The 57074-nt window shown below is 66.5% G+C and carries 49 protein-coding genes and 1 tRNA gene (2 of these 50 cut by a window edge); 24 read left to right on the top strand and 26 right to left on the bottom strand.

Features of this window, described 5'->3' with window-relative positions; translation table 11 throughout:
• Positions 1-1117 carry the 5' portion of an acyl-CoA dehydrogenase family protein gene (locus RPB_RS19630; protein ID WP_011442771.1) on the bottom strand. Its footprint begins 44 nt before the window's first position, so only the first 1117 of its 1161 coding nucleotides appear in the window; it begins with the start codon at positions 1115-1117; its stop codon lies beyond the left edge, outside the window.
• Positions 1118-1555: 438 nt separating this feature from the next.
• Between RPB_RS19630 and RPB_RS19625 the strand changes: the two genes are divergently transcribed.
• The 6 genes from RPB_RS19625 to RPB_RS19600 all read left to right on the top strand — a co-directional run bounded on the left by RPB_RS19625 (position 1556) and on the right by RPB_RS19600 (position 9088).
• Positions 1556-2011 (top strand): MarR family winged helix-turn-helix transcriptional regulator, encoded by a 456-nt coding sequence (locus RPB_RS19625; protein ID WP_198135130.1) that lies wholly within the window; start codon positions 1556-1558, stop codon positions 2009-2011.
• 316 nt (positions 2012-2327) lie between these two features.
• Positions 2328-3473: an ABC transporter substrate-binding protein gene (locus RPB_RS19620; RefSeq protein WP_011442769.1), complete on the top strand. Its 1146-nt coding sequence runs from the start codon at positions 2328-2330 to the stop codon at positions 3471-3473.
• Positions 3474-3603: 130 nt separating this feature from the next.
• Positions 3604-6468 carry a branched-chain amino acid ABC transporter permease/ATP-binding protein gene (locus tag RPB_RS25240; protein WP_011442768.1) on the top strand — a complete coding sequence of 955 codons (2865 nt, stop codon included), beginning with the start codon at positions 3604-3606 and terminating at the stop codon, positions 6466-6468.
• Positions 6465-7232 (top strand): ABC transporter ATP-binding protein, encoded by a 768-nt coding sequence (locus tag RPB_RS19610; protein WP_011442767.1) that lies wholly within the window; start codon positions 6465-6467, stop codon positions 7230-7232. The genes RPB_RS25240 and RPB_RS19610 overlap by 4 nt, the downstream gene beginning before the upstream one ends.
• A 66-nt stretch (positions 7233-7298) precedes the next feature.
• Entirely contained in the window at positions 7299-8051 is a 753-nt protein-coding gene (locus tag RPB_RS19605) for a class II aldolase/adducin family protein (protein WP_011442766.1), read from the top strand.
• Positions 8052-8113: 62 nt separating this feature from the next.
• Positions 8114-9088: a ketopantoate reductase family protein gene (locus RPB_RS19600; RefSeq protein ID WP_011442765.1), complete on the top strand. Its 975-nt coding sequence runs from the start codon at positions 8114-8116 to the stop codon at positions 9086-9088.
• A 293-nt stretch (positions 9089-9381) separates the two neighbouring features.
• On the opposite strand, the gene RPB_RS19595 is transcribed toward RPB_RS19600, so the two are convergent.
• From RPB_RS19595 to RPB_RS19580, 4 genes are all read right to left on the bottom strand, one after another.
• The gene (locus tag RPB_RS19595) at positions 9382-10080 is read right to left on the bottom strand and encodes a transglutaminase-like domain-containing protein (protein ID WP_011442764.1); all 699 of its coding nucleotides are present in this window, start codon (positions 10078-10080) and stop codon (positions 9382-9384) included.
• A 14-nt stretch (positions 10081-10094) separates the two neighbouring features.
• A complete protein-coding gene (locus RPB_RS19590; protein ID WP_011442763.1) occupies positions 10095-10322 on the bottom strand; it encodes a DUF3222 family protein in 228 nt (75 codons plus the stop codon).
• A gap of 90 nt (positions 10323-10412) precedes the next feature.
• Positions 10413-10661 (bottom strand): hypothetical protein, encoded by a 249-nt coding sequence (locus tag RPB_RS19585; RefSeq protein ID WP_041798371.1) that lies wholly within the window; start codon positions 10659-10661, stop codon positions 10413-10415.
• Positions 10662-10732: 71 nt separating this feature from the next.
• Positions 10733-11758, bottom strand: a complete 1026-nt coding sequence (locus tag RPB_RS19580; protein WP_011442761.1) for an alpha/beta fold hydrolase — start codon at positions 11756-11758, stop codon at positions 10733-10735.
• Positions 11759-11910: 152 nt separating this feature from the next.
• On the opposite strand from RPB_RS19580, the gene RPB_RS19575 reads away from it, so the two are divergent.
• The 5 genes from RPB_RS19575 to RPB_RS19555 all read left to right on the top strand — a co-directional run bounded on the left by RPB_RS19575 (position 11911) and on the right by RPB_RS19555 (position 16467).
• Positions 11911-13185, top strand: coding sequence for an efflux RND transporter periplasmic adaptor subunit (locus RPB_RS19575; protein ID WP_011442760.1), 1275 nt, complete (start codon positions 11911-11913; stop codon positions 13183-13185).
• Positions 13182-14408 carry an ABC transporter permease gene (locus RPB_RS19570; protein WP_011442759.1) on the top strand — a complete coding sequence of 409 codons (1227 nt, stop codon included), beginning with the start codon at positions 13182-13184 and terminating at the stop codon, positions 14406-14408. Before RPB_RS19575 ends, RPB_RS19570 begins: the two co-directional genes overlap by 4 nt.
• A complete protein-coding gene (locus RPB_RS19565) occupies positions 14401-15090 on the top strand; it encodes an ABC transporter ATP-binding protein (protein ID WP_011442758.1) in 690 nt (229 codons plus the stop codon). Before RPB_RS19570 ends, RPB_RS19565 begins: the two co-directional genes overlap by 8 nt.
• Positions 15091-15338: 248 nt before the next feature.
• Complete coding sequence (locus tag RPB_RS19560; RefSeq protein ID WP_011442757.1) at positions 15339-15827, top strand: twin-arginine translocation pathway signal; 489 nt, start codon at positions 15339-15341, stop codon at positions 15825-15827.
• Between the two features lie 19 nt (positions 15828-15846).
• Positions 15847-16467: a ferric reductase-like transmembrane domain-containing protein gene (locus RPB_RS19555; RefSeq protein ID WP_011442756.1), complete on the top strand. Its 621-nt coding sequence runs from the start codon at positions 15847-15849 to the stop codon at positions 16465-16467.
• A 714-nt stretch (positions 16468-17181) separates the two neighbouring features.
• Here the strand turns inward: RPB_RS19555 and RPB_RS19550 are convergent.
• Together RPB_RS19550 and RPB_RS19545 are read right to left on the bottom strand one after the other, a co-directional pair.
• The gene (locus RPB_RS19550) at positions 17182-17556 is read right to left on the bottom strand and encodes a hypothetical protein (protein WP_011442755.1); all 375 of its coding nucleotides are present in this window, start codon (positions 17554-17556) and stop codon (positions 17182-17184) included.
• A gap of 100 nt (positions 17557-17656) precedes the next feature.
• The gene (locus tag RPB_RS19545) at positions 17657-18877 is read right to left on the bottom strand and encodes an ABC transporter substrate-binding protein (RefSeq protein ID WP_011442754.1); all 1221 of its coding nucleotides are present in this window, start codon (positions 18875-18877) and stop codon (positions 17657-17659) included.
• A 107-nt stretch (positions 18878-18984) separates the two neighbouring features.
• Between RPB_RS19545 and RPB_RS19540 the strand changes: the two genes are divergently transcribed.
• Positions 18985-19683 (top strand): nickel transporter, encoded by a 699-nt coding sequence (locus RPB_RS19540; RefSeq protein ID WP_011442753.1) that lies wholly within the window; start codon positions 18985-18987, stop codon positions 19681-19683.
• A 169-nt stretch (positions 19684-19852) separates the two neighbouring features.
• On the opposite strand, the gene RPB_RS19535 is transcribed toward RPB_RS19540, so the two are convergent.
• Together RPB_RS19535 and RPB_RS19530 are read right to left on the bottom strand one after the other, a co-directional pair.
• Positions 19853-20485, bottom strand: coding sequence for a peptidoglycan recognition protein family protein (locus RPB_RS19535; RefSeq protein WP_041798370.1), 633 nt, complete (start codon positions 20483-20485; stop codon positions 19853-19855).
• A gap of 32 nt (positions 20486-20517) precedes the next feature.
• Positions 20518-21729 carry a GGDEF domain-containing protein gene (locus RPB_RS19530; protein WP_011442751.1) on the bottom strand — a complete coding sequence of 404 codons (1212 nt, stop codon included), beginning with the start codon at positions 21727-21729 and terminating at the stop codon, positions 20518-20520.
• A 369-nt stretch (positions 21730-22098) separates the two neighbouring features.
• On the opposite strand from RPB_RS19530, the gene queD reads away from it, so the two are divergent.
• Positions 22099-22467: a 6-carboxytetrahydropterin synthase QueD gene (gene queD / locus RPB_RS19525; protein WP_011442750.1), complete on the top strand. Its 369-nt coding sequence runs from the start codon at positions 22099-22101 to the stop codon at positions 22465-22467.
• 62 nt (positions 22468-22529) lie between these two features.
• Here queD and RPB_RS19520 read toward each other — a convergent pair whose 3' ends face one another.
• Together RPB_RS19520 and RPB_RS19515 are read right to left on the bottom strand one after the other, a co-directional pair.
• Positions 22530-23123 (bottom strand): hemerythrin domain-containing protein, encoded by a 594-nt coding sequence (locus RPB_RS19520; protein ID WP_011442749.1) that lies wholly within the window; start codon positions 23121-23123, stop codon positions 22530-22532.
• Positions 23124-23255: 132 nt separating this feature from the next.
• Positions 23256-25808 carry a heavy metal translocating P-type ATPase gene (locus tag RPB_RS19515; protein ID WP_041798368.1) on the bottom strand — a complete coding sequence of 851 codons (2553 nt, stop codon included), beginning with the start codon at positions 25806-25808 and terminating at the stop codon, positions 23256-23258.
• A gap of 227 nt (positions 25809-26035) precedes the next feature.
• Between RPB_RS19515 and RPB_RS19510 the strand changes: the two genes are divergently transcribed.
• Positions 26036-26311, top strand: coding sequence for a metal-sensitive transcriptional regulator (locus RPB_RS19510; protein ID WP_011442747.1), 276 nt, complete (start codon positions 26036-26038; stop codon positions 26309-26311).
• Positions 26312-26370: 59 nt separating this feature from the next.
• Here RPB_RS19510 and RPB_RS19505 read toward each other — a convergent pair whose 3' ends face one another.
• The 8 genes from RPB_RS19505 to RPB_RS19470 all read right to left on the bottom strand — a co-directional run bounded on the left by RPB_RS19505 (position 26371) and on the right by RPB_RS19470 (position 33632).
• On the bottom strand, positions 26371-27027 hold the full coding sequence (locus tag RPB_RS19505; RefSeq protein ID WP_011442746.1) for a hypothetical protein: 657 nt from the start codon (positions 27025-27027) through the stop codon (positions 26371-26373).
• Between the two features lie 112 nt (positions 27028-27139).
• Positions 27140-27991, bottom strand: coding sequence for a 3,4-dihydroxyphenylacetate 2,3-dioxygenase (hpaD, locus tag RPB_RS19500; RefSeq protein ID WP_011442745.1), 852 nt, complete (start codon positions 27989-27991; stop codon positions 27140-27142).
• 28 nt (positions 27992-28019) lie between these two features.
• On the bottom strand, positions 28020-28562 hold the full coding sequence (locus RPB_RS19495) for a VOC family protein (RefSeq protein ID WP_011442744.1): 543 nt from the start codon (positions 28560-28562) through the stop codon (positions 28020-28022).
• A 150-nt stretch (positions 28563-28712) separates the two neighbouring features.
• Complete coding sequence (locus tag RPB_RS19490; RefSeq protein ID WP_011442743.1) at positions 28713-29015, bottom strand: hypothetical protein; 303 nt, start codon at positions 29013-29015, stop codon at positions 28713-28715.
• 247 nt (positions 29016-29262) lie between these two features.
• On the bottom strand, positions 29263-30612 hold the full coding sequence (hemN, locus tag RPB_RS19485; RefSeq protein WP_011442742.1) for an oxygen-independent coproporphyrinogen III oxidase: 1350 nt from the start codon (positions 30610-30612) through the stop codon (positions 29263-29265).
• A 27-nt stretch (positions 30613-30639) separates the two neighbouring features.
• Positions 30640-31350: a bacteriochlorophyll 4-vinyl reductase gene (gene bchJ, locus RPB_RS19480; protein ID WP_011442741.1), complete on the bottom strand. Its 711-nt coding sequence runs from the start codon at positions 31348-31350 to the stop codon at positions 30640-30642.
• Positions 31322-33025, bottom strand: a complete 1704-nt coding sequence (gene bchE / locus RPB_RS19475) for a magnesium-protoporphyrin IX monomethyl ester anaerobic oxidative cyclase (protein WP_041798885.1) — start codon at positions 33023-33025, stop codon at positions 31322-31324. The genes bchJ and bchE overlap by 29 nt, the downstream gene beginning before the upstream one ends.
• 178 nt (positions 33026-33203) lie before the next feature.
• Entirely contained in the window at positions 33204-33632 is a 429-nt protein-coding gene (locus tag RPB_RS19470; RefSeq protein ID WP_011442739.1) for a hypothetical protein, read from the bottom strand.
• Between the two features lie 230 nt (positions 33633-33862).
• Here RPB_RS19470 and RPB_RS19465 point away from each other — a divergent pair, with 230 nt between their 5' ends.
• Both RPB_RS19465 and RPB_RS19460 read left to right on the top strand, forming a co-directional pair.
• A complete protein-coding gene (locus RPB_RS19465) occupies positions 33863-34603 on the top strand; it encodes a metallophosphoesterase family protein (RefSeq protein ID WP_011442738.1) in 741 nt (246 codons plus the stop codon).
• 5 nt (positions 34604-34608) lie between these two features.
• On the top strand, positions 34609-36060 hold the full coding sequence (locus RPB_RS19460; RefSeq protein WP_041798367.1) for a serine/threonine protein kinase: 1452 nt from the start codon (positions 34609-34611) through the stop codon (positions 36058-36060).
• 57 nt (positions 36061-36117) lie between these two features.
• Here RPB_RS19460 and RPB_RS19455 read toward each other — a convergent pair whose 3' ends face one another.
• Complete coding sequence (locus RPB_RS19455) at positions 36118-36768, bottom strand: BON domain-containing protein (RefSeq protein WP_011442736.1); 651 nt, start codon at positions 36766-36768, stop codon at positions 36118-36120.
• Positions 36769-37143: 375 nt separating this feature from the next.
• Here RPB_RS19455 and RPB_RS19450 point away from each other — a divergent pair, with 375 nt between their 5' ends.
• The 5 genes from RPB_RS19450 (at position 37144) to RPB_RS19430 (ending at position 43439) form a co-directional block, all read left to right on the top strand.
• Positions 37144-39498: a phosphoketolase family protein gene (locus RPB_RS19450; protein WP_011442735.1), complete on the top strand. Its 2355-nt coding sequence runs from the start codon at positions 37144-37146 to the stop codon at positions 39496-39498.
• A gap of 166 nt (positions 39499-39664) precedes the next feature.
• Entirely contained in the window at positions 39665-40162 is a 498-nt protein-coding gene (locus RPB_RS19445; RefSeq protein ID WP_011442734.1) for a response regulator, read from the top strand.
• Between the two features lie 568 nt (positions 40163-40730).
• A complete protein-coding gene (locus tag RPB_RS19440) occupies positions 40731-41606 on the top strand; it encodes a CheR family methyltransferase (RefSeq protein WP_011442732.1) in 876 nt (291 codons plus the stop codon).
• Between the two features lie 13 nt (positions 41607-41619).
• Positions 41620-41934 carry a hypothetical protein gene (locus RPB_RS19435; protein ID WP_041798883.1) on the top strand — a complete coding sequence of 105 codons (315 nt, stop codon included), beginning with the start codon at positions 41620-41622 and terminating at the stop codon, positions 41932-41934.
• Positions 41935-42185: 251 nt separating this feature from the next.
• Positions 42186-43439: an EAL domain-containing response regulator gene (locus RPB_RS19430; protein ID WP_011442730.1), complete on the top strand. Its 1254-nt coding sequence runs from the start codon at positions 42186-42188 to the stop codon at positions 43437-43439.
• A gap of 25 nt (positions 43440-43464) precedes the next feature.
• Here RPB_RS19430 and RPB_RS19425 read toward each other — a convergent pair whose 3' ends face one another.
• Together RPB_RS19425 and RPB_RS19420 are read right to left on the bottom strand one after the other, a co-directional pair.
• Positions 43465-46104 carry a hybrid sensor histidine kinase/response regulator gene (locus RPB_RS19425; protein WP_011442729.1) on the bottom strand — a complete coding sequence of 880 codons (2640 nt, stop codon included), beginning with the start codon at positions 46102-46104 and terminating at the stop codon, positions 43465-43467.
• On the bottom strand, positions 46101-47159 hold the full coding sequence (locus RPB_RS19420; protein WP_011442728.1) for a tripartite tricarboxylate transporter substrate-binding protein: 1059 nt from the start codon (positions 47157-47159) through the stop codon (positions 46101-46103). Before RPB_RS19420 ends, RPB_RS19425 begins: the two co-directional genes overlap by 4 nt.
• A 280-nt stretch (positions 47160-47439) precedes the next feature.
• Here RPB_RS19420 and RPB_RS19415 point away from each other — a divergent pair, with 280 nt between their 5' ends.
• Positions 47440-48069, top strand: a complete 630-nt coding sequence (locus RPB_RS19415) for a response regulator transcription factor (RefSeq protein WP_011442727.1) — start codon at positions 47440-47442, stop codon at positions 48067-48069.
• Positions 48070-48090: 21 nt separating this feature from the next.
• Here RPB_RS19415 and RPB_RS19410 read toward each other — a convergent pair whose 3' ends face one another.
• On the bottom strand, positions 48091-48873 hold the full coding sequence (locus RPB_RS19410) for an SDR family oxidoreductase (protein ID WP_011442726.1): 783 nt from the start codon (positions 48871-48873) through the stop codon (positions 48091-48093).
• A 107-nt stretch (positions 48874-48980) separates the two neighbouring features.
• Here RPB_RS19410 and RPB_RS19405 point away from each other — a divergent pair, with 107 nt between their 5' ends.
• A complete protein-coding gene (locus RPB_RS19405) occupies positions 48981-49742 on the top strand; it encodes a glucose 1-dehydrogenase (RefSeq protein WP_011442725.1) in 762 nt (253 codons plus the stop codon).
• A gap of 501 nt (positions 49743-50243) precedes the next feature.
• Here RPB_RS19405 and RPB_RS19400 read toward each other — a convergent pair.
• Together RPB_RS19400 and RPB_RS19395 are read right to left on the bottom strand one after the other, a co-directional pair.
• A complete protein-coding gene (locus RPB_RS19400; protein WP_011442724.1) occupies positions 50244-51848 on the bottom strand; it encodes a GMC family oxidoreductase in 1605 nt (534 codons plus the stop codon).
• 75 nt (positions 51849-51923) lie between these two features.
• On the bottom strand, positions 51924-53357 hold the full coding sequence (locus tag RPB_RS19395) for a coniferyl aldehyde dehydrogenase (protein ID WP_011442723.1): 1434 nt from the start codon (positions 53355-53357) through the stop codon (positions 51924-51926).
• Between the two features lie 285 nt (positions 53358-53642).
• Between RPB_RS19395 and RPB_RS19390 the strand changes: the two genes are divergently transcribed.
• A tRNA-Met gene (locus RPB_RS19390) sits at positions 53643-53719 on the top strand.
• A 333-nt stretch (positions 53720-54052) separates the two neighbouring features.
• Here RPB_RS19390 and RPB_RS19385 read toward each other — a convergent pair.
• A protein-coding gene (locus tag RPB_RS19385; protein WP_041798365.1) for a negative regulator of septation ring formation crosses the window boundary here: on the bottom strand, positions 54053-57074 show its 3' portion. The gene runs 2963 nt beyond the window's last position; 3022 of the gene's 5985 nt are visible here — the last part of the coding sequence; its start codon lies beyond the right edge, outside the window; it ends in the stop codon at positions 54053-54055.

The following is a 57074-nucleotide window of genomic DNA, read 5'->3' as shown; positions in this document are numbered from 1 at the left end:
CGGCGCTCTGCATCGTGCCCTCGTTGAGGAAGGCGTGCTGCGCGACCACGAAACTGTCGGTCAGCGCTCGCGCCAGCGGATGGCCGTTGTAGATCGACGTGGTGCCGGTGAGTTCGGTCGCCATCCGGGTGACGTCGGCGCCGGTCTTGGCGGCGTGGCTGGCCGCCAGCCGCAGCACCGTGGTCGCTTCGACCGACGGCTTGTCGCCGGCGCGGACGATGCGCCAGGTCTCTTCGGTGGCGTCGTAGAAGAAGGCGCGGGCCGCGCGCAGATTGGCTTCGGCCTTGGCGATGGCGACCTGCACATAGCCACGATCGGCGAGCTTCGGCGCGCCGGTGATCGACACCCGGCCGCCGGCCATCTCGATCACCTCGTCGAGCGCGCCGCGCGCGACGCCGAGCCCGACCACGGCGAGCACCTGCGCGGCGAGGCCGAGCGACGGATAGCGATAGATGTCGGCGTCGACCGAAGCCGCGCCGCCGCGGATCAGCGTCCATTCCTCCGGCACGATCACGTCCTTGACGACGAGGTCGTGGCTGCCGGTGCCTTCCAAGCCGATCACGTCCCAGTTCGGACGGATCTCGACCTGCTCGGCGGGCATCACCGCGACGCGCGGCAATCCGCCGGACGCATCGCCTTCGACCGAGATGCCGACGCCGATCAGCGAGGCGCCCATGCTGCCGCTGCCGAATTTCCAGGTGCCGTTGACGAGAAACCCTTCCGGCGTCCGCTTCGCCGGTTGCAGCGGAAACAGGCCGCCGGCGAACACCTCGTCGGGGCCATTGGCGTAGAGCTTGCGCAGCGTCGGCTCCGGCAGCGCGGCGAGATAGGTCGCCGCCGCGCCGAAGCTCGCGACCCAGCCGGTCGAGCCGTCGGCCTGCGCGATCCGCTCGATCATCCGGCAGAATTCCGCCGGGCTCTTCTCGTCGCCGCCGAACATCTTCGCCACCATGGCGCGATAGATGCCGGCCTTGCGCAGCCGCGCGATGATGTCCTGCGACACGTGCTGCTGTGCGGTGAACTCGCCCCGGCGGGCGCGGATGTCGGCGGTCAGCGCATCGAAATCTTCGATCGGCGCGGCCGGCTTCAGGTGAATCACGCTGGCGAGGTCGTTCATGGTGCCCTCTTTGGCGTTGGCGCTGCTGTCGTCCCGCGCTGCGGTCTCGGCCGTTGCCGGCGAGCATCCGTGCCGCTACATGCGAAAGGAAATCATGAACTACTCGAACTTTCCAGTGAATTATCGAGCGTCTGCGCATCAATTTCGGGCGGTGCCGTGCCCGCTGCTTGCTCATTCTGCGAACGTCGGAGGCAATCGGAGCGCAGGCGGGCGCGCTGGCGGCGGTGCGCGGCGCGTAGTACGGAGCCGATCCGTGCGGTGCACCGCCGCGGCCGCGCCCGCGGCGAGCCGATAGAATTATTGTCAAGGCCGTCCGGAGATGTTGTCATTTTCCACAATCTCGGGAAGTGTCGTCCGGGGATCGAACGCGCGCGGCGCCGGACCGGGCCGCGTCGAAAACAGCAACAGGACGGGCAGATGCAGACCAGGAGCGACGTGATGAAGAAGAGAATCCGGGCCGACGACAGCCGGTTTCTCTCCAACCGCTCGCCGTTCTTCCACAATGTCCGGATGCTGGCGCGCTATTCGGCGCGGATGAACGCCATCCTCAAGCCGGCCGGCCTCGACGTGCCGAAATGGCGGGTTCTGATGCTGCTGGTCGAGGGACGGCCGCTCACGGTGTCGCAGATCGCCGACGAGGCGGTGGTCAACATCTCGACCATGGCCAAGATCATCAACCGGATGACCGACGACGGGTTGGTGACCACCCGGACCTCGAGCACCGACGCCCGATCCACCGATGTGTTCATCACCGAACAGGGCGAGCGCGTGCTCGAACTGGTGCGCGAGAAGGTGAGTTATCTGTTCAAGGAAGCGCTGCGCGGCCTCACCAAGGCCGAGGTGCAACTCCTCAACACGTTGTCCGTCAAGATTTACGACAACCTGTCGCCGTAGCGCGCGACGGCCCTTCTGCCCTGACAATACAGCCTGTTTCACGTCTGCGGTGTCGCCGCGGACGGGGCGGCGCGCGACGGCGCGCGATCGCCGCCTGACTGCGAAAGCAGCAAAGCTCTGCGATAATATGTGCAGCGCGCCGTTTTAAGTTGCTTGATTGTTCGCTGGAATATTTCACTAATTGGGCGGTCACTGCAGGCGGGAATTAGTCGCTTTAAAAACTCCGCCCGCTGCAGATGCCCGCGCCTGATCCCAGCGGCCGCAGCCGCGACGCTCCGGCCGCGGCCCCGCAACGACGGATGGGAAGAGGGTTATCATGAACAAACTCAAGGCGCTCCTGGCCGCGGCCGTGCTCGCGTCGACCGCCGGCGCCGCATCGGCGCAGGTCAAGGTCGGCGTGATCGCGTCGTCGACCGGTCCGATCTCGGTGGTCGGGCTGCAGCAGAAGAACACCGTGGCGCTGTTGCCGAAGACCATCGGCAATCTCACGGTCGACTACATCTACATGGACGACAACAGCGATCCCACCCAGGCGACCAAGAACGTCCAGAAATTCCTGATCGAGGACAAGGTCGACGCCATCATCGGCCCGTCCGGATCGCCGAACGCGATGGCCGTGCTGTCCTTCATCGCCGACGCCAAGACGGTGATGCTGGCGCCGGTCGGCACCACCGCGGTGGTGCTGCCGATGGACGAGAAAAAGAAGTGGGTGTTCAAGACCACCCAGAACGACAATCTCGTGATGGACGCGCTGGTCGCGCACATGAAGACCAACGGCGTCAAGACGGTCGCCTTCATCGGCACCAACGATCCGCTCGGCGCCAATTTCGCCAAGGCCTTCAAGGCCGTGATCGACAAGGAAGGCATCAAGCTGGTCGCCGAAGAAACCTTCAGCCGCGCCGATACGTCGGTGGCCGGCCAGAGCCTGAAGATTCTGTCGGCCGCGCCGGACGCGGTGCTGGTCGGCGCGGCGGGCGCCACCACCGTGCTGCCCGAAGTGACGCTGGTCGATCAGGGCTACAAGGGCAAGATCTACCAGACCCACGGCGCCGCGACGCCGGAATTCATCAAGCTGGGCGGCAAGAAGGTCGAGGGCACCATTCTCGCCGCGAGCCCGATGCTGGTGCAGGCGCAGATCGGCGACGATGTGCCGTCGAAGGCCTCGGGACAAGCCTATATCGACGCCTACACCAAGGTGTACGGCGTAGCGCCCGGCACCTTCGGCGCCAATGTCTGGGACGCCGGCCTGCTGCTGGAACGCACCATTCCGATCGCGGCCGCCAAGGCCAAGCCCGGCACGCCGGAATTCCGCGCCGAGCTGCGCGACGCGCTGGAGAACGTCAAGAATCTCACCGGCGCGCAGGGCGTCTACAACATGACTGCGGCCGATCATTCCGGCTTCGACGCCCGCAGCATCGTCACCATCGCGGTGAAGGACGGCGCCTGGAAGCTGCTGAAGTAACAACGCGCCGCCGGCCGCGATCCGTCGCCGCGGGCGACGCGATCCGCGGCCGGCCCGCACACCGTTCGAACCCCGTTCCGACCATCCGCACGGCAGACGACGCGCCGCCCGCGCCGTCGAAAGGATCCTCGTGAATCTCGTCGTCGCCCTGTTTCTGGCTCAGGATGGCATCGCCAACGGCGTGGTCTACGCGCTGCTGGCGGTGGCGATCGTGGTGCTGTTCTCGGTCACTCGCATCACTTTCGTGCCGCAGGGCGAGTTCGTCTCCTATGGCGCATTGACCTTCGTCACCCTGCAGGACGGCCAGCGCCCGGGCACGTTCGCGCTGCTCGGCCTCCTGATCGCGCTGCACCTCGTCGTCGACATCGCCGCCGGCTGGCGCAGGCAGCGGCTCGCGACGCTGCTCGTGTCGAGCCTGCGCAGCGTCGGCGCGGCGCTGATCGTGCTGGCGCTGGCCTATGCCGCGACGAGTTTCGAATTGCCGCTCATCCTGAAGGCGGTGATCGCGATCGCGGTGATCACCGCCGCCGGGCCGCTGCTGTACCGCATCGTCTATCAGCCGCTGGCCGATGCTTCGGTGCTGGTGCTGCTGATCGTCTCGGTGGCGCTGCATTTCGTCATGACGGGGCTCGCGCTGTACATCTTCGGTCCCAGCGGCCAGCGCTCCGCGCCGCTGATCGACTTCACCATGCCGCTGATGGGCGTTCCGATCGCCGGGCAGACGCTGCTGATCCTCGGCGTCACCATCGTCGTCATCGTGGCGCTGTATGTCGCTTCGCAGCACACGCTGTACGGCAAGGCGATGCAGGCGGTGGCGCTGAACCGCACCGGCGCGCGGCTGATGGGGATCTCGACGACGCTGGCGGGCCGCACCTCGTTCCTGCTCGCCGCCTTCATCGGCGCGCTGGCCGGCGTGCTGATCTCGCCGACCACCACCATCCTGTACGACACCGGCTTCCTGCTCGGCCTCAAGGGCTTCGTCGGCGCCATTCTCGGCGGTCTCGCGAGCTATCCGATCTCGGCGCTCGGCGCGCTGCTGATCGGCCTCTTGGAGAGCTACTCGTCGTTCTTCGCCTCGACCTACAAGGAAGTCATCGTCTTCAGCCTGATCATCCCGATCCTGCTGGTGCAGACGCTGCGCCAGCACCGCATCAAGGAGGACGACGACCACGGCGGCGAAGCGATCCCGACGCAACTGAGCCTGTCGCCGGAGGCGCTGCGCCGCCGCCGGCAGATCAGGACCGGCCTCGGCGCCGCCTTCGTGCTCGCCGTCGCCGCGGCGCCGCTGCTGCTGTCGAACTACGAGATCGCGCTCTTGAACTATGTCGGGCTCGCCGCGATCGTGGTGCTTGGCCTGGTGCTGCTCACTGGCGTTGCCGGGCTGACTTCGTTCGCGCAGGCGGCCTATGTGGGCATCGGCGCCTACATCACCGGCTATGTCTCGTCGGTCTATGGCCTGTCGCCGTGGCTGACGCTGCCGATGGCGCTGGCGGTCGCCTTCGTGCTGGCGCTGTTCGGCTCGCTGATCACGGCGCGGCTGTCGGGGCACTATCTGCCGCTGGCGACGCTGTCGCTGGCGGTGGTCGCCTATTATCTGTTCGCCGCTTTGCCGCAGACCGGCGGCCAGGCCGGCATGACCAACATTCCGCCGCTGACCATCTTGGGCATCGCGATCGTGAGCCCGAAGGCGTGGTATGTCGGGATCTGGGGCGCGCTGCTGCTGCTGCAACTGGCGATGGCCAATCTGCTCGACTCGCGCCCGGGCCGCGCCATCCGCGCGCTGAAATCCGGCACCATCATGGCCGAGAGCCTCGGCGTCGACACCTGGCGGGCGAAGATCGCCGCCTTCGTGATCGCATGCCTGCTCGCCGCACTCGCCGGCTGGTTCTACGCGCACTACCAGCGCTTCCTCAATCCGTCGCCGTTCTCGTTCAACCAGGGCATCGAATATCTGTTCATGGCGGTGATCGGCGGCGCCGGCTCGATCGGCGGCGCGCTGGTCGGCTCCGGCATCGTCGTGCTCGCCAATCAGTGGCTGCAGACCAACCTGCCGCTGGTGCTCGGGATGCAGGGCGATTTCCAGGTGATCATCTTCGGCGTCGCCGCGATGGCAATGCTGCAATTGCTGCCGCGCGGCATCTGGCCGGCGCTGCTCGATCTGTTCCAGATGCGGCTGCCGAAATCCTGGACGTTCTCGACCGACGCGGCCCCCTTGCCGGCGCGCCCCAAGCCCGCGCCGGGCGAGACCGTGCTGGCGGTGCGCGGGGTCTGCAAGAATTTCGGCGCGATCGCCGCCAACCGCAACATCAGCCTCGACGCCAAAGCCGGCGAAATTCTCGCGCTGATCGGCCCCAACGGCGCCGGCAAGAGCACGCTGTTCGACCTGATTTCCGGGGTGCAGCGTCCGTCGAGCGGCACGGTGCATTTCCTCGGCCACGAAAGCAGCTACTTCCCGCGCACGCTGTCGCGCGGCGGCATGGGCCGCACCTTCCAGCACGTCCGCATCCTTCCGGAAATGACGGTGGTGGAGAACACCGCGCTCGGCGCCCATGCGCGCGCCGACATCTCGTTCCTGTCGTCCGCGCTGCGGCTGGACCGCGGCAAGGAAGCGATGCTGATCGCCGAGGCGCTGCGCCAGCTCGAGCGCGTCGGGCTCGCGAGCAGCGCGACGCAGATCGCCGGCAGCCTCGCGCTCGGCCAGCAGCGCGTGCTCGAAATCGCCCGCGCGCTCGCCTCCGACCCCTGCCTGCTGCTGCTCGACGAGCCGGCGGCCGGGCTGCGCCATCTCGAAAAGCAGGCGCTGGCGCGGCTCTTGAAGCAGCTCAAGGCCGAAGGCATGGCGGTGATCGTCGTCGAGCACGACATGGATTTCGTGATGAATCTCGCCGACCGCATCGTCGTCATGCAATTCGGTGAGAAGCTCGCCGAGGGCACGCCGTGCGAGATCCAGCGTAACCCGGCCGTGATCGAAGCCTATCTCGGAGGCGCCGAATGACCGCGACAGCAACCGGCGACTTGCTGCTCGAAGCCGACAATATCGAGATCGGTTACGGCCGCGTCAATGTCGTGCACGGCGCCAGCCTCAGCGTGCGGCGCGGCCAGATCATCGCCATCATCGGCCCCAACGGCGCCGGCAAGACCACGCTGCTCAGCGGCCTGATGGGGCTGCTGCCGGTGAAGGGCGCGCTGTCGTTCTTCGGCGAGACGATGGCCGAGCAGCCGAGCGTCGAGGCGCTGGTCGGGCGCGGCGTCACGCTGATCCCGGAGACCCGCGAATTGTTCGGGCCGATGAGCGTCGAGGACAATCTGCGGCTCGGCGGCTTCGCGCGCTGGCAGCAGGGCCATCGCGATCTCGACGCCGGCCTCGCCGAAGTCTACGCGCTGATGCCGCGGCTGCAGGAGCGCAAGCGCCAGGCGGCGAAGACGCTGTCCGGCGGCGAGCGCCAGATGCTGGCGATGGGCCGCGCGCTGATGTCGAAGCCGCAACTGCTGCTGCTCGACGAGCCGAGCCTCGGGCTGGCGCCGCTGATCACCCGCGACATCCTGCGCACGGTGGCGAGCCTGCGCGACCGCGGCATGTCGTGCCTGCTGGTCGAGCAGAACGCCAAGGCAGCGCTGCGCATCGCCGACTACGCCTATGTGATGGAATCCGGCGCCTTCGTGCTGCAAGGCCCGGCCGCCGAGATCGCCGCCAATCCGGACGTCATCGCCAGCTATCTCGGCGTGCGCTCCGCCGCGGCGGCGGAGAGCCACGCCTGAACCGCGGCCCGCCGAAGCGCGCGCTCCGGCGGTGACAGATTTCGCAGCAACAAGGAGCGCCTGCTCATGAACGCCCACGCCTCGATGACCCACATGACCGAAGCCCAGCTCCGCACCGAGCTGGCGCTGTGCTATCGCCTGATCGACTTCTTCGGCTGGACCGAAATGATCTTCAACCACGTCTCGGTGCGGCTGCCCGGCGCGGAGAAGCGCTATCTCGTCAATCCGTTCGGCCTCAACTACAACGAGGTGACGCCGGACAATCTGCTCACCGTCGACGTCTCCGGCGAGTTGATCGGCACCTCCAACTACAGGCCGAACCCGGCCGGCTTCGCGCTGCACGGCGCGATTCATTCGGCGCGCGAGGATCTGCACTGCGTGCTGCACGCCCACACCACGCCGATGTCGGCGGTGGCGCAGAAGGCGGGCGGCCTCAGCCACGACAGCTTCTACGGCGCGCAGCTCACCGGCCGGGTCGGCTACCACACCTTCGAGGGCATCACGCTGTATGACGACGAGCGCGAACGCATGCTGGCGAGCCTCGGCGACGGCGACGTGCTGATCCTGCGCAATCACGGCGTCGCGGTCGGCGCGCCGGACATTCCGCGCGCCTTCATGCTGCTGTGGACGGTGCAGCGCGCCTGCGAAATCCAGTGCGCCGCGGGCGGCATTCCTGGTCCCGACACGCCGCTGCCGGACCACGTCCGCCAGCAATGCGTCGACAATTCGAAAGACTTGATCGCGGAAAGCGCGTTCGCACGGCTGTTCTTCGACGGCGCGGTGCGGCGGATGATCAAGGCCCAGGGGCCGGCGTTCTGAACGCGGGCGTTTTGAACGCCATGAGCGGCAGCGCGCAAGGCACGGGCGCCATCGGGGCATCGGTGGCGCCCGTTACGCGCCTGAATGTCTGCGTGGTCGGCGCCGGCGCGATCGGCACCGCGCTGGCCGGGCGGCTGCATGCCGCCGGCCATGCGGTATCGGTGCTGGCGCGCGGCGCGCGGCGGTCCTTTCTCGCGACGCACGGCCTGTCGCTGCGCGACGGCGACCGCGATTTCGCCTTCCGGCCGGCATTGGCCGATCTCACCGATCTGTCGGCCTACGACCTGGTGATCGTCGCGGTGAAGGCCGGCGCGCTGCCTTCGCTGCTGCCGCAGCTCGCCGCCGCGATGCGCCCCGACGCGCTGCTGATGCCGGCGATCAACGGGCTGCCGTGGTGGTACGGGCTCGGCGACAACGGGCCGCTGGCCGATCGGCCGATCGATGCGGTCGATCCCGGCGGCGCGCTGCTGCCGCTGTTCGCGCCGCAGCGGCTGATCGGCTGCGTCGTCTACAGCCGGGTGACGATGCTCGGCAGCGGCCACGTCATCGTCAGCGGCCGGCAGGAGCTGCAGCTCGGCGCGGTCGGCGGCGCGCCGCCGCTGGCGCAGATCGCCGCGCGCTTCAGCGACGCCGGCATCGCCGTCACCGTCGAGCCCGACATCCGCCGGGCGATGTGGCGCAAGCTGATCCGCAACGCCGCCACCAACGTCGTCTCCGCGCTCACCGGCGCGACGCTGGAGCAGATCGGCCACGACGCCGAAGCCATCCGCCTCGTCGCCGCGATCGCGCAGGAGGTTGCGGATCTCGCGGCGCGGCTCGGTCGCCCGGTCGATCCGGAAATCGAGGAACTGATCGCGGTGCTACGCAGCGCCGGCCCGTTCGCCACCTCGATGCTGCAGGACGTCCGCACCGGCCGCGAACCGGAACTCGGCGCGATTGCGCAGGCGCCGCTCGAACTCGCCGACCAGATCGGCCACCCGATGCCGACCCTGCGCAGCGTCGCCGCGCTGCTGAAGCTGGCGGTGCGGGTGAGGTGAACGAACGCTTGCAACGGCACACCTCATGGTGAGGAGGCGCGAAGCGCCGTCTCGAACCATGCGCCTCCAGCGCTGCGTCGCCCCATCCTTCGAGACGCCCGGCTTCGCCGGGCTCCTCAGAGTCCGACCGAGAATGCCGGCCGATGAAATCAGGCACTTTCGTTTCAACTCGTCATGCCCGGCCTTGTGCCGGGCATCCACGAATCTGCGCTCGCGTCGAAACAAGGCGTGGATGGCCGGGACGAGCCCGGCCATGACGATGCTGGGTGTCACTGGACGAAGCGACGAACGGACTACGCCTTCGCCCGCTCCCGCTCCGCTTCCTGCTCCATGTCGCCGCGCACGCCGCCTTCGCGGACGAGGTGGGGGTATTGCGCGAACATTTCGGCCTGCAGGAACTTCACCGGCACGTCGAAATACGCGCCGTGGTCGCGGACGTATTCCATGAAGCGCGCGTCTTTGGTGTCGAATGCCTGCATCACGGAGTCGGTGCGGCCGTCGAAATCCAGCGGTGCGACGCCGAGCTTCTGGCACAGCGTGAGATTGAACGTCGGCGACGCCTTGACCCAGCGGCCGGCGTTCCAGCATTCGGTGTAGCCGTGCCAGGCGAACAGATCGGTACCCATCGATTTGGTCAGGTTCTCGGTCGCCAGATGGTTGCGCACATCGGCGAAGCGCACCCGCGCCGGAATGCCGGAGGCGCGGCACAGCGCCGCGAACGCCGCCGCCTTGCCGACGCAATAGCCGCGCTGCGCCCGCAGCACGCTGGAGCCGCGGAACACCTCGGCGCTTCTGAAATCGACGTAGGGGTCGTAGCGGACGCCGTCGCGCACCGCGAGGTACAGCGCGCGGAGCTTGTCGTCCGGCGTCGCGGCGCCGGCGGTCGTCTGCGCCGCCAGCGCCCGCACCTCGGGGTGGTCGCTGTCGATGTAGTCCGCCGGTGCGAGGCAGACCGCGCGTTCGGAGGCGTCGATGTCGTTGGTGTCCGCCATCACGCGCCGCGCCGTCAGACGCTGTGCAGCCGGGGCTTCGCCGCCAGCACGCGCTGCGCGATCACCACCGGGCAGTCGGGGGCGTGCTTGATCTCGTCGCCGGTCTTCAGCCACGGCACCGAGGCGCCGCAGAGCTTGCACTGGTTGTGTGCGCCTCCGTCTTCTTCGGAGACGATTTCGATCGCCGTCTTGACCAGTGCGGCGGCGATCTTGCGGGTCTCTTCGGGGCTGATGTCGATCATGGCTTCAATCCGGTGCGGCGGGCGGTCGGCCTCGGCGCGAGTGTGCCGCCGTTCCGGCGGCGTTGCAATCGAAGGCGACGCGCGGGGGCGTCAATAGCAGGGGTGTCGACGGCCGTCCTGGCCGCGATAGGCGGCGGCGCCCTGCTTGCACAGTGCGCGCAGCGGGCCGTCATAGGTGGCGAAGCGCTCGCCCGGCCACACCGGCGGGCCGTAATTGTGGCTGTAGAGCGAGCCCGCGACGTGATGATGATGGTGGCGGGACTTGTGCCCGGCCGCGGCCGGCGCGGTGGTCACGACGGATGCGAGCGCGGCGGCGCAGATCAGCTTGACGAAAGTCATCGGAAATCTCCTGCTTGTCGGCAATGAACGCGAGGCAACGCTATCGGGTTGCATCGCCGCCCCGGCCGATGTCAAGCGCGTTGCGGTGCCGCAGCGGCCTGCAGCGGGCGTTCCACCGCGCGCAGCGTGGTCTGGCCGCCGGCGCAGCCCGCCAGCCGCTCGATTTCGGCGGCGATCACCTCGGCATGGGCGTGGTGCGCCATGTGCCCGGCGCCGGCGATGCGGACCAGCCGCGCCCCCGGGATCGCTTGCGCCAGCGCCTCGGCGTGGATCTGCGGCGGCACCACCGGATCGGCGCTGCCCGCGACGATCACGGTCGGCACCCGGACGGCCGGATAGCGCGGCACGTGGTCGGTGAGCTGATCGCGCAGCCCGGAATATTCCTGCAGGCTGCCGGAGAACCGCTTCGCCATCAGCGCCAGCCCGAGTCGGCTGCGCTCGGCGTAGTCCGGCGGCGGCGGTTCCGGGCGGAAGATCCGGGTCGCGACGCGCCCCATCATCGCCATGAACATCGGCGGCAGCACCGTGTAGTTGATCGACGGCTTCATCAGCACGTCGAACACGCGCTGGATCCAGCGGATGCCGTGCGGTCGCGGGTGGGTGGTCGGGTTGATCACCACCAGCCCCTTCACGGTGTCGGGATTGTCGAGCGCGTAGCGCAGCGCGATCAGGCCGCCGAACGAATGTCCGACCACGATCAGCGGCCCGGACACGCCGCGTTCGCGCAGCACTTCGCGGATCAGCGTCACCTGATAGGCCGGCGACGCCAGCGGGCCGAGGCCGGGCGCGCTGTAGCCTTGCCCGGGCCGGTCCGGAATGATCACCCGCAGCTTGCGCGACAGCCGCTCGCCGAGCGCCATCCGCATATCCTCGCTGCACAGGTTGGCGCCGTGCACCAGCAGCACCGTCGGCAGCGTCCGATCGGAAGGCTGCGCCGCGGGCAGGTCGAGCAGGTGCATCCGCACGCCGTTGGCGGAGACGAACAGGCCGCGCGGCGGGAACCGCGCCTCCAGCTTGCGTGCGATCGAGCAGGACAGCCATCCGGAGCCGAACAACAGCGCGGCGGCGATCAGCACCAGCACAACAGCGGTTATCATTCGGATCCCTTCGCCCGCGTCATGAACGGCGGACGAGGTCCGCGACGCCAACGGAAATTTGATCACGCCCGGAGGTCCGCGCAATTGATCTTCCGCAATAGCGCATCGGGTCCCGCGGGTTACGGCTCGGTCGGCTCCTGCAATGGGTTCTCATGCTGCACAAAGTCGATCCGTCGGGCGACCTGACGCTGCAGTCGCGGCCGCCTGTGGTCGTCCGCTGGGCGGGCGCGGTCTGGCGCTACAAATGGGCGGTGCTCGGTATCGGGCTGGTGCTGATCGCGGCGGGGCTCGGGCTGGCCCGGCTGATGCTCGGCCCGAAGGTCGTCGCCGTCGTCGTCGCGCGCGCCGATCTGGTGCAGAGCGTGGTCGCCTCCGGCCATATCGAGACGCCGTACCGGGTCGAGATCGGCAGCCAGATCACCGGCACCGTCGCCGACGTGCTGGTGCGCGAGGGCGAGGTGGTTCGCGAAGGCCAGAAGCTGATCGCGATCGAGGCCAGCGAGCTGGAAGCCGCGGTGGTCCAGGCCGAGGGCGCGGTGCAGCAGGCCGAGGCGCGGGTGCGTCAGCTCCGTGAACTCACCAAGCCGGCCGCCGATCAGTCGCTGCAGCAGGCGCAGGCCAATCTGCTCAACGCCGAGGCGGCGTATGAACGCGCTTCCAAGCTCGCGGCCGGCGGCTTCGGCACCCGCGCCACGCTGGACGACGCCACCAGAAATCTGAACGTCGCGCGCACCCAGGTGCGGACCGCCGAGTTGCAGGTCTATACGTCCAGTCCGGTCGGCAGCGATTTCGTGATGGCGGAGACCCAGCTGGCGCAGGCCCGCGCCACGCTCAACACCACGCAGGCCCGGCTCGGCTATGCCAGCATTACTGCGCCACGCGACGGCGTGCTGATCACCCGCAAGGTCGAGCGCGGCAGCGTGGTGCAGCCCGGCAAGGCGCTGCTGGTGCTGGCGCCGGCCGGCGACAGCCAGATCGTGGTGCAGATCGACGAGAAGAATCTCGGCCAGCTCGCGCTCGGCCAGCACGCGCTGGCCTCGGCCGACGCCTATCCGGACAAGCGCTTCGCGGCAAGGCTCAGCTACATCAACCCGTCGGTCGACATCAACCGCGCGTCGGTCGAGATCAAGCTCGCGGTGATCGATCCGCCGGACTATCTGCGCCAGGACATGACGGTGTCGGTCGACATCGCCACCGCGCGCCGTGACAATGCGGTGGTCGTCCCGGCGCGCGCGGTCAATGATGCGACGACGGTGCCCTATGTGCTGAAGGTGGCGGGCGGCCGCGCGGTGCGGCAGCCGGTCAAGCTGGGTCTCCGCGGCGTCGGCGCCTACGAAGTGATCGAGGGGCTTTCGCCGGGCGACCGGGTGATTCCGCTCGCCACCGGCGTCGTGCCCGACCAGCGCGTCCGCGTGGTCGCGCCGTGAAGCGCTGGCTGCCGTTCGCCTGGATCGCCGCGGTGCGCTTCCTGCTCGACGGCGCACTGCAGACGCTGGTGATCGTCGGCGGCATCGCCATCGGCGTCGGCGTCATCGTCTTCATGTCGGCGATGCTGGCGGGGCTGCAGGCGAACTTCATCAAGCGCGTGCTCACCTCGCAGCCGCAGATCCAGCTGATCCCGCCGGATCAGGTGGCGCGGCCGCTGCGCGACGAGCCGGGCACCGTCGAGATCGCGACGGTGCAGCGCCCGACCCAGCGGGTGATTTCGATCGACCAATGGCCGAAGATCCGCGCCGAGATGCAGGCGCGGCCGGACGTCGTCTACGCCGCCGCCACCGCGTCCGGCTCGGCGCTGGCGCTGCGCGGCGACACCAGCCGCGCCATCACGCTGTACGGCATCGAGCCGGAGATCTATTTCCAGATCGTCAAGGTGCCGGATTTCATCGTCGCCGGCGAAGCCCAGATCACCACCGAGGGCATCCTGATCGGCGTCGAACTGGCGCGCGATCTCGGCGCCTCGCTCGGCGACAAGCTCATCGTGTCGACCTCGCTCGCCGGCAATCGCGTCCTCACCATCAAGGGCATCTTCGATTTCGGCAACAAGGCCGCCAATCAGCGCAACACCTTCGTGACGCTGCGCAACGCCCAGAGCATGCTCGGCCTGATCGGCGGCATCACCTCGGTCGACATCACCGTGGCGGACATCTACACCGCCGAGACCATCGCGCAGGAGATCCAGGCGACGTTGCCGGTGAAGGCCGACAGCTGGATCAGGACCAACGCGCAGTTCTTCACCGCGGTGAAGGCGCAGCAGAATTCCAACACGCTGATCCGGCTGTTCGTCGGCCTGTCGGTGGCGTTCGGCATCGCGGCGGTGCTGATCGTCTCGGTGATCCAGCGCTCCAAGGACATCGGCATCCTGCGCGCGATGGGCGCGCGCCGCGGGCAGATCCTGCGCGTGTTCCTGATCCAGGGCGGGCTGCTCGGCTTCGTCGGCGCGCTGATCGGCTCCGGCCTCGGCGCGCTCGCGCTGTTCGTGTGGCACCAGTCGGCGCGCCAGGTCGACGGCAGCGAGCTGTTTCCGCTGATCCTCGAATCCGAATTGTTCATCGCGTCGTCGCTGCTGGCGACGCTCACCGGCGTCGCGGCGGCGATCGCGCCGGCGCTGCGCGCGGCGCGGCTCGATCCGGTGGTGGCGATCCGTGGCTGAAGTCCTGCGCCTCGACGGCATCCGCAAATCCTACAATGTCGGCACCCCGGTCGAGACCGAGGTGCTGCACGGCATCGACCTGACCTTGCAGGCGCGCGACTTTCTGGCGCTGATGGGGCCGTCCGGCTCGGGTAAATCGACGCTGCTCAACATCATCGGCCTGCTCGACCGGCCGACCGCCGGCCGGCTCGCGATCAACGGCGAGGACACCGGCGAGCTCGGCGATGCCGCGCTGACGCAGCTTCGCGGCCGCGCCATCGGCTTCGTGTTCCAGTATCACTATCTGATCTCGGCCTTCACCGCGCGCGAGAACGTGATGATGCCGATGCTGGTCGATCGCGGCCGTCCGGACAGCGCGATGGAGCGCCGCGCCGACGAACTGCTCGACCGCGTCGGCTTGAGCCGCTGGCGCAACAACAGCGCCAACAACATGTCGGGCGGCCAGCAGCAGCGTGTCGCCATCGCGCGCGCGCTGGCGATGGACCCCGACCTCGTGCTCGCCGACGAGCCGACCGGCAATCTCGACACCAAATCCGCCGACGACGTGTTCGCGCTGATGCGCGAGATCAACCGCGAACGCGGCACCACGTTTCTGCTGGTGACCCACAATGACGACCTCGCCGCAAGATGCGACCGCATCGTGCGCGTCGTGGATGGGGTGATCGCAGGCGAGGGTAATTAGTCCAGCGTCAGCAGGCGGGGCGTGACCTGCTACGTTGCGCCGCAGCCGCGAGACCTCGGTTGTCGCTCGCGCTCGCGTCGGCCTGCATCAGGCAGAGCAGGGCTTCTCCCGTTCACAAGACTTTTATTGCGACTCCGCGGTGCCGCTCGCCGCCTTGGCTGGTATTCGAGGGCATGATCGCTAAGTTCAGGGGACGGGTTCGGCGCTGTTCCATCGCAGCAGCGGAGCAGTCCCCAGGAGGAATGAACATGAGCACGGTCGTTCTGAACCGCCGCAAGCTCCTCGTGGCCAGCGGTTCCTTGCTGGCAGCCGGCATGTCCGGGCTGTGGCTACCTGCCCGCGCCGAAGGGCTCTCGCCGACCCCGTCGATGTCGGGCGGGGCCAACAATTATCGCAAAGGTGCTCCGATCGTCGATCGGATCGGCGCGGGTGGATTCTGGATGCGCGGCACCGTTCGCCGTGCAGGTGACGGTGCGCCGCTCGCCGGGCAGCGGATCCAGATCTGGGCGCATACGGTCGAAGGGCAGGAGCACGAGCAGCGCAGTCACGGCGCCACGCTCACCGACAAGAACGGCGCGTTCCGTCTCGAGATGCCGCAGATCATTCCGGTGTTCGGCCAGCCGCATGGCCACCTCGCTTACGACAGCGGCGAGTTCAAGACCGTGTTCCTGCGTCCGGTCATGCGCAGCACCAAAGACACCAGCCTGGAAGCCCATTTCGTCCTGCAGCCGGCCTGACCGCTTTGGAGACGAAGGCATGAACCGGCTCCGGGCGACCCTGATCTGGGCGGCGCTCGCGGCCGTCCTCGGCGTGCCGATCGCCGCCGCAGCCATGAGCCCGCTGCTCGCCTGGCGCGATCCGGTCTACATCCTGGCCGGGTTCGCGGGCATCGTCGCACTCGGTCTCGTCCTGGTTCAGCCTTTGCTGATTGGCGGCTACCTGCCTGGGCTGTCGGCCTGGCGCGCGCGGCATGCGCATCGCTGGATCGGCGGCACGCTGGTGGCCGCCGTGCTGATCCACGTCGCCGGTCTGTGGTTCACCAGCCCGCCGGACATGATCGACGCTCTGACATTCACCTCGCCGACGCCGTTCTCCCCATGGGGCGTGGTCGCGATGTGGGCGATCTTCGCCGTCGCGCTGCTCGCAGGCTTCCGCCGACGAGCGGGCCTGGGACCGCGGCAATGGCGGACCGCCCACATGCTGCTCGCCGTGGTGATCGTCGTCGGCAGCGTGGTTCACGGCATGCTGATCGAGGGGACGATGGAGATGATGTCGAAGGCGGCGCTCTGCGCGCTGGTCGTCGCGGCGGCCGCAACCGTCATGGTCGATCTTCGGGTGTGGCGAAGCCGCCGCGCAAATATCCGCCGGCCGACTTGACAATATTCCTATTATGATTATAGTCCTTCGTGTCCTGTCCGTGAGGGGCGCTTCGCGAGGCGTCGTACAAGCGGGACAGATCGGCGGGCTGGGAAACCAGCCCGAAACGATGGTTCGATGAAGCCGGCGCTGTGCCGGTGGAGTCGGACGGACGCGGCGTCCTGCGCGTTGCGGCTCGCACCCGCACGTCCGGGAGGCTTCGGGGACCCGTCCGGGCCTACTACGAGGCTCTGCGACTTGTTAGTTCGCTGCACGGGGGCAGGCGAAGGCGGCGAAATCCGCCGGACCGTGGGGTTTCATTACCCTTGCCTGTCAACGGAAGCACGGGCCCGAAGACAAAAAAGCGCCGCGGTGGGCGCGCCGGAAGGCGACGCGCGATGACTTCGCAAGTCATCGCGAGAACCACCACCAACCCGCGCCGACCGGCGCGCCCCCACCCCTCGCTGGGAAGCGACGGGTGCATAACTCGGGCTCAGCGAGCCGCGAGAAGGAATTCGCGTGGCGGTTTGACATCGCGATCGACACGCACAGCGTCATCCTGAGGCGCGAGCGTAGCGAGCCTCGAAGGATCGGCCGCACGCGCCGTCCACGTCTCCGCATCCTTCGAGGCTCGCCCTTGCGGGCGAGCGCCTCAGGATGACGACGCTTGAGATTGCCGCGCCGGCAGCGCCGCCTCGCGCCATGCGCGCGAGGCGATGCGTGGAAGGGCAGCGCTTACTTCGTCTGCGGCGTCACCCGGTCTTCGGCCTTGAAGTACTTGCGGGCGTGGGCGACGATCTGGCCGTCGGTGGGGTGATCGACGGTCTCGACCGCGGCGATCTTGGCCTTCAGCGCCGGATTGTGCTGCTCGATGTATTTGACCAGCTCGGTCTTGGTATGGGCCGGGCCGATCACCAGCACGACGCCGGCGTCCGAAATCGCATCCATCGCCGCCTTCAGATAATGCGGGTCCTCGGGCTTGTGGTGCAGCTGCTTGGCGGGATGCTCGGAGTGAACCACCGTGCGCTCGACGTCCTCCGGATTGAAATGGAAGACACGGGCTTCCTTGTGGTCGATCCAGATCACGGCGTGGAAGTGGTGGGTCGTCATGAGGCGGAGTCCTTTCAGGCGCGCGCCGGACGGTCCGGCGCGCTTGCCGCGACCTTAGCCGTGGCGTGGAACCCGCAGCATGCGCTCGATCAAATCCCGCCTATTTCTTGACCAGCGGGCAGGCCGGGTCGGGCGGACCGAACGCCTCGGCGCCGGAGATTTTGGCGAGGATCTTGTAATAGTCCCATGGATATTTCGACTCTTCCGGGGACTTCACCTGCACCAGCATCAGATCGTGCACCATCAACCCGTCCTCGCGCAGCCGGCCGTTGCGGGAGAAGAAATCCTCGATCGGCTTCTCGCGCATCTTGGCCGCGACCTGCAGCGGCTCGTCGGTGCCGGCGTCCTTGATCGCCTGCAGATAGTGCATGGTCGACGAATACACGCCGGCCTGCCACATCGTCGGCATCCGGTTCATCTTGGCGAAATAGCGCTTCGACCATTCCCGGGTCTTGTCGTCCATGTCCCAATAGAACGACGTCGTCAGCAGCAGGCCTTGCGCGGCCGGCAGGCCGAGCGAGTGGATGTCGGTGATCAGCGCCAGCAGCGCCGCCATCTGCTGGCCTCCCTTGAACACGCCGAATTCGGCGCCGGTTTTAATTTCATTGATATTGTTCGGCGGGCCGCCGGCGATGCCGATGATCTTGGCCTTCGAGGCCTGCGCCTGCAGCACGAAGGACGATAGATCCGGCGTCGCGAAAGGAGGCCGCACCGCGCCCAGCACCTTGCCGCCGGACTTGGTGACGACCGCGGCGGCGTCGCGCTCCAGCGACTGGCCGAAAGCGTAGTCGTCGGTGATGAAGAACCAACTGTCGCCGCCGCGCTTGACCACTTCCTGCGCGGTGCCGACCGCGAGCGCGCGGGTGTCGAACACCCATTGCATCGCGTAAGGCGAGCAGAACTTGCCGTGAAAATCGGCGGCGCCGGTCGAATGGGTGATGAACATCCGCTTCTTCTCGCCCGCGATGTTCTGCACCGCGAGGCCGACGGCGGAGACCGGCACGTCGACGATCAGATCGACCTGTTCGACGTCGTACCAGCGCCGCGCCAGGGCGGCGCCGATATCGGGCTTGAGCTGATGATCGCCGACGATGATGCTGATCGGCTTGCCGAGCACGCTGCCGCCGAAATCCTCGACCGCCATCTGCGCGGCGGTGACCGAGCCCTGGCCGGTCGGCGTCGAGGCCGGGCCGTTCATGTCGGTGAGCACGCCGATCTTGACGACGTCGTCGGAAATCTGGGGCGAGGCTTGTGCGAACGCGGCCGACGGTGACAGCCATGCGGCCGTCATTATCGCCACCGCCAATGGTTTGGCGACCATGCTGGTTTCTCCCTTGTTCCGGCTCTGCGGCCGTGTTGTGATCGCGAACTTACACCATTCCGATGCTGCTGCAATTTCGGCCGGCCTAACACGACGATCAGGGGACGATGTTCGCAATTCTGGGGTTGGGGTTTCTGCTGGGGATGCAGCATGCGCTCGAGGTCGATCATATCGCGGCGGTCTCGACGATCGCGGCGCGGCGCAGCGGCGTGCGCGACATCGTCAAGCACGGGCTGACCTGGGGGCTCGGCCACACGCTGACGCTGTTCCTGTTCGCCGGCGTCGCCATCGTGCTCGGCCAGGCGATCCCGGACCACATCGCCACCCCGCTGGAAGGCGCGGTCGGATTCATGCTGGTCGGCCTCGGCGGCCATCTGCTGTGGCGGCTGTGGCAGGACCGCGTCCACGCCCATGTGCATCAGCACGGCGACGGCACGCGCCACATTCATCTGCACAGCCACGCGGACCAGCGCGCCGCGCACGATGCGCCGAGCGCCCACATCCACGCGCACGGCTTCCGCTGGCGCACGCTGATCGTCGGGCTGATGCACGGCATGGCCGGCTCCGCGGCGCTGCTGGTGCTCGCGGTGTCGCAGGCGCAGAGCCCGACGCAGGGGCTGCTCTACGTGGCGCTGTTCGGCGTCGGCTCGATGGTCGGCATGGGCGCGCTGTCGGCCGCGATCGCGGTGCCGCTGGTGATCTCGGCGCGCGGTCTGACTGCCGTCAATCGCGGGCTGCAGATCGCGGTCGGCGTGCTGACCATCGCCATCGGGCTACACACGATCCAGTCGACGCTGTTGTCCTGAGAGCCTCACATCAACGCCCGCATTCGTCATTGCGAGCGCGGCGAAGCAATCCAGAAGGCCGCGCAGCAAGTCTGAATTGCTTCGTCGCGGAGCCTGTGCTCGGACGGCGCGGAGCGCCGATCCGGGTGCTCCTCGTAAGCAATGACGGCTGGGAAGTTTCGAAGGACTTTCAGAACGCCGGATCGCGCGCCAGCTTGGCGAGTTCGCAGCCCTCGCAATAGCGCGAATCCTTGTAGTCGATCCAGTTGTGCGCATAGACCCGCTCGGCCGGAATGTCGTAGCGCGCGCGCAGCACACGGACGAGAATGCGCCACGCCGCGATCTGCGCCTCGGTGGCGGGCCTGGTCACGTCCGGATAATTGCCGGCGAACTCGATCCCGATCGAATTGTCGCGGGTGACCCGACGGTAGGTCGGCTTGTTGTCGATGTACTTGTTGTCGTTGCGGTTGGCGCCGTCGCCATGGGTGGTGACGACGGTTTCCGGCACCGCCCAATACACCGTGCCGTCGGTCTCGACCCAGAGCGTCACGCCGCGCCGGGTCGGGGTCTTCGCCTGTTCGCGCGCGCCGTTGCGGGCCGATCCGGTCGGGCCTTCGGTCTGGTGCACGATGATGTTGCGCCACGGCGCCTTGCGACGATCGCCCCACGGCGCCAGCCAGACCATGCTGAGGCCGGGAATCTCCGGCGTGCCCGCGCGCTGCGCGATCTCCGCCAGATCCGGCGCAAGCGTCTGCGCCGAGGCCTGGTGCAACGGCAACACCGCCGCGGCCAGCAGCGTCGTTCCGATCAGGCGATGGATCATCGATGGACGCCTTGCGAACGGCCGCGAAACGATCAGGCGATCTTGCGCACCGGCTCGAGGAACGGAGGCAGCGGTTCCAGCTTCGGCTCGTGGATCGCGTAGCGATCCTTGCCGAGTTTCTTGGCGTTGTACAGCGCGGCGTCCGCGGCCGCGATCAGCCGGTCGGGATGCAATCCGACCTGCGGCGTCCACTGCGCGACGCCGATCGAAGCGGCGATGGCGATGGCGCTGGCCGCATCGCCGCCTTGGGTCGAGAGCGCGCGGCTTTCTTCGAGGATGTGGCGGGCGACCATCGCGCCTTCGCGCAGGGTGGTCGCCGGCATCACCACGCAGAACTCGTCGCCACCGGTGCGCGCAAACAGGTCGCCGGGACGCAGCCGCGCCTGCGCGGCGCCGGAGAACCGGCGCAGGCACTCGTCGCCGGCGGCGTGACCGTGGCCGTCATTGATCGCCTTGAAGCCGTCGAGGTCGATCGCCAGCACCGTGAACGGCTCGCCGGTCTGCATCGCGGTCCGACACTGCGCCACCATCCGCTGCAGCAAATGGCGGCGGTTGGCGATGCCGGTGAGGTCGTCGATCAGCGCGAGGCTCTCGACTTCGGAGCGCAGCCGGTCGATCGCCATCAGCAGGAACGAGAAGTTCAGCGTCATCGACAGGAACACCAGCATCAGCACCAGCGAAGCCTGAAAGTCATTGAAATTGACCACCGACAATTCGCCGCCGACGCCGATGATCGCAGCCCCGGAGCGGACCGCGTAGACCAGCAGCATCGCGATCGCCACCGCTGCGGCCATCCGCGCGCCGGGATTGCGGCGGCCGCTGCGCGACAGCATCAGTGGCAACGTCATCGCGATCGGGACCGCCTGGGCCACCGAATAGATCAGGATCCGCATCATCATCGAATCGATCACGAGCAGGAAGAAGCCGAGACCCGCGCTGCAGGCTGCGGTCGCGCCGAGGGCGAGCCGCCAGCTCATGTGCCGGCCGTAAAAGCAGAAGACGCCCATTGCGATCAGATAGGCGGCCAGAACGACGGTGCTGCCGCCGACGATGAGGGGCACCTTGGTGTCCATCACGCCCCGCAGCATCCCGAAGCCCGCGCCGAGTGAAACCACAAAGCAGGCCGCGGTCCAGTAGCGCGCCGGTGTGAAGTTCGGATAGCTCCGCATCACGTGGGTCCAGACCAGACCCAGCGCGAGGAAGTTGATCAGAAAGACCACCCAGAGTGTCGGGACGCTCAACATCGCACGCCTGCGCGATGCGTCGCCGATATCCTGCTCTGGATTTTCTGCCGGTTCATTGCAACTCCCGAAGTTGACGGCAGGTTGCAGCTTCAGCGCTTAACGGAGTCTGAGGGGGACCGGGAAAACTACGGGTTGGTTTTGAAAGGATGAATGGCACCCCGCAGAGCTGCGGCGCGCGATCCAACCTTTGTTAAGCATGACCGGCCCGTCATTCGGACAACGGCCGGGCCGGCCCGGGTGCGTCGATCACGTCGGAATTCGACCGACGAGGTACGATTCTCCCGCAAACCCGGCTTCAAATGCCGGCAGCGCTCCGATAGGGTCCGCCGCGACCGATCTATGGCGCCATGCGCCCAACCCCCGACATCGATGAAAATCACCCAAGCATTCAGGTTCGAAGCCGCCCACCAATTGCCCAATGTCCCGGAAACGCACCGCTGTCGGCGGATGCACGGGCATTCCTATCGCGTCGAGCTGCAGCTCTCGGGGCCCATCAACCCGACGACCGGCTTCGTGCTCGATTTCTTCGAGATCGAGGCGGCGTTCGGGCCGCTGCTGGCGCGGCTCGACCATTATTGCCTGAACGACATCGAGGGACTCGAAAATCCGACCGCGGAAAATATCGCGATCTGGATCTGGGATCGAACCAAGCCCGGCTTGCCGGCGCTGTCGAACGTCCGGGTCTACGAGACGCCGGATTGCTGGGCCGACTACGCCGGTGAAGACACCGGCGTCTGATCGGGTGCCACATCGGGCGTCCGACAGCGGAATAGGCCGGGCAGGCGAAACAGCCGGGCCGCTCAGCGCACGGCGGCCGCCGCGGCCCTGCTGCGGTCTTCCTGGGTTTCCTGCTCCCAGCGCAGAATGGTCGCGTAGAGGTTGTGGAACTTGCTCGCGGTCTCGCCGTCGAACATCGGGTCCTTGCGCTCCTCGATCCGCGCGTCGATCCTGGCCCAGTCATCGTCGGTCAGGGTCTCGAGCGCGGCCGGGAACAGCAACTGTTCCTCTTTCGCCATGTGGCGGCGTTGATGCTCGAGGAACTCCTGGGCGGCGGCGTGGAAGGCCTCGCGCGGCAATTCCTGGTCGGCGAGGACGTCCTCGACCACCTTGGCGAAACGGTCGAGGCGTTCGCCCTCCAGCTCGTGCTCGGCTTCGACGTCGCCGACGGCGCCGGCGACGGCCGGGTTGCGTTCCTTGAGGATCTGGTAGACCACATCCTCCTTCGGATGATGGCAGGCCTCCGGATACTCGCGGAAGTACTGGATGATGGCCTGGAAGATCTCGTAGTCGGGCCGTTCGCGACGATCGAACACGCTGAGTTCGTGTTCGATGACGTTGAGCAGCTTCGCGATGTTGCGGTGCTCGTCGTGAAGTAATTCAATCATTCGTGACATGGCCGACCTCGACTGCTCGCTGACCGGAAGGCCGCAGCTGCGGCAAAATCCAGCGCGGACGATAGTGGCCGATGCGCGCCGATCCTTGCGGTAGATCAATGGCCGCGGGCGGCTATCAGTCGCAACGGATGCTCAATCCAGCGAGGTGGCGCGCAGCCGCAGGGCATTGCCGATCACGCTGACCGACGACAGCGACATTGCCGCTGCGGCGATGATCGGCGACAGCAGCAGGCCGAAGCTCGGATACAGAATGCCGGCGGCGATCGGGATTCCAGCCGAATTGTAGATGAAGGCGAAGAACAGATTCTGCCGGATATTGCGCATCGTCGCCTGGGACAGTTTTCGCGCGCGAACGATGCCGCCAAGGTCGCCCTTCAGCAGCGTGATGCCCGCGCTCTCCATCGCCACGTCGGTTCCGGTTCCCATCGCGATGCCGACATCGGCGGCGGCCAATGCCGGAGCGTCGTTGACGCCGTCGCCGGCCATCGCGACGATGCGGCCCTGCTTGCGCAGCTTTTCGACCACCGCGCTCTTCTGATCGGGCAGGACCTCGGCTTCGACATCGGCGATGCCGAGTTTTCGGGCGACGGCCTGCGCCGTGGTTCGGTTGTCGCCGGTCAGCATGATCACCCGGAGGCCTTCGGCGGCGAGTGCGCGCAACGCGTCCGGCGTCGATGCTTTCACCGGATCGGCAATCGCGATCAATCCGGCGAACCGCCCGTCGATGCCGACGCTGACCACGGTGGCTCCGTCGGCGCGGTGATGCTCCGCTATGTCGGCGAGCGGGGCCGTGTCGATCCCGAGCGAAGCGAGATAGTCGACGTTGCCGATCACGACCGAACGGCCGGCGACCCGGCCGGTCGCGCCCTTGCCGGTCGGCGCCTCGAACCCGTCGACCGGCGCGAGGTCGAGACTGCGATCACTGGCGGCGGTGACGATGGCGTGCGCGAGCGGGTGTTCGCTGGCGCGTTCGACGCCGGCCGCGAGCCGCAGCAATTCGGCCTCGTCGAAGCCGCTCGCGGTGGCGATCGCCACCACCTTCGGCTTGCCTTCGGTCAGCGTGCCGGTCTTGTCGATCACCAGCGTGTCGACCTTCTCCATCCGCTCCAGCGCTTCGGCGTTGCGGATCAGCACCCCGGCCTGCGCGCCGCGGCCGACGCCGACCATGATCGACATCGGCGTGGCGAGACCGAGCGCGCACGGGCAGGCGATGATCAGCACGCTGACCGCGGCGACCAGCGCGAAGGTCAGCCGCGGCTCGGGGCCGAAGGTCGCCCAGGCGGCGAACGCGACCAGCGCGGCCAGCACCACGGCCGGCACGAACCAGCCCGCGACGAGGTCGGCGACGCGCTGGATCGGCGCGCGCGATCGCTGCGCCTGCGCCACCATCTGCACGATCTGCGACAGCACGGTGTCGCGGCCGACCTGTTCGGCGCGCATCACGAAGCCGCCGGCCTGGTTGAGCGTTCCGGCGACGACCTTGCCGCCGGCCTCGCGCGTCACCGGCATCGATTCGCCGGTCACCAGCGATTCGTCGAGCGTCGAGCGTCCCTCGAGGATGATGCCGTCGACCGGCACCTTTTCGCCGGGGCGGACGCGGAGCTTGTCGCCGACCGCGAGGCTGTCGATCTCGACCTCGTGGTCGGTCCCGTCCGCCGCGATTCGCCGTGCGGATTTCGGCGCGAGGGTGAGCAGTGCCTTGATCGCGCCGGAGGTCGCCTCGCGGGCGCGCAGTTCGAGCACCTGGCCGAGCAGCACCAGCACGGTGATCACCGCTGCGGCCTCGAAATACACCGGCACGCTGCCGCCATGGCTCTGGAAGGCCGGTGGGAACAGCTGCGGCGCCAGCGTCGCGACCAGGCTGTAGACATAGGCGACGCCGGTGCCCATCGCGACCAGCGTGAACATGTTGAGGTTGCGCGTGACCAGCGACTGCCAGCCGCGGACGAAGAACGGCCAGCCGGCCCACAGCACGACCGGCGTCGCGCAGGCGAGCTGGATCCAATTCGACAGCGCAGGATCGATCAAGCCGTGACCACCAACGAGGTGGCCGCCCATTTCCAGCACGACCGCCGGCAGCGCCAGCGCGAGGCCGATCCAGAAACGCCGGGTCATGTCGATCAGTTCGGCATTCGGCGGCGCGTCGAGCGACACCAGCTCGGGTTCGAGCGCCATGCCGCAGATCGGGCAGCTTCCCGGGCCGACCTGACGGATCTGCGGATCCATCGGGCAGGTGTAGATCGTGCCCTCCGGCACCACCGGCGCCGGCTTCGCTTTCGACTTGTCGAGATAGGAGACGGGATCGGCGGCGAATTTGCCGCGGCAGCTCGCCGCGCAGAAGAAATAGGTCTGGCCCTGGTAATCGAACCGATGCGGCGTGGTCGCCGGGTCCACTTTCATGCCGCAGACCGGATCGATCACCTTGCCGTCGGCTGCTGCAGTCGCGCCGTGATCGTGGTGATGTGCGGCATGATCATGCCCGCCGCAGCAGGACGACGGTGCGGCGAAGTCGGTCAGTTGATGCAATTGCGCTGCGGGCTTGGGCGCCGCAGTCGGCCTGGCGGCTTTGGCCAGAATGCCTTCCGGGTCGGCCGCGAATTTGGTGCGGCATCCGGCGCAGCAGAAGTGATAGGTGGTGCCGGCGTGGTCGAAGCGATGCTTGCTGGACGCCGGGTCGACGGTCATGCCGCAGACGGGATCGATCGCCTTGGCGGACGCAGGTGAGATCGGCTGATCGCTCGCGTGGCGGCCGCAACAGGACGACGCCGCAGGCGGCGCAGGAACAGCTGCCTCCGCCGAGCATCCGCAACCCGCATCCTTGACAGCCGTGCTGCCCCCGGTGTGCTCTGTGTCGTGCATCCTGCGTCGCCTCGGCGCTTGTAACCCATACCGTGTAGGGGTATATATCGCGAATGAAATCGGACATCAAGGCGTCATGTCAGAAGCGCCTCGGCAGGATCGAGGGGCAGGTGCGCGGCATCTCCAAAATGCTGGAGGAGGGCCGCTATTGCATCGACATCGTCACGCAGATCTCCGCGGTCCGCGCGGCGCTGCGTCGGGTCGAGGAAGAGGTGCTGAAGGATCACGTCGCGCATTGCGTCGAACATGCGATCGCAAGCGGCGACAAGGCCGATCAGCGCCAGAAGATCGCCGAACTGATGGATGTGATCCAGCGGTCCAGCCGCTGATGTGAGGCATTCCGAGGTCGACCGCGTTGCGGTCGATCAAAATGGGCGCGCGCGGCCGCTCAGTTCGCCTGTCTTTTCTTGGGAGCCGGGCCGAACAGCGACGTCTTCACCGCGGCGAGGCCGCTGGAAAGATGATCCCAGCCACAGGAGACCGGATCGGTGTTGCAGGCGTATTTGGTCGCCCGTGCCGGCCGCTGCTTGTCGTTGCTGCGCGGCCTGTCGGTCGGCTGACGCTGCTTGGTCGCGGTCGGGCGCGACTTGTCCACAGCCGATTGCGGCTTTGCCACCGGGCGTGCCTCGGCGGGCGGCTGGCTTTGGGACAACGCCGCGATCTGCTGCTGTTTCGCCGCGAACGCCGCTGCGATGATGGTCTTGCGCCGCTGGTCGAGAAACGCGGTGTACTGCTCGTCCATCTTGCGCAGTTCTTCGGCGGTCGGATTCGGCCCGGCGATGTCGAAGCTGCGGTTCTGCATGAAGTCGAAATAGCTGTAGCCGCCGTCGGGCTTGCGCCGGCCGGCGAATTTCGCGTCGCATTGAGCGGCCAATGCGGCCTTGGCGTCCTTGCCCTCGGCGGTCTTCTCGCCCTTCTCGATGCAGTCCTCGTAGTCCACCGGCGCGCGGCTCGGCCACCATTGCGCCTGCGCCTGCGACGGCAGCGCAGTGGCGGCCAGCGCAATCGCGAGGTGCAACGAGGTCAGCGTTCGGAAATCGGTCATGCCTGTCCCACGGGCAGCGGATCGTGCGAGTTTCGCGATGATTTCGCCGTCCCGCGGGGCGGTTTGTCAAGCGTGGAGGGCCGTGACCTCGACAACGGCAGGCATTCGCAGATCACGCGACATGGAATTCGACGTTGATCTGCCCGCTGCCGCTCGACGGAAAGTAGTCGCAAAGCGGCTCCGCCTCGCCGTCGTACTTGTCCCAGCCGAGCGCGGCGAACAGCATCACGGTGTCGCCCATGCCGCCCTCGCCGTTGCACTTCACCGCATAGTCCGGGAGCATCGCGGTGAATTCGCGGTAGCGCCGCTCCTGCCAGAGTTGCAGCACGCGCAGGTCGACCTGGCGATTGAACTCACTGGCGATCGAGGTCCAGGCCTCCGGGCCGAGGTTTTTGTTCGGCCACAGCCGATGCGACAGCGATCCGCTGGCGAGAAGAGCCACTCGCTCGCCGGACTGATCGATCGCGCGCCGCGTCGCCTCGCCGAGCGCGCGGCTTTCCTCGATCGAGGTGAACAACGGCGAGGCGATCGACACCACCTTGGCCCAGCCGTCGGGATTCAGATAGTGCATCGGCACGATGGTGCCGTACTCCAGCCCCAGCGTCGGAACTTGATGCGCGAGCACCTTGAGACCGGCGCTCTCCGCCTCGCTGGCGATCGCTTCGGCGAGCGCGGTGTCGCCCGGCAGATCGTAGCGCAGATCCTGGATCATGTGCGGCGCTTCGTGGCTGGTGAAGGAGCCGCGATGCCGGGCATTGGCGTTGACGTGGTAGCCGAAATTCGACAGCCAATGGGTGTCGAACACCACGAAGGTGGAGACGTCGCGGGTCCTGGCGCGTCGGCCGAGTTCGCGCAGCGACTCCACCGCGCCGGCGCGCGCCTGCTTCAGTGGACTGTCGCCGGCCTCCGACAACATCAACGAGGGAACGTGGGTCACCTTCGCGGCGAGCACCAGTTTGCCCATGCTTCACTCCATCGTCGCGGGGGCAAGATCACTCGGCGTCGGCGAATTCTTTCTGGTGCAGCCAGGCGGTGTGGCGCGGCGGTTTCTTGGTCTCCGCCCATTCGTCGACCATGGCGTGGGCGACGTCCTTCATCTGTGCGAGCTGCTGCGGCGTCGCGGTCCAGGTGGCGACCTCGAGCCGGTGGCCGCTCGGGTCCCAGAAGTAGATCGACTTGAAGATGGTGTGGTCGGTGGGGCCGACGACGTCGAGCCCGTATCCTTCGGCGCGTTCCTTGGCGCGCATCAGCGCGTCGACGTCGGCGACCTGGAAGGCGATATGCTGGGTCCAATCCGGCGTGTTGGGGTCGCGGCCCATCGGCGGCGAGTTCGGCAGTTCGAAGAAGGCCAGGATGTTGCCGGCGCCGGCATCGAGGAAGATGTGCATGTACGGATCGGGGGCCTTGGTCGAGGGCACCTTGTCCTCGGCGATGGCGCCGATCAGCTCCATCCCCATCACCCGGCCGTAAAATTCGACCGTATGCTTGGCGTCCTTGCAGCGATAGGCGACGTGGTGGATCTGCTGAATCTGCATGATGTCCTCCCGAATTTGCTTTTGCATTTGATCAGCAGTGGATCAAACGCAGGCAGTCGGGAGGTTGACCTGGATCAACGATCGGCACCGGGCCGATCGAAATCCGCGAGGCAGCTGCGCCCCTCAGCGGCGCGGCCGGTGAGCGACGCCTCAGGCGGCGAAATGCTCGGCCGAGACCGAATTGGCGTGGTCGATATGGTCCAGCTCGGACAGCTTGGTCGTCGTCTTGCCGCGGCAGGACCAGGAGATGAGAGCCTCGTCGCCGCTGATCGACAGGATGATGCCGGTGACGCTGCCATGCGCGGTCACTTCGTCGCCGACCGAGAACGTCTCGTTGGCGAGCGCCGCTTCCAGCGCGGCGCGGAGGCAGATATCGTCGTGGCCGCCGGCGGCGCGAAACGCAGCCGTGGCCTTGGCGACCATATCGTCGGTGACTTTGAGTTTCTGGGTCATGGTTGTTACCTCGATCGGTCTGAGCTTCGACAGCGATACGCGCTGGCACTTAACGATCTGCGACTGCGGCCGGCCCGGCCCTCGGCATCGGCTATTTTCCGTTAAGGCGGTACGCCGGTGGGAGGAAGCCGCTGACATATTACCGTTGGCGGTACTTATGCACCTGATGCGACCTGTTCGGATTGACCTGCATCAAAACGCAAAACGCGCGCCGAAGCGCGCGTTGCAAGTGGACGGCGTTGGAGCTTCAGACGGCGATGGAATGCCGCACCGACGAATTCCGCAGGTAGGTATCGAACACCGCGGCGACCACGCGTGACAGCCGGACGCCGTCCGGCGTCAGCGTCAGCTTGCCCTGGTCGCAGATCACGGCGCCGTCGCGCTGCAGCTCGGCGAGCGCATCCTGCTCGGGCGCATACCAATCATCGCTGCAGCCGAAAGCGCGGCCGGCGGCGGCGAGGTCGATCTTGCCGTCGCACATGATCCGTTCGATCACATGCGCCCGCAGATTGTCCTGCTGGGTCAGGGCGTGCCCGCGCGCCACCGGCAACTGGCCGGCCGCGACGGCGCGCGCCCAGGCGCCGGTCTCGCTGATGTTCTGCAGATAGCCGCTCGGGGTCCGACCGATCGAGGTGGCGCCGATCCCGATCAGGGTCTGCGCCGCGTCGCTGGTGTAGCCCTGAAAATTGCGGTGCAGTTCGCCGGTCGCGGCGGCGATCGCCAGCGAATCCTTGGGCAGCGCGAAGTGATCGATGCCGATCCGCACATAGCCGCCCTTGACCAGCGCCTCGGCGGCGGCGTCGGCCTGCTCGGCGCGCAGATCCGACTGCGGCAGCGAATCGTCCGGGATCATCCGCTGGTTCTTGGCGACCCACGGCACATGGGCGTAGCCGAACAGCGCGACGCGGTCGGGCTTCATCTCGACGCACTGCTCGACGGTGCTACGCAGATCTTCGGCGGTCTGATAGGGCAGGCCGTAGATCAGGTCGAAATTGATCCGCTCGACGCCGGCCGCCTTGAAGCGGCTCATGGCGTGCGCGACCATCTCCGGCGGCTGAATCCGGTTGATCGCCGCCTGGACCTTGGGGTCGAACTCCTGGACGCCGAAGCTGGCGCGGGTGAAGCCGAGTTCGCCGATCTTGGCGACCATCTCGTCGGTCAGGGTGCGCGGATCGCTCTCGATCGCGAGCTCCGCATCGGGCACGAATTCGAAGCGCTCGCGCAGCAGCGTCATGATCGCGCCGAGGTCCTCGGGCTCGATCACCGTCGGCGTGCCGCCCCCGAAATGCAGATGGCGGACCGGCATCGTGCCGGGCATCGCATCGGCGACCAGATCGATCTCGTTGATCAGGCTCTCGACATAGTCGGCGACCGGCCCGTATTTCGACGCCAGCTTCATGTTGCAGCCGCAGTACCAGCACATCTGCTTGCAGAACGGCACATGGAGATAAAGCGAGATCGGCTCGTCGGTGTCGAGCTGGGCGAGCCAGCCACGATACACGGCCTCCGGAAAATCCTTGGCGAAATGCGGCGCCGTCGGATAGCTGGTGTAGCGCGGCACCGAGCTCTTGGCGTATTTGTCGAGGGCAGACGACATCGGTTTGTCTCTCACATCGTCCGCGGATCAACGCGCGGAAAGGGTTTCAGTGTTTGCCGCGATCGGCTGAGATCGTCGGTCGGCGTAGATGTTGGCGGCGTCCGGGATGGTGGTCCAGTCCGCGACGAAGCGGCAGCAATCGTCGCCGCGCGCTCCGCAGGTCGTTTCCGTGACCCGCGTATAGGGCGAGACCAGCACCTGGAACAGCCGCTGAAACACGGCCGCGTGCCAGACGCAGACGTGATGATCGGCGTGCTCGCCGGCGCACAGCGGATTGGCGGCGATCTCGAACGTCACCGTCCTGCCGACGCGGGCCGAAAACTTGCCCGAGCCGGCGAAGGTCCAGGCATGGGCGGTGATCGCCTTGGTCAGCATCCGGGCCGCGATCGGCGCCGGCATGAATTTCAGCACCGTTTGCGCCAGCTTCGGAATGCGGTGGGCCAGGATGTAGTCGCCGGTCCGCCGCCCCGCGTCGTCGAGGATGATCGCCGCCTGCTGCGGCGGCAACAGCCGACGCACGGTCTGGTGAATCGCCGCGACAGGGCGCTCGTCGACCATCGCGGTCGGAGGATGTGCCAGCCAGTCGCTTGCGGCCGCTTCTGAAAAAATCTCTCGGGCGGCCGGCTGAAGGCCGGCCGCGTCGAGGGCGTTGATCAGTTGCGTGACCGCGTTGGGGCCGATCTCGGCGATCGCCGGACCGGTCCCTGCGTCAGTGGCGGGTGAGCGAACCTGCTTCATTGGCGTTGTCCACCATGCGGCTGGTAACGGTCTCCGCCAATTTCTCCTTGGCGCCTTCGCAACTGATCGGTTCCGACATCTGTTCGGAGCCGCCGCCGCAGGCCGAGACGATGGCCATCTGGGAGGCTGCCGACTTGCGCGAACGATCCGCGTTGGCTTCCCAGTCGGCCATCTGCGCGTGCGAGATCTTGCGGGTGGTGTCGAAGTGGAAGTCGACCTTCTTCTTCGACTGCGGACCCCAATAGCCGACCCGGCCGAGGTCGTAGAATTTGCGTTCGAAGCCGGCCTTCAGGAACGCCTTGAGGCAGCCCAGCAGATAGCGACGGCGCCGCCCGCTGCCCGACCACGGGTAGGAGAAGAACGCCTTGTACATGTAGAACCGGCGATAATTGTTCATCACCCGGTCGAGCAGTTCGCCGCGTTCCATCGCCGCCGGCTTCACGATCGGCGTGACGAAATTGTACTTGTCGAAGTCGAACACTTCGACCTTGTCGCTCAGTTCCTTGAACAGCGGCGTGAACGGCCAGGGCGTATACATCGACCAGTTGGCCAGATCCGGCTTCCAGTCCATCGCCATGCGATAGGTTTCTTCCAGCGTCTCCGGAGTCTCGGAGTCGAGGCCGACGATGAACTGCGCCTCGGTGACGATGCCCGCTTCACGCAGCAGCCGGATCGCCTTCTTGTTGTCGGCGATCTTGGTTTCCTTGTTGAACAGGTCGAGCTTGAGCTGCGCCGCCGCCTCGGTACCGAGCGACACGTGCATCAGGCCGGCTTCGTTGTAGAACTTCAGAAGCTGCTCGTCGCGCAGGATGTCGGTGACGCGGGTGTTGATGCCCCACTGCACCTTCTTGTTCAGGCCGCGGGCGATCAGCTCTTCGCAGAACTGGATGAACTTCTTGCGGTTGATGGTGGGTTCTTCGTCGGCGAGGATGAAGAAGCCGACCTGGTATTTTTCGACCAGTTCCTGGATTTCGTCGACCACCTTCTTCGGATCGCGGACGCGATAGTCGCGCCAGAACTTCCACTGCGAGCAGAACGAACAGGTGAACGGACAGCCGCGCGCCATGTTGGGGATCGCGACCCGGGTGTTCATCGGGATGTACTTGTAGAGCGTCCAGTCGAGGATGCCCCAGTCCGGGCTGATGGCGTCGAGATCCTTCACCGTCGGCGCCGCCGGCGTCGCGACGATCTTGCTCTCGCCGTTCATGCCCTCGGTGTAGGCCAGGCCCTTGATCGCATCGCGATTGGCCGGCCAGTTGCCGGAGGCGACGGCCCGCGCGAGTTCGACGACGATCTCCTCGCCTTCGCCGCGCACGATCACGTCCACCCACGGCGCTTCAGTCAGCACCTGCTGATACATGAAGGTCGCGTGCACGCCGCCGAGCATGGTGACGATCTTGGGGTTCACCTGCTTGACGACCTTCAGGGCCTCCTCGGCCTTGTAGATCGACGGCGTGATCGAGGTCGCGCCGACCAGATCGGGCTGGTAGTCGGCGACGATCTTGGCCAGCTGTTCGTCCGACGTATCCTCGGTCATCGCATCGATGAACTTGATGTCGGTGAACCCGTTGGCCTTCAGCGCGCCCGCGAGATAGGGGGCCCATGCCGGCGGCCAGTTGCCGGCGATCTCGGCACCACCGGAATGATAATTCGGGTGAATCAGAAGGATGCGCACTGACATTTCTCCCATAATTGTCAAGAAACAGTGACACATCAGGTGTCAATGAATATTGACGCAGATCAAACGAATGGTGCTTTGGTAGTTAGTAGGCCGCTGGCAAGCGTCTTGACCACGCGGGGCTGCTCGCCCTGCTTCCGCGTCGATGTCTAGAGCTCCGCGGTCGAATCGATCTTCAGAGCTCCGCGATAAACTTGTTGTCGTGCTGAAGCGCGTCGAGCGCGTCGACGTTCAGGCAGTATTTCTGATAGGCCGGCACCAGCGTGCCCGCGGCGATGTCCGCGTCGCATTCGCGTTTGTGTTCGCACATCGTGCAGGTGCGCCTCAGATCGTTGAGCAACATAGGCTCCTTTTCGGCGAGCGCGCGAATGCTGATCCGCAGCGCTTCGAGCAGACAGGGTAGTTCCTTGGCGCTGCTGCCCTTGGTCGCGAGCGCGTGCACTTCGGCGGGTGTCAGGCCGAGGTCTTTCACCATGTTGGCCATCGCCCGTCCGAACGCTTCCAGCTCGGTCGGACTGGCGGTGATCTCTTCCCACTCGCTGATGACGGTGGCGACGGCGTCGGTCACAGGCGCGTTGCTGGTGTTCGGATTGCCGGATGACATGATCGCCTCCAACGCAACTGTTTTGCTGATATACTCATCCGCGCCCCGCATCCCATTGCGCCAGATCAAGGAGCGTGGCGTGGTTGCGATGGATCAAAGACGGGTCGTTCCGGTCCGACCGGACGCGGCAGAAAAGGCCGTCGGCACAGCGGTTTCATGCCTGCGGGCGTGAGGCGCCAACAATCGACATCCGCTCGCAAAGAGAGGATCGCGAACATGGGAGGTGGGACGTGTTGCTTGCGCTTTTTGCTGACATCCACGCCAACAGGCAGGCCTTCACGGCATGCCTCGCCAACGCGCGCGAGCAGGGAGCCGAGAAGATCATCCTGCTCGGCGACTATGTCGGCTACGGCGCCGACCCGGACTGGACCGTCGGCACGGTGGCCGATCTCGTCGATGCCGGCGCGGTCGCCATTCTCGGCAATCACGACAGCGCGATCGGCAATCCGAAGGTGCAGATGAATGCCGAAGCGGAGGCGGCGATCGAATGGACGCGCGGCCAGCTCGATGTCGCGCAGCGTCAGTTTCTCGCCGGGCTGCCGATGAAGCACGACGAGGCCAATTTGCTGTTCGTCCACTCGGAAGCGACCCGACCGGAGGGCTGGATCTACGTGACCGACACCGCGGTCGCCTCGCGCAGCATGCAGTCGGTCGCGGCGCATGTGACGTTCTGCGGCCACGTCCACAAGCCGGCGCTGTATTCACTGTCGGTCACCGGCAAGATGACCACCTTCGTGCCGACGGCCGATGTACCGGTGCACCTGCTGCCCGGCCGGCAATGGCTCGCGGTGCTGGGTTCGGTCGGGCAGCCGCGCGACGGCAATCCGGCCGCCGCCTACGGCTTGTACGATACGGTCAAACACCAGCTGACCTATTGCCGGGTGCCCTACGATGTCGACGGCGCCGCGCGCCGGATTCGCGACAATGGCCTGCCGATCTGGCTCGCCGATCGACTGCTGGCGGGGCGGTGACCGGCATGGACCAACCCTCGTTCGAGCCTGGCTCGACGGTCGACGGCTACCTGATCGAAGGCCCGCTGCATCGCGGCGGCATGGCGGAGTTGTTCGCGGTTCGCCGCGCCGACAACCCGATGCCGATGGTGATGAAGATCCCGCGAACGGGCGAGGGCGAAGACCCCGCCGCGATCGTCAGCTTCGAGATGGAGCAGATGCTGATGCCGCGGCTGAACGGGCCGCACGTCCCGCAATTCGTCGCGCTCGCGGATTTCTCGACGCAGCCCTACATCGTGATGGAACGCATCGCCGGCGAGCCGCTGCTGTCGCGGCTGCCGGATCTGCCGTTGCCCTACGACGAGGCGGCCGGGATCGCGGCGAAGATCGCCGCCGCGGTCGCCGATCTGCACCGCCAGCACGTCATCCATCACGATATCAAGCCCAGCAACATCATGTTCCGCCCGAGCGGCGAGGCGGTGCTGCTCGACATGGGCCTCGCCTGCAGCGATCAGTTGCCCGACCTGATGCAGGAAGAATTCCGGCTGCCGTTCGGCACCGCGCCCTATATGGCGCCGGAGCGGCTGCTCGGCGTGCGCAACGATCCGCGCAGCGATCTGTTCGGTCTCGGCGTGCTGTTGTATTTCTTCACCACCGGCATCCGTCCGTTCGGCGAGACCGAGACGATGTACGGCATGCGCCGGCGGCTGTGGCGCGATCCGGTGCCGCCGCGCAAATTGCGACCGGACTATCCGCCCTGGCTGCAGGAGATCGTGCTGCGCTGCCTCGAGATCCAGCCGCAGTGGCGCTATCCGACGGCGGCGCAATTGGTGTTCGATCTGACCCATCCGACCGAGGTCAAACTCACCACACGTTCCGAGAAGCTGAGGCGCGATCCGTGGAAGACGGTGCTGCGCCGGCGCTTCAACAAGGAACTGACCCGGCCGCGCCAGGAGACGCTCGCGGCGCATCTGGCGTCGGCGCCGATCATCGCGGTGGCGATCGACATCGCCGAGGGCTCCGCTGCGCTGAACGACGAATTGCGGGTCACCGCCGGGCGCATTCTCGCGACGCTGCCGTCGGCGCGGCTCGCCTGCCTCAACGTGCTCAAGCTCGGCCGCATGACCATCGACCGGACGCTCGACGAGCACGGCCACAACAAGCACGTCGATCGCCTGGTGGCGTTGCGGCACTGGGCCGAGCCGCTGAAACTCGACGACGATCGCCTCACGGCGCATGTGCTCGAGGCGGTCGATCCGGCCTCGGCGATTCTCGAATTCGCACAGGCGAGCCGGGTCGATCACATCCTGATCGGGGCGCGGCGCAATTCGGTGCTGCGCACGCTGGCCGGCAGCGTCTCGGCCAAGGTCGCGGGCGAGGCGAACTGCACTGTCACCATCGTCCGTGCCGCCGCGGCGCCGGCGCGGCCGTCCCGTCGGCCGTCGGTTTCGCAGGACAACCGGGACGATCAAGCCTGATCGTGATGGATGGGTGGTTCGGAAATCGTCGAGTCGCCTCCGGGCGGAGGCGTGGGGTCAGTTGATCATCAGACGGTCATCGACCGCTGCTACGCCGGGGGTCGACCACGCCGCGTTTTGAACCGCGCGGCGCTCGTCCCAGGTGTCGACGCTGCCCTCCAGAACGACCATATTGCCGTTCTCCACCGTGACACGGATACATTTGGAAGCGATCTCCGCGTGACGTTCGAGTGCGGATTCGAGTTTGGCGCGGATGCAGGAATGATCGCCGAGCGGATTGTTGATGACGATGGTGTTTGTGACGCCGACGACACCGGCGAGCTTGCGCACGTCGTCTTCGGCCGCGGCGCGCTCGTAGTACCAGTCGACGGTGCCGCTCAGCGTCAGCCAGCCGTTCTCGACCTGGACCTCGATCGAACTCGCCGGCACCAGAACGTTCCAGTCGAGAATATCGGACGCACGCTGCGCGATCTGATCGTCGGCGGTCCTGGTGAAGGGATAGCGAACCTCGATGCTCTCGGAGATCGCATGCACGCCTTTGACGCGTCGCGTCGCGGCGATCGCGGCGAGCTTCTCGGCGTAGCTGATGACGTGACCGGTCAGGATCACCACGTCCTTCTCGACAGCGACGGCGATGTGTCCGCTGTTGAAGCTCGGATCGAATTCGAACTCGTCAAGGATGTTTTGACGAAGCTGGGACTCAGACATGCGTGGCCTCTGGAGTTCCGCTGCGCTAACGGGCGGCATCTTCCGTGGTTGAAGGTCAAACACATTGATCCCAATCAACCGGGGGCGACGTGACCGTTGATCCACGTCAAACGTCGTCGGCGTGTTTCGCCGCCGCAATCTCGACAATCCGATTACCGAGAGTGCGCGCACGACTATCGTCTGATCTGCGCATGGCGCCGCGTTCGCGCCGGCGTGTGTCAGTTCAGTCTGACACTCGGCCGGCCACGACCTGCGGCCAACACACGAGAACCCTGCGCCATCGGATGTCGAACAGAGTCGATACTCGAAGAAGTCCATCGCGCGAGGCCGTCCGAGGCATCGCGTCAATTCGAACTGCGGAAGCTGGAGATTGAGATGTCCGACGTGTTGTCCAACGATCTGATGCAGAAGATGGACGCCTATTGGCGCGCCGCGAACTATCTGTCGGTCGGCCAGATCTATCTGCAGGACAATCCGCTGCTGGAGCAGCCGCTGCAGCTCGAGCACATCAAGCCGCGCCTGCTCGGCCATTGGGGCACGACGCCGGGGCTGAATCTGCTGTACGTCCATCTCAACCGGCTGATCACCGAGCACGACCTCGACATGATCTACATCATCGGGCCGGGCCATGGCGGCCCCGGTCTGGTGGCGAATTCCTATCTGGAGGGCTCCTATACCGAGCGCTATCCGGCGATCGAACGCAATCGCAACGGCCTACAGCGTTTGTTTCGGCAGTTTTCCTGGCCGCACGGCGTACCCAGCCACGTCTCGCCGGAGACGCCGGGTTCGATCCATGAAGGCGGCGAGCTTGGTTACTCGCTGGCGCATGCCTATGGCGCGGCCTTCGACAATCCGGATCTGATCGTCGCCTGCATCGTCGGTGACGGCGAGGCCGAAACCGGCGCGCTGGCGACGAGCTGGCATTCCAACAAGTTTCTCAATCCGGCCCGCGACGGCGCGGTGCTGCCGATCCTTCACCTCAACGGCTTCAAGATCGCCAATCCCACCGTGCTGGCGCGGATCAGCCGGCAGGAGCTCACCGACCTGATGCGCGGTTACGGCTACGAGCCGATCGTGGTCGAGGGTGACGAACCTGCGCTGGTGCACCATGCGCTCGCCGCGGCGCTGGATCGGGCGCTCGCCGACATCCAGGCGATTCAGGCGGCGGCCCGTCACCAGGGCGTCACCGCGCGGCCGCGCTGGCCGATGATCATTCTGCGCACGCCGAAGGGCTGGACCGGGCCCAAGCAGGTCGACGGCAAGCAGGTCGAGGGCACCTGGCGCGCCCATCAGGTGCCGATCGCCGATTTCAAGGATCCGGCGCATGTGCAGCTTCTGGAAACCTGGCTGCGCAGCTATCGGCCGGAGGAATTGTTCGACGCCAACGGCAAGTTCCGCGACGAACTGGCGGCGCTGGCACCGACCGGCCATTGCCGGATGAGCGCCAATCCGCATGCCAATGGCGGCGAGCTGCTGCAGCCGCTGTCGCTGCCGGACTTCCGCAACTACGCGGTGGCGCTGTCTGCGCCCGGTGCGGCCAAGGCCGAAGCGACGCGGGCGCTCGGCACGTTCCTGCGCGACGTGATGCGCGACAATCTCGAGACGAAGAACTTCCGTCTATTCGGTCCGGACGAGACCGCCTCGAACCGCCTCGACGGCGTGCTCGAAGTCACCGACAAGCAATGGATGGCGGACATTGAGGATGTCGACATCGCGCTCGGCCCCGACGGCCGGGTCATGGAGGTGCTGAGCGAGCATCTGTGCCAGGGCTGGCTCGAGGGCTATCTCCTCACCGGCCGCCACGGCCTGTTCTCCTGCTATGAGGCGTTCATTCACATCATCGATTCGATGTTCAACCAGCACGCCAAATGGCTGAAGGCCTGCGACGCCATTCCGTGGCGACGCCCGATCGCCTCGCTCAACTATCTGCTGACCTCGCATGTCTGGCGCCAGGATCACAACGGCTTCTCGCACCAGGATCCGGGCTTCATCGACCACGTCGTCAACAAGAAGGCCAGCGTCGTCCGCGTCTATCTGCCGCCGGATGCGAACTGCCTGTTGTCGGTGGCGGATCACTGCCTGCGCAGCCGCAACTACGTCAACCTGATCGTCGCGGGCAAGCAGCCCGAGTGGCAGTGGCTCGACATCGACGCCGCGGTCCGGCATTGCACCGCCGGCGCTGGGATCTGGCATTGGGCGAGCAACGACGACGGCGATCCCGACGTGGTGATGGCCTGCGCCGGCGATGTCCCGACCGTCGAGACGCTGGCGGCGGTGATGCTGCTGCGCGAATATGTACCGGACATCCGCATCCGCGTCGTCAATGTCGTCGATCTGATGGTGTTGCAGCCGAGCTCCGAGCATCCCCACGGGCTCGACGATCGGCGGTTCGACGAACTGTTCACCGTCGACAAGCCGGTGGTGTTCGCGTTCCACGGCTATCCCTGGCTGATCCACCGACTGACCTACCGGCGGCGCAATCACTTCAATATCCATGTGCGCGGCTACAAGGAGGAGGGCAGCACCACCACACCGTTCGACATGGTGGTGCTGAATGATCTCGATCGCTACCGGCTCGCGCTGGATGCGATCCGACGAATTCCGAGGCTTGCGGGGCAGGTCGAATCGGCGACCGACAGGTACTGGGCTACGATGCAGCGGCACAAGCTGTATATCGGCGAGCACGGTGACGACATGCCCGAAATACGCGATTGGCGCTGGCAGGCGTGAGGCGGCGACGCCTCCGCCCGGTCGAATTGTCGCCAAGCCGGAAAGGCGCCATCAACCAGTCGCGGTCGATTCGAACAGGTTGGCCCTGCCGGCGTCCTCGGATTAACCAGCGGTTGCGCTCGGCCCGCTATGGCTCGGAATGAGACATTCTGACAGGAGCGGACCGATGGCCACGCGCGAACACGACGCAGCGCATGCGGAGACCGTGCCCGACAAACTACTCGGGTTGCTGAACCTATTGGTGATCGACGACGATCCGACGCAGCGCATGCTGATCGCCGGCGCTGCCGAAAAGGCCGGGTACAGCGTGACCCAGGCGGCGTCCTGTGCCGAAGGCATCGCGCTCGTCCGCGAGCAGAGTTTCGATTGCATCACCCTCGATCTGATGCTCGACGACGGCGACGGCGCCGACGTCATGCGGGCGATGGCGGACGCTCGCTACAGCGGTCCGATGATCGTGATCAGCGGCATGAATTCAGAGCGCCGGCGCGCTTCGCGTGCGCTCGCCCGTTCGCTCGGGATGGATCTGCTGCAGAGTTTCCCGAAGCCGATCGACCTCGCGGCGCTGCGGATATCGCTGGCCAACCTCCGCAGCAACGTCGCCGGCCTGCCGATCGTCCATTCCTGGGGCGAGGTGTGCGGCCCGCGGTTCGACGACCGCTGAGCCGCCGGACGGCCCCTCCCGCGAACTCGTGACGCTCCCGACCCGGCGCTCCGGCATTGCCGGCGGCGACCAGTCCGGCCGCGTCTCCGCGGCGGGCGGTCACGGGCCACGGCTCGATTCCACATGCGCGACCCGTCGTCAGACGAGACCTCGTGGGTCATCGACAGGGCGTGACCGCCGGGTCGCGACTGCGCAAAAGCACGTCCCGCCTGGTGTTCGCTCCGGGCCCGGTGGTCGGCGTCGCCGTGGCTGGTACGACTACCAGGAGTAAAATTAACGAGAGTGAAGGCCTATCCCGGCTAGATCAGCAAGAATGCGAACTCCGATCGGCAGGGCGGCCCCGGCCGGACATCGGGATCGAGAAAGGCGCTGAGGGATGCATGATGTTGTGTTGCGAGGCCTCGCCGAGCGCCCGGCGGCCCAAATATCCGCATCTCCAGCGGGCGTGATCGCCGATCCGGCGATTTTCCCGACGGCCGGGTGAGGTCGATATCATGACGGGAGGCAGGGATCGACCGGCCGTCCGTCAACGTGATCTGTCGCACGCGAATTCTGCAGGAAGCAGCAAATGACCCCGCTCGACTACGACTATTTGCAGAAGATTTTGAAGGACCGGTCCGGCCTCATGCTGTCTGCGGACAAGAAGTATCTGCTCGAAAGCAGGTTGCTTCCGCTGGCGCGAAAGATGGGGCTGCCCGGCATCAGCGAACTCGTCCAGAAGATGCGATCCGGCTCGGAGGCGGTCACCCACGACGTGGTCGAGGCGATGACCACGAACGAGACCTTCTTCTTTCGGGACAAGACGCCGTTCGATCACTTCAAGGACAGCGTGATCCCCGAATTGATCAAGGCCCGCGCCGGGCGACGCAGCCTGCGGATCTGGTGCGCGGCGTCATCGACCGGCCAGGAGCCCTATTCGCTGGCGATGATCCTGAAGGAGAAGGCGGCCGAACTCGCCGGCTGGCGGATCGAGATCATCGCGACCGACCTGTCGCCCGAGGTTCTCGAGAAATCCAGGGCGGGACTGTACACCCAGTTCGAGGTCCAGCGCGGCCTGCCGATCCAGTTTCTGGTGAAGTATTTCAAGCAAACCGGCACGATGTGGCAACTCAATGCCGACGTGCGCTCGATGGTCCAGTTTCGGCCGTTCAACCTGCTGCAGGACTTCGCGCCGCTCGGAAAGTTCGACGTCATCTTCTGTCGCAACGTGCTGATCTATTTCGATCAGGCGACCAAGTCGGACATCTTCAACCGGCTGATGAAGGCCAACGAGCCCGACGGCTATCTGTTTCTCGGCGCGGCCGAGACCGTGGTCGGCCTGACCGAGAGTTACAAGGTTTGTCCGAAGCGCCGCGGCGTCTATCTGCCCAATGTGGCGGCTCCGTCGACGGCGTCGAGCATTGCAGCGGGCGGTCTCAAGCCTGTGAGCTTTGCCGGCCGATAGCAAGGAGGTGGCATTGACCACCGAGAACGCCGCAACGGACAGAGTCGCATTCGGGCGAGGCTACAACGTCTGGATCATGGGGATCGACGGAACCTGGCGGCGGAGCTGCGTTCTCAAGGCAATTTCGAATTCCGAGGCGGAACTGGAGCTGGAAGGCTCGATCGAGGGATTGAACCTCAAGGAGTTCTTTCTGCTGTTGTCGTCGACCGGGCTGGCCTACCGGCGCTGCGAACTGATCCGGGTCAACGGCTCCGAGATCGACGTGCGCTTCCTCAAGACCAAGAACAAGGCCGGCCGGTCGAGCGGCAGCTCCGCAATGGCCAATTGAGCGCAAGTCGGGTTGGAAGACCGCTAACCATTCCATCGCTCCGCTGGGCACATGCGTATTCGGACAAGAATTCGTTCAGCAGAAGTGGGTAGTCTGGGTCGTGGGTCCAGCCGAGCCGATCGCGACATCGGCCCGAGCGTGATCGCGAAAGGTGGATGCCGGTCTTCGGAAACGTCGTGCTCGAACGAGAAACGCGAGCGGGACGCATAGTCGAAGATTGATCGTCCTGCTCGAATACAACGGAATCGTCGATGCCGGATTCGACCGATCAAGCGCAGGCCGCACGCATCCTCGTCGTCGACGACGACCCGGTGCAGGGTGCCATCATCAGCGGCGTGTGTCGACGACGCGGCTATCGACCAACCTTCGCATCGTCGTATCAGGCAGCGGTCGATCAGATCGCCGCGGGCGACTTCGAGTGTATCACCATCGATCTTTCGCTCGGTGATCGCGACGGAATCGAATTGCTGCGTCTGATCGCCGGCGGCGGCAGGTCGCCGCGCGTGATCGTGATCAGCGGTTGCGACCAGCGGATCCTCAGCGCGACGGTCAGAATGGCGCACGCGGTCGGAGTCGTCGATGCGGTGTCGCTGCAGAAGCCGATCGATCTGGCCTCGCTCGGCGACGCGCTGAGCTTCGGCGCCGGTGAACAGCCGTCGTTGCGGCATCGGCCCGATCGGCAATCACGTCCGGTCACGGCAGCCGATCTGTCGCGGGGCCTCGAGACCGGCGAGCTCTATCCGGCGTTTCAGCCGAAGGTGAATCTCGCGACCGGACGGGTGGTCGGTTGTGAAGCGCTGGCGCGATGGGACAGTCCGACCTTCGGCTCGGTCGGCCCCGATGTGTTCATCCCGCTCGCCGAACAGAGCGGGCTGATCAAGCCGCTCACGCTGCTGATGCTCCGGCAGTCGATCGAGCTCGCGCGCTATTTCTTCGACATCGATCCCTCGTTCTCGGTGGCCGTCAATCTGTCGGCGGCGCTGCTGTCGGATACGACCATCCCCGAAGAGGTCGAGCGATTGCTCGATGGGACCGGTCTGCCGGCGCGCTCGCTGATCATCGAGGTCACCGAGTCCACGGCGATGACCGATATCGCCTGCGCGATGGACATCATGCTGCGGCTTCGGATCAAGGGCGTCGGGATTTCGATCGACGATTTCGGTACCGGCTATTCATCGCTCGCGGTGCTCGCCAGAATGCCCTTCAGCGAGCTCAAGATCGATCGCAGTTTCGTCAGGGATTGCCTCACCGACGCCGACATGTGGAAAGTGGTGTCGGTGTCGGTCGCGATCGCGCATCAGTACAACATGCAGGCGGTGGCCGAGGGCATCGAGGATGCCGAAACCTGGCGGGCCCTCGATGGATTGGGGTGCGATATCGGCCAGGGATTCGGCTTCTCGCGGGCGCTGCGCAGAGGCGCTTTCGTCGAGTGGTGCCGGCACTGGGACGAGCGGCTGACGTCGGTCGGTCCGGCGGCGGAGCGACACCGCGCCTGCGCCACCTGAATTGCGCCCCGCCCGGCGCGCCGGCTCATGCCGGGTCGGCGAATTCGACCAGACAATCGTCACCGATCGGCGCCCGCTGTGCGGCTGCGAACGCGGCCCTGATCTCCGAGACCTGCGCGACGTAGCCGGCTTCTGACAGTTGCGGCGCGGTGCGCTCGAGTTCGCGGGCGAGGCTCGCGAGCCGGTCGAGCCCGAAGGTGGCTGCCGCGCTCTTCAGCGAATGCGCTTCGCGTTCGATCTTTCGCCGGTCGGTTCCGATCTCGAGGGCCGCCAGCAATTCGAGCCGCGCCGCGGTGTCCCGGATGAACACCGCCAGCACATCGCGGCTCGACTGCTCGCCGATTTCGGCGACCAGATGATCGAATGCGGTTTTCCCGACGTAGAGGCGGACGGCGGCGCCGGTGTCGACCGCATGGGCGATCGGCGCCGGAGCCCGCGGCGTTGCGGTGCCGTTCTGCGAGCCGGTGGGCGGCGGGGCTCCGGTCGCCTCCGGCGCCGGCCGGACGCTGCGCGCGCCCGGCGACGGGAGCGGCGGCAGCGCGCGCAGGATGGCGCCGACCAGCACGTTCTTGCGGACCGGTTTGGCGATGTGATCGTTCATGCCGGCCTCGCGGCAGGCCTTCTCGTCCTCGGCGAATGCGTTCGCGGTGAACGCGATGATCGGAACCGTCGCCAGCGCGCCCCCCTTGGCGCGGATCGCGCGGGTCGCTTCCAGCCCGTCCATCTCCGGCATCCGCATGTCCATCAGGATCGCGTCGTAACTGAACCGCGTCGCCGCCGTGACGGCTTCGGCGCCGTCGCAGGCCGTGTCGCACTGGATCGCGAATTCGCTCAGCATCTGGCCGGCGACCGCGCGGTTGGTGGGGTTGTCGTCGACGATCAGCAGCCGCAATGGCCGTCCGCCGGCGGCGATCCGCGCCTTCAGATCGACGTAGCGAAGCTGGTGGTCTTCCTCCTTCGGCGGAACGTCCGTCGTGACCGGCAGCGTCAGCGTGAAGCGGAACGCGGAACCCTGGCCCGGCGTCGAGGTGACGTTGATCCGCCCGCCCATCTGTTCGATCAGGCGCCGGCTGATGGCGAGGCCGAGCCCCGACCCGCCGAACCGGCGCCGGATCGAATTGTCGGCTTGGACGAAATCACTGAACAGAGATTCGATCTTGTCGGGGTCGATCCCGATCCCGGTGTCGCTGACGGTCCATTGAATGCGCGCGGCAGAGCCGTCGTTCGATAGACATTCCAGCGCGACGACGATCTTCCCCGACGAGGTGAACTTCACCGCGTTGGAAAGCAGATTGAGCAGGACCTGGCGAATCCGTCCAGGATCGCCGATCAGCGCCCGTGGCAGATCATCGCTGATGTCGGTGCCGATCGCGAGCCCCTTGGCGATCGCGCGCGGGCCGATCATGCTCAGCGAATGTTCGACGATGTTGTGCGGCGAAAACGGGATCAGTTCGAGCGACAGCCGTCCGGCTTCGAGCTTGGAGAAATCGAGAATGTCGTCGAGGATCTCCAGCAGGTTGTCGCCGGCGTCGTGAATGCCGACGACGGCGCGACGCTGGTCGGCGTCGAGCCTGGTCTCGAGCAGGTTGTTGGCGAGGCCGAGCACCGCATTCATGGGGGTGCGGATCTCGTGGCTCATCATCGCCACGAAGCTCGATTTCGCGGCGCTGGCGGCTTCGGCGGCCTCGGTGTAGACGGCCTGCTTGTTCCACCAGCGGGCGATCGCGATGCTGCCGGTGAGGATGATCAGTGCGCTGACGACCGACATGGCGATCAGCAGCGTCGCCATCTCCTGCCAGCTGCGCAGCAAGCCGTCCTCGTGCTGTGCCACCGTCACCAGAACCGGATAGTTCGGCAGCATCCGCGCCGAACGGATCAGGGGCTTGCCGATTCCGCTGCCGGCCTCGCGGAGCTTGCCGCCGGCCTCCAAGGCGCTGCGTCCGCCGGACGATTTCAACCGGCCGATCGCCTCCGAATGCGGATATGCCGCCAGCAGCAGGTCGTCGTCGCGCACCAGCGCGATCTCGGTATCCGGACCGGGCGCGGTCGCGGCGAAGAAATTCTCGACGTAGCGCTGCGACATCGCCCCCAACAGCATCCCCATGAACTTACCGTTGGGGTCGTCGAGGCGGCGTGCGAGGTAGATGGTCCAGGTACCGTTGCCGCGGTTCCGGACCGGCGCGCTGATGAAGGTCTCGAGATTGGTGTCGCTGCTGAGCGCCTTGAAGTAATCACGGTCCGACACGTCGACGTCGGGGATCGGCCAATAGCGCGAGAAGTTGATCAGCTTTCCCTGGTCGTCGATCAACGACACGGCGTCGATCTGGGGCAGGCCGGTGATCTTCTCCTTCAGCAGGATATGGGTGTCCTGACCGGACACCGTGCGCTTGTAGGAATGGCCGTCGGTGACTTCGCGCCGAGCGAGATAGTCGCTGACGCTGGACAGCACGAGGTCGAGCGACTTGAACGAGCGGTCGGCTTCCTCCGAGAGGGTGAGATTGTAGCGCTGCAGATTGGCTTCCGCGGTCTGCAGCGTGGTCTCGCGCAGGTTGCCGAGAAAAATCAGATTGGTCCCGAAGATCGACAGGATCAGCGCGACCGCGGTGAGCCTGAGGGCGATCTTCGAGCGTTTGAGCTGGGGGCGGATCGAGGCGGGAAGGGTCATTGCCGTACCCGCGAACCGTCCAATACGGCGGCCGGTCGGGACAGCGACCGCCATCGCGTGGCTTCGCGTTCGATCAGCGTGGCGAGCGTGGACGCGCTGCGCTCGTCTGCGAGCGGGATTTCGCCGCCGAGACTGCCCAGCGCCTGGCGGACCTCGGGATCGTCGAGCGCGTGAGCCAACGCGGCGTTGAGTCCATCGACGATGTGCTGCGGCGTTGCTTTCGGCGCGAACAGCGCGCTCCAGGCTGAGATTTCGAAATCGGGGAAGCCGGCTTCGGCGGAGGTCGGGACGTCCGGCAGGATCGGACTTCGCCGGCCCGAGGAGATCGCCAGCGCCTTCACCTCTCCGGTTCCGACGCGCGGCGCCGCGCCGACGATCTGATCACACATATAGTCGACGCGTCCGGCGATGAGCGCCTTCAGTGCCGGGCCGGTGCCCTGAAACGCCTGCGTTGCGGGATGAATGTCGCCGATCGTGTTGAACAGCGTGCAGGTCGCATGGGAGATCGAGCCGAAACCGGCGTGTGCCATCGTGATAGCTTTGCCGTGCTTGCTCGAATAGCGCACCAGATCAGCGAGATCGTGCACTGGCAGGCCGCGCCGGACGACCACGAGAACCGGCGTTCTCACCACCAGCCCGATCGGCGTGAAGTCCGTGACGGGATCGTAGACCAGTTGCGGGTATGCCGCGAGCGCGCTGCCGTGAGTTCCCATGTGCCCCATCAGCAGCGTGTAGCCATCCGGAGCGGCGCGCGTCGCGCGGATTGCCGCAGTAGTACCACCGGCGCCGACGACGTTTTCGACGATGATCTGCTGCCCGAGCCGCTTTGCCAGATGGTCGGTGACGATATGGGTGACGATGTCGGTCGGCCCCCCGGCGGCGAACGGTACGATCACCGTGATGGCCCGCACCGGATAGGCCGGCCCGGCCCCCGAGGGCGTCGCCAAGATCGCAGCGACGAGCAGGCCGAAACACGCCCTGTGCAGCAGTCGTCCCAGGTTATCCCCTCGACATGTCCGCATCTCGGCTGCGTCGCTTGCTCGAATCTGGTTCATGGTGCTATGCGGACGAAGATTGGCGTTCGTGTATTATTTCAGAGACGAATGAGCAGCGCGTAAATAGTGCCGGGCACGTTGGCGCAATCAGCGCCGATATCCAGGCGATCATTGTCCGGGAGAAGTCTCCGTTCGTCGGTCGGAGGCAGATAGCACCGCCGCCGTATTGGGTTTCATTCTTTGTTGTAACGTTTTAGTGCCGTCTGAGAAGTATCTTGGAGCCTCGTATAGATACGGGGCGTGGGCTTAGAGTTCGTTCAAGTGTTTTGGAGGTCGATTGATGAATGAGAAGCCAGCAGCCCGGGAGGTGTTCGTCGTCGACGACGATCCGGCCGTGCGCGAGACGCTTTCGATTGTGCTGTCCACGGCGGGCTACGAGGTGATCTGCTTCGCCGACGGCGAATCTCTGCTCGCGGTGGCGCGCAGCCGCAGTCCCGCCTGTATCCTGCTCGATGTCCATATTCCGGGGCGGTCAGGGCTCGACATTCTGGCCGAGCTGCACGCCGAGGATTATCCGGCGCCGATCTTCATGATTTCTGGCAAGGGCGATATCGCGATGGCGGTCAATGCCATCAAGAACGGCGCGCTGGATTTCATCGAGAAGCCGTTCCGCGGCAAGGAGATCGTCGCCCGGGTCGAGGAGGCGATCGACGCCTTCCAGCGCCGGCGCGGGCCCGGCACGGAAGTGAAGGCGCCGTCCTATGTCTTCCCGGGCAAGGAGCCGCTGACGCTGCGGGAGCGGGAGGTGCTGGAGTTGTTCGCGTCGGGCAACACCAACAAGGAGGCGGGCCGCCAGCTCGGCATCAGCCCGCGCACCATCGAGTATCACCGCGCCAACATCATGAAGAAGCTCGGCGCGCGCAACGCCACCGACCTGGTTCGGATCGTGATGACCGCGCCCAAGGCCTGACGGCGGCGCGGGCCGCCCCCGTCACAGCGTGCCGGGGAAGGCGCCGCCGTCGAGCAGGATGTTCTGGCCGGTGATGTAGCCGGATTTTGCGCCGCACAAGAATGCGCAGGCGAGTCCGAACTCTTCCGGATCGCCGAACCGGCCGGCCGGGTTCTCGTTCATCCGCGTCTGCAGGATCTGCTCCACCGGCACGCCGGAGGCTTTAGCCTGGCCGGCGGACACGCCGCGCAGCCGGTCGGTGTCGAACGGGCCCGGCAGCAGCGCGTTGATCGTCACATTGTGCCGCACGGTCTTGCGCGACAGCCCGGCGACGAAGCCGGTCAGCCCGGTGCGCGCGCCATTGGACAGGCCGAGCACGTCGATTGGCGCCTTGACTGCGGCCGAGGTGATGTTGACGATCCGGCCGAATTTTCGCGCGATCATCTGGTCGACGGTCGCCTTGATCAGTTCGATCGGCGTCAGCATGTTGGCGTCGAGCGCCTTGATCCAGTCGTCGCGGGTCCAGTTGCGGAAATCGCCGGGCGGCGGACCGCCGGCATTGTTCACCAGAATGTCGGGCTCCGGGCAGGCCTGCAGCGCGGCGGCGCGCCCTTCGGGCGTGGTGATGTCTCCGGCCACTTCGATGATCTCGACATCCGGATAGGCCTTTCGCAGATCGGCCGCAGCCTGGGCCAGCGCTTCCGCGCCGCGCGCCGTCATCGTCACATGCACGCCTTCGGCTGCGAGCGCCGCGGCGCAGGCGCGGCCCAGTCCCTTGCTCGATGCGCAGACCAGCGCGCGGCGGCCCTTGATTCCCAGATCCACGTTTCACTCCCGAATGGATGGCGATGTCGGTGAGGCCGGCACTCTAGCCAACCCGGCCCGGCATGATAAGGGGAGGGCAACGCATAACGCATCAACGGGAAACGCGCATGGATCAACTGTTCGACGTCAGCAACGAAGTCATCCTCGTCACCGGCGCCTCGCAAGGGTTGGGGCGGCAGTTCGCGCGCGTGCTCGCCGAGCGCGGCGCCGCCGTCGTGCTCGCGGCGCGGCAGACCGACAAGCTGAAAAGCCTCGAACAGGAGATCACGGGCAACGGCGGCCGCGCCGTCGCGGTGCAGATGGACGTCACCGATCTGGCCTCGATGGCGAGCGCGCTCGACCAGGGCGAGGCGGCGCTCGGCCCGATCACTGTGCTGATCAACAATGCCGGCGTCGCCACCGAAAAGCTCGCGGTCGACACCAGCGAAGCCGATTGGGACAAGGTGATCGGCGCCAATCTCAAGGGCGCGTACTTCCTCGCGACGGAGGTCGCGCGTCGGATGATCGCGCGACAGCAGGGCGGCAACATCGTCAACATCGCCTCGGTGCTCGGCGAGAGCGTGCTGAAATTCGTTTCGCCTTATGCGATCTCGAAAGCCGGCATCATCCAAGCGACCAAGGCGCTGGCGCTCGAACTCGCCAGCTCGCGCATCCGCGTCAACGCGCTGGCGCCGGGCTATATCGACACCGACATCAACCACGCGCTGTGGTCGACGCCGGCCGGCGAGAAGCTCGTCAAAGGCATCCCCCAGCGCCGCGTCGGCCACGAGTCCGATCTCGACGGCGCGATTCTGCTACTGGCCTCGAACGCGTCGCGCTACATGACGGGGAGCGTTGTGACGGTGGATGGCGGGTTCTTGCTGGGGTAGCGATCAAGCATCACCTCACGGTCGTCATTCCGGGGCATGCAGCGAAGCTGCGCGAACCCGGAATCCATAACCGCCGCGTTCTCCTAATAAGCAAGACGGATCAGCGTCTATGCCTCCCAACGCATGCAGAGAGTATGGATTCCGGGTCAGCGCTGCTACGCAGCGCATCCCGGAATGACGAAACTACTAGAGCGCTTCATCGACTGATTGAAGCAATGCGGCCGTCTCAAGTGCGGAGTCGTCATCCTGAGGTGCGCGCCCTTGCGCGCCTCGAAGGATGCGGCCCCGAGGTGCCTGCGGCCCATCCTTCGAGGCCCGCCGCGCCGCGCACAGCGCGGCCCGGCGGGCACCTCAGGATGACGGCGGCAATCCGATCGCGAGCGGTGATTCCATCAAAGCAGGGCCGCTCTGGATGTCGTTCGCGCTCAGGTGGGCAAGCACCTCTCGCTCGTCATTCCGGGGCGCGCTTAGCGCGAACCCGGAATGACTCCCGGTGAAGATTCAGTTCGCCCGGATCTCCTCCCGGATCATGTCCGCGGCCTTCTCGCCGATCATGATCGTCGGCGCGTTGGTGTTGCCGCCGATCAGGGTCGGCATGACCGAGGCGTCGACGATGCGCAGCCCGCCGATTCCGTGCACACGAAGCTGCGGATCGACCACCGCCATCGGATCGCTGCCCATCCTGCAGGTGCCGACCGGGTGATACACGGTGTCGACGCGGGCGCGCAGGATGGCGCGGATGTCGTCATCGGTGCGGACGTCGGCGGTGAACAGATCCTTCTGCTGCAGCGCGCGGAGCGCGGGGGCTTCCATCAACCGCCGCGTGGTCTTGTAGCCTGCGACCATCGCCTCGAGATCGTCCGCCTCGCCGAGAAAGTTGGGGTCGATCAGCGGCGGCGCCAGCGGATCGGCGCTTGCGAGGCCGACGCTGCCGCGGCTTTTCGGCCGCAGCAGGCAGACATGGCAGGAAAAGCCCGTGCCCCAGCGCCGTTTGCGGCCGTGGTCGTCGACCATCGCCATGCCGAAATGCAACTGCACGTCGGGCACGTCGAGGTCCGGTCGCGTTTTCAGGAAGCCGCCGCATTCGGCGAAGTTGGTCGTGAGCGGGCCGCGGCCCTCGCGGCGGTACTGGCCGATCCGCGACAGCAACCGGCCGATGCCGGTGAAGCTGGTGCCGGTGAAATATGGGCTGTCGGATTGATAGGCGAAGATGAAGTCGGGGTGATCCTGCAAATTCTGCCCGACGCCGGGCAGATGATGCGTCGGCGCGATGCCGTGCTGCTGCAGCGTGGCGGCGTCGCCGATGCCGGACAGCATCAGCAGTTGCGGCGACTGGAACGCGCCGGACGCGACGATGACTTCGCGCCGCGCGCGGATCTGCCGGGCTTCGTCGTTCTGGCGATATTCGACGCCGACCGCGCGACCGCCCTCGAACAGGATGCGGGTGGCCTGCGCCTGCGTCTCGACGCGCAGATTGGGCCGCGTCGCCATGTAGGGATGCACATAGGCGCGGGCCGCGCTCCAGCGCTCGCCATTGTGCTGGGTGAGCTGATACAGGCCGAGGCCTTCCTGCTCCTCGCCGTTGAAATCGTCGCGAATGCGGAATTGCGCCTCGCGCGCCGCCTGCAGGAAGATCTCGTGCACCGGATTGTCGGTGCGGAGTTTGTTGACGTGCAGCGGGCCGCTCTGGCCGTGATACGCGCCGTTGAAATCGGAATTGCTCTCCGAACGTTTGAAATACGGCAGCACGTCGGCATAGGACCAGCCGGTGGCGCCGAGTTCGGCCCAGTGGTCATAGTCCCATTGATGGCCGCGAATGTAGACCATGGCGTTGATCGCCGACGATCCGCCGAGCCCCTTGCCGCGCGGCTGATAGCCGATCCGGCCGTTGAGGCCGGGCTGCGGCACCGTCTCGAAGTGCCAGTTGTTGAGTTTGCTCGGCACCATCAGCGACAGCGCATAGGGTGTCTTCACCACCCAATTGTCGGCGGTGCCGCCGGCTTCCAGCAAAGCCACCGACGTGCCGGGATCTTCCGACAGCCTTCCTGCGACCGCGCAGCCGCCCGAGCCGCCGCCGACCACGACAAAGTCATAGGTGTCCGTCATCGTCCCCTCCGGATATTTGGTGTTGGTCTTGTTTTTGGCCGCGCCGTCTCGTTGGACGGGCGGGTCGTCGTCAGGTCAGGACATCCAGCGCAGCACTTTCGCCAGCCGCGCGATCTTGCCGCCATAGGGCGGATACAGATCGGCGAACCGGTTGTAGGGCGAGCGATAGAACACCGGCTTGAGCTGCGTGAAGGTGTTGAAGCCCCATTCGCCGTGATACGCGCCGGTGCCCGAGGCGCCGACGCCGCCCATCGGCTGGTTCACCTGCGCGAAATGCACTAGGCAGTCGTTGATCGTCACACCGCCGGACACGGTGCGTTGCAGCACCTCGTCGCGCGCCGCCTCGTCGGTGCCGAACCAGTACAGCGCCAGCGGCCGGTCGCGGCCGTTGATGAAGGCGATCGGGTCGGCGGGATCGTCGTAGCCGAGGATCGGCAGCAGCGGCCCGAAGATTTCCTCCTGCATGATCTTCATCTCGGGCGTGGCGCCGAGCACCACGGTCGGCGGGAATTTTCGCCGGCTCTGCCACGCCGCATCGTCGGCCGGGGCCGGTTGCAGCAGCCTCGCGCCGCGCGCGGCGGCGTCGTCGACGAGGCCCTTCAGCCGCGCGTAGTGCCGGTCGGCGACGATCGAGGTGTAGTCCGTATTCGCGGGATCGGCGCCGAACATCCGCTGCATCGCGTCGCGGATCTTGCCCGCCAGCGCCTCGACCTTGTCGCGCGGCGCCAGCACGTAGTCCGGCGCGATGCAGGTCTGCCCGGCATTCATCAGCTTGGCATAGGCGATCCGCGGCGCCACCTCGTCGAGATCGGCGGAGCGGTCGATGATGGTCGGCGACTTGCCGCCGAGTTCGAGCGTGACCGGGGTGAGGTTCTTGCCCGCTTCCGCCGCGACGATGCGGCCGACCCGGGTCGAGCCGGTGAACATCAGGTGATCGAACGGCAGCTTCGCGAACGCCTCGGCGACGCCGTCGTCGATCCCGGTCACGATCATCTCGGTGGGATCGAACTTTGCCGCCACCGTCTCCTGCAGCAGGGCGGAGAACGCGGGCGACAATTCGCTGGGCTTGATCATCACCCGATTGCCGGCCGCCAGCGCGCCGATCGCCGGCGCGATCGTGAGCTGCAACGGATAGTTCCACGGCGCGATGATGCCGACCACGCCGAGCGGCTGCGGGATCAGCCGGTTCTTGCCCGGCCAGAATTGCGGCTGGGTCGCCACCTTGCGCGGCGCCATCCAGCCTTTGACGTGCTTGCTGGTGTGCTTGATGTCGCCGAGCAGGCTCAACGTCTCTGCGATCATGGTTTCGACCGAACAGCGATGGCCGAAATCGGCCGAGATCGCCTGCTCGAATCGCGTCTCATTGTCTTTGAGCAAACCGCGCAGCCGCGCCAGCCGGTCGAGCCGCTGCTCCAGCGACGCCGGGGGCTCGGCGCGGGAGCGCTCGATCATGCGGTGAAAGCTGTCGTGCAGGGCATTGCCCCCGAAGCCGCCCAACGGCTGGTCCATGCTGCGCTCCACCAGTTTGCCGGCAGTTTGTCACGTTTTGGGCCGGTTTTGCCGAAGTCTTGCAGGAGCGGGGCCGGGGGGCAACCTCATCCGGTTCCCGTCGTCATATTATCTTGAAAATCTGCATCGCAGGCCTTCCCAAACCCCCCGGGCATTGGTACACACCCCTCGCGCCCCGGGCATTCGCCCCGGGCAGCCTTCTCAGGAAGCTTCCGGGAGGATTGATCGGCGCCAACCGGCGTTGACCGTTCACTTTGGTTTTCTGAAAGCCGCGCAAAGGTTTATCGCGGGGTGGAGCAGCCCGGTAGCTCGTCAGGCTCATAACCTGAAGGTCATAGGTTCAAATCCTATCCCCGCAACCAAATCAACTTGCGAAACCCCGGTCCTCGTGGCCGGGGTTTTCGTTTTGAGGGAAATCGCAAGGATTCCAGCGAGATCGCCTCGGACATCGATTTCAGCTCATCATTGTGGGGCGTCAGCACGATCTCCTTGACGAGGGATCGCAGAATTTCTCCGGCCTTTGGTAGAAGCCCTCCCGTGTTCGGGCGGCACAGACGTAGCTGAAGTCCTGAAAGACTAGCACCCCCTATTGCCAGGCGATTCAAAGGGCAAAATAGAAAAGCGGAGGCCTTGGCCTCCGCTTGATGATCGTCTGCTATCTCGCCTTGCGGCCGAGGGCGACGGTCGTGCAGCCTTTACCCCAGCCGCCCCGCCGCATGCGCCAGCAGCGTGTACACGAGGCCCGTTTCCGAGCTCAGATGCGTGCGCAGCACCTGCGGGCCGCGTTCGTCGCGGGCGACTTCGTCGAGCAGGCGTTCGAACTCGGTGATGTAGCGGTCCACCGTCTGCTTGAAGGCGCGGTCGCTGCGATACTTGCGGGCGACCTCGTCGAACGCCTTCTGGCCGGCCGGCGTGTACAGCCGCTTGCTGAACGCCTTGGCCTCGCCGCGCTGATAGCGATCCCACATCTCCAGCACCAGGTTGCGGTCCATCAGCCGGCCGATGTCGAGCGACAGCGATTCCAGCGGATTGCCGCTCATCGCCTGCTGCGGCGTGGGCTGCTGCGGCGTCCGGGCGCGCGGAAGTTCGCGCTCGGCACCGGCGTCGGTGCGGTTGAGGAGATCCGACAGCCAGCCGTCGCGGCCCGGATCGGCGCCGGTCGGCGCGACCGGCGGGGCCTCGGTGCGGCGCGGGGCAGGGCCCGGCAGGCCGAGGTCCGGCGGCGGCAGCGTTGCGGCGCTGGCCTCGCGGCGCTGTGCCGGCCGCGACGCGGGTTCACGCGACACCGGCTCCGGCCGTGACATCGGCTCCGGCGCGCGCGCGATGGCCTCGCCGCGGCCGCCGGCGGTCGCCAGCATCGGCTCTTCGTCGCGGACCGCGCTGGCGCGGGTGGTACCGACCACATCCATGCCGCGGCCGTGGCGCGCGACGATGCGGTTGAGTTCGGCCAGCGCCTCGATCTGGTCGACGATCACCTTGCGCATCTGCGCGGTGCTCTCGGCGGCCTCCTGCGGGATTTCGAGCACGCCGCGTCGCAGCTCCTCGCGGGTGGCTTCGAGTTCGTGGTGCATCTCCGAAGCCATCTGCTTGATCCCCTGGACGATCGCCGCGAAGCGGTCGGCCGATTGCTTGAACAGCGCATCGGCTTCCTGGGTGCCCTGCTGATAGACCTGGTGCATCGCCTCGGTGGTGAGGCGGCGCTCCTGCTCGGCGGCGCTGCGCACCGCTTCGAACTGCTGCGTGATGCTGGCGGAGCCGGCGCCTGCGGTCTCGGCGACGATCCGCGCGATGTCGCGGGCGCGCTCCTCAGCCGCGGCGAGCGATTCGTCGAGCAGGCCGGTGAAGCGGGTGAGCCGCTGGTCGAGATCGGCGGTGCGCAGGTCGATGGTGGTGACCAGCGACTCCAGCGATTCCTTGCGCTCCAGCACCGAGGTCGATGCGCTACGGTTGCTCTGCTGGACCAGCTCCGCGGCTTCGGCCAGGGCCTGACCGTGCATCTCGAACTGCTCGGACAACGCGCTGAGATCGGCCAGCGCCTTGGCGGTCTTGCCGTGGAAGCCGGTGAGCTGGTCTTCCAGGCCCTGCGTGGCGGCGCCGCTGCGGGCGTTGACGTCGTTCATGGTGGTGACGAAATCCGCCACGCGGGTGACCAGCGCGCGCTCCAGCGAGTTGAGGTTCTCGTGGGCGCCGGTGAGCACTTCCTGCAGCAGGATGTTGCCTTCGCGCAGCCGCTCGAACAAAGCGACCGTGTCGGTGCGCAGGATCTTGCTGGTCTCCTGCATCTCGGTGACGGCGGTGACCGAGACCTGGCGCGACTGTTCGATCGCGGAGCGCGAGGCGAGCTCGAGATCCTTGAGCGACTTGTTGATCGCGCCGGTGGCGAGATCGCCGGCGCCGGTGATCGAGCGCGCGACGTCGTTGCCGTTGGTCAGGATCGAATTCGAGAACGCCTTGCCGCGGCTTTCGATGGCGCCGAGCGCGTCGGTGGTGACGCGGTCGATCTCGATGGTGAGCTGGTTGGTCTTGCCGGAGATGGCTTCCACCAGCAGGCCGCGCTTGCCGTCGATGATCTGCGACAGGCGCTCGGCCTGCTGCTGAACGTAGCTGACGATCTCGTCGCTCTTGGCGGTGATGGTCGAGCCGAAGCTGCCGCTGGCGGCGAACACCGAGCGTTCGATCTCCGCGGAAGTCGACTTGATCTTCGAGCTGACCTCGTTCGACACCGCGACCAGCGTGCTCTGGGCCGCCGCCGCGCTGACCTGGATGTTGTCGGTGGTGTTGATGGTGACGCCGGCGAGCGTGCGCTCGATGTCGGCGGAGATCGCCTTGATCTGGCTCGCCGCTTCCGCCGAGCCGTTGGTGAGGGTCGACTGCACGTCGCGGGCGCTGCCCAGAATGGTCGACGCCGCCGCGGCGCTGACCGTGGTCAGCGTGCGCTCGACGTCGATCGCCAGCGACTTGACGTGGTTGGCGGCTTCCTCCGAGGCTGTCATCAGCGTGGTCTGCGCTTCGCGCGCGCCGGTGACGATCGATTCGGCGGAGGTCTTGCCGGCGGTGATCAGGCTGCGTTCGACCTCTGCGGCGAGCGAGCGGGCCTGATCGGAGGCCGCGGTCGAAGCGTTGGCGAGCGTGCTCTGGACGTCCCGGGCGCTGGCGAGAATGGCGCCGGCGGTGGCGCTGCCGGCGGTGGTCAGGGTGCGCTCGACGTCGCCGGTCAGCGCCTTGAGCTGGTTCGACGTCTCGGTCGAGGTCGCCACCAGGGTGTGCTGGGCTTCGCGGGCGCCGGACAGCAGGGTCTCCACGGTGGCGCTACCGGCCGCCGTCAGCTTGCGTTCGACATCGCTGGCGAGCGAGATCACCTGGCTCGACGCCTCGGAGGAGGCGGCGACCAGCGTGTTCTGGGCTTCGCGCGCGCCGGCGACGATCGCGCTGGCGGTCGCGGATCCGGCTTCGGACAGCGTGCGCTGAACGTCGGAGCTCAGCGACTTGACGCGCTCCGCGGCCTCTTCGGAGGCTGCCACCAGCGTGGTCTGGGCGGCGCGGGCGCCGCCGAGCACGGACTCCGCAGTGGCATTGCCGGCGGCGTACAGCGTGCGTTCGATATCCGACGACAGCGACCGGATCTGGCCGGTGACCTCGGTGGAGGCCGACAGCAGGGTCGACTGCGCCTCGCGGGCGCCGGCCAGCACCGATGCCGAGGTGGCGTCGCCGGCTCCG

The sequence above is a fragment of the Rhodopseudomonas palustris HaA2 genome, from assembly GCF_000013365.1.
Taxonomy (GTDB): Bacteria; Pseudomonadota; Alphaproteobacteria; order Rhizobiales; family Xanthobacteraceae; genus Rhodopseudomonas; species Rhodopseudomonas palustris_J.
The sequence above is the reverse complement of the archived record's forward strand: the minus strand, read 5'-3'. Positions and strand labels throughout refer to the sequence as shown.

What these genes read in the sequence shown, in the direction of transcription:
- RPB_RS19470 (WP_011442739.1), bottom strand. Translation starts at nt 33,632, where the DNA reads ATGTCATCCGGCAATCCGAACACCAGCAACGCGCCTGTGACCGACGCC.
- RPB_RS19450 (WP_011442735.1), top strand. Translation starts at nt 37,144, where the DNA reads ATGTCCGACGTGTTGTCCAACGATCTGATGCAGAAGATGGACGCCTAT.
- RPB_RS19395 (WP_011442723.1), bottom strand. Translation starts at nt 53,357, where the DNA reads ATGGACCAGCCGTTGGGCGGCTTCGGGGGCAATGCCCTGCACGACAGC.
- RPB_RS19560 (WP_011442757.1), top strand. Translation starts at nt 15,339, where the DNA reads ATGAGCACGGTCGTTCTGAACCGCCGCAAGCTCCTCGTGGCCAGCGGT.
- RPB_RS19505 (WP_011442746.1), bottom strand. Translation starts at nt 27,027, where the DNA reads ATGACCGATTTCCGAACGCTGACCTCGTTGCACCTCGCGATTGCGCTG.
- RPB_RS19520 (WP_011442749.1), bottom strand. Translation starts at nt 23,123, where the DNA reads ATGTCACGAATGATTGAATTACTTCACGACGAGCACCGCAACATCGCG.
- RPB_RS19510 (WP_011442747.1), top strand. Translation starts at nt 26,036, where the DNA reads ATGAAATCGGACATCAAGGCGTCATGTCAGAAGCGCCTCGGCAGGATC.
- RPB_RS19400 (WP_011442724.1), bottom strand. Translation starts at nt 51,848, where the DNA reads ATGACGGACACCTATGACTTTGTCGTGGTCGGCGGCGGCTCGGGCGGC.
- queD (WP_011442750.1), top strand. Translation starts at nt 22,099, where the DNA reads ATGAAAATCACCCAAGCATTCAGGTTCGAAGCCGCCCACCAATTGCCC.
- RPB_RS19425 (WP_011442729.1), bottom strand. Translation starts at nt 46,104, where the DNA reads ATGACCCTTCCCGCCTCGATCCGCCCCCAGCTCAAACGCTCGAAGATC.
- RPB_RS19585 (WP_041798371.1), bottom strand. Translation starts at nt 10,661, where the DNA reads ATGACTTTCGTCAAGCTGATCTGCGCCGCCGCGCTCGCATCCGTCGTG.
- bchJ (WP_011442741.1), bottom strand. Translation starts at nt 31,350, where the DNA reads ATGAAGCAGGTTCGCTCACCCGCCACTGACGCAGGGACCGGTCCGGCG.
- RPB_RS19430 (WP_011442730.1), top strand. Translation starts at nt 42,186, where the DNA reads ATGCCGGATTCGACCGATCAAGCGCAGGCCGCACGCATCCTCGTCGTC.
- RPB_RS19405 (WP_011442725.1), top strand. Translation starts at nt 48,981, where the DNA reads ATGGATCAACTGTTCGACGTCAGCAACGAAGTCATCCTCGTCACCGGC.
- RPB_RS19590 (WP_011442763.1), bottom strand. Translation starts at nt 10,322, where the DNA reads ATGATCGACATCAGCCCCGAAGAGACCCGCAAGATCGCCGCCGCACTG.
- RPB_RS19445 (WP_011442734.1), top strand. Translation starts at nt 39,665, where the DNA reads ATGGCCACGCGCGAACACGACGCAGCGCATGCGGAGACCGTGCCCGAC.
- RPB_RS19515 (WP_041798368.1), bottom strand. Translation starts at nt 25,808, where the DNA reads ATGACCGTCGACCCGGCGTCCAGCAAGCATCGCTTCGACCACGCCGGC.
- RPB_RS19580 (WP_011442761.1), bottom strand. Translation starts at nt 11,758, where the DNA reads ATGATAACCGCTGTTGTGCTGGTGCTGATCGCCGCCGCGCTGTTGTTC.
- RPB_RS19540 (WP_011442753.1), top strand. Translation starts at nt 18,985, where the DNA reads ATGTTCGCAATTCTGGGGTTGGGGTTTCTGCTGGGGATGCAGCATGCG.
- RPB_RS19575 (WP_011442760.1), top strand. Translation starts at nt 11,911, where the DNA reads ATGCTGCACAAAGTCGATCCGTCGGGCGACCTGACGCTGCAGTCGCGG.
- RPB_RS19440 (WP_011442732.1), top strand. Translation starts at nt 40,731, where the DNA reads ATGACCCCGCTCGACTACGACTATTTGCAGAAGATTTTGAAGGACCGG.
- hpaD (WP_011442745.1), bottom strand. Translation starts at nt 27,991, where the DNA reads ATGGGCAAACTGGTGCTCGCCGCGAAGGTGACCCACGTTCCCTCGTTG.
- RPB_RS19415 (WP_011442727.1), top strand. Translation starts at nt 47,440, where the DNA reads ATGAATGAGAAGCCAGCAGCCCGGGAGGTGTTCGTCGTCGACGACGAT.
- RPB_RS19490 (WP_011442743.1), bottom strand. Translation starts at nt 29,015, where the DNA reads ATGACCCAGAAACTCAAAGTCACCGACGATATGGTCGCCAAGGCCACG.
- RPB_RS19530 (WP_011442751.1), bottom strand. Translation starts at nt 21,729, where the DNA reads ATGTTGAGCGTCCCGACACTCTGGGTGGTCTTTCTGATCAACTTCCTC.
- RPB_RS19555 (WP_011442756.1), top strand. Translation starts at nt 15,847, where the DNA reads ATGAACCGGCTCCGGGCGACCCTGATCTGGGCGGCGCTCGCGGCCGTC.
- RPB_RS19610 (WP_011442767.1), top strand. Translation starts at nt 6,465, where the DNA reads ATGACCGCGACAGCAACCGGCGACTTGCTGCTCGAAGCCGACAATATC.
- RPB_RS19460 (WP_041798367.1), top strand. Translation starts at nt 34,609, where the DNA reads ATGGACCAACCCTCGTTCGAGCCTGGCTCGACGGTCGACGGCTACCTG.
- RPB_RS19495 (WP_011442744.1), bottom strand. Translation starts at nt 28,562, where the DNA reads ATGCAGATTCAGCAGATCCACCACGTCGCCTATCGCTGCAAGGACGCC.
- RPB_RS19535 (WP_041798370.1), bottom strand. Translation starts at nt 20,485, where the DNA reads ATGATCCATCGCCTGATCGGAACGACGCTGCTGGCCGCGGCGGTGTTG.
- RPB_RS19455 (WP_011442736.1), bottom strand. Translation starts at nt 36,768, where the DNA reads ATGTCTGAGTCCCAGCTTCGTCAAAACATCCTTGACGAGTTCGAATTC.
- RPB_RS19545 (WP_011442754.1), bottom strand. Translation starts at nt 18,877, where the DNA reads ATGGTCGCCAAACCATTGGCGGTGGCGATAATGACGGCCGCATGGCTG.
- RPB_RS19625 (WP_198135130.1), top strand. Translation starts at nt 1,556, where the DNA reads ATGAAGAAGAGAATCCGGGCCGACGACAGCCGGTTTCTCTCCAACCGC.
- RPB_RS19620 (WP_011442769.1), top strand. Translation starts at nt 2,328, where the DNA reads ATGAACAAACTCAAGGCGCTCCTGGCCGCGGCCGTGCTCGCGTCGACC.
- RPB_RS19420 (WP_011442728.1), bottom strand. Translation starts at nt 47,159, where the DNA reads ATGAACCAGATTCGAGCAAGCGACGCAGCCGAGATGCGGACATGTCGA.
- RPB_RS19605 (WP_011442766.1), top strand. Translation starts at nt 7,299, where the DNA reads ATGAACGCCCACGCCTCGATGACCCACATGACCGAAGCCCAGCTCCGC.
- RPB_RS19550 (WP_011442755.1), bottom strand. Translation starts at nt 17,556, where the DNA reads ATGACGACCCACCACTTCCACGCCGTGATCTGGATCGACCACAAGGAA.
- RPB_RS19595 (WP_011442764.1), bottom strand. Translation starts at nt 10,080, where the DNA reads ATGGCGGACACCAACGACATCGACGCCTCCGAACGCGCGGTCTGCCTC.
- hemN (WP_011442742.1), bottom strand. Translation starts at nt 30,612, where the DNA reads ATGTCGTCTGCCCTCGACAAATACGCCAAGAGCTCGGTGCCGCGCTAC.